This is a genomic window from Rhizobium viscosum (genome assembly GCF_014873945.1).
GTDB classification, from domain to species: Bacteria; Pseudomonadota; Alphaproteobacteria; order Rhizobiales; family Rhizobiaceae; genus Rhizobium; species Rhizobium viscosum.
Map to the genome: position 1 here is coordinate 220992 of NZ_JADBEC010000003.1, position 57057 is coordinate 278048.

Annotated in this window: 52 protein-coding genes and 1 pseudogene (2 of these 53 running past the window's edge); 26 read left to right on the forward strand and 27 right to left on the reverse strand. The window is 61.3% G+C overall.

Annotation, left to right across the window (positions count from 1 at the left end; genetic code table 11):
- On the reverse strand, positions 1-6206 hold the 5' portion of the coding sequence (locus tag H4W29_RS33125; RefSeq protein ID WP_192733083.1) for an apolipoprotein A-IV repeat region-like domain-containing protein. 742 nt of this gene lie to the left of the window's left edge; 6206 of the gene's 6948 nt are visible here — the first part of the coding sequence; its start codon is at positions 6204-6206; the stop codon falls past the left edge of the window.
- Between the two features lie 463 nt (positions 6207-6669).
- On the opposite strand from H4W29_RS33125, the gene H4W29_RS33130 reads away from it, so the two are divergent.
- Both H4W29_RS33130 and H4W29_RS33135 read left to right on the forward strand, forming a co-directional pair.
- Positions 6670-7041, forward strand: coding sequence for an Hpt domain-containing protein (locus H4W29_RS33130; RefSeq protein WP_192733084.1), 372 nt, complete (start codon positions 6670-6672; stop codon positions 7039-7041).
- Positions 7042-7349: 308 nt separating this feature from the next.
- Positions 7350-7670: a 2Fe-2S iron-sulfur cluster-binding protein gene (locus tag H4W29_RS33135; protein WP_192733085.1), complete on the forward strand. Its 321-nt coding sequence runs from the start codon at positions 7350-7352 to the stop codon at positions 7668-7670.
- A gap of 12 nt (positions 7671-7682) precedes the next feature.
- Here H4W29_RS33135 and H4W29_RS33140 read toward each other — a convergent pair whose 3' ends face one another.
- Both H4W29_RS33140 and H4W29_RS33145 read right to left on the reverse strand, forming a co-directional pair.
- Positions 7683-7910 carry a hypothetical protein gene (locus H4W29_RS33140; RefSeq protein ID WP_192733086.1) on the reverse strand — a complete coding sequence of 76 codons (228 nt, stop codon included), beginning with the start codon at positions 7908-7910 and terminating at the stop codon, positions 7683-7685.
- A gap of 350 nt (positions 7911-8260) precedes the next feature.
- Entirely contained in the window at positions 8261-8890 is a 630-nt protein-coding gene (locus H4W29_RS33145) for a DUF922 domain-containing Zn-dependent protease (protein WP_192733087.1), read from the reverse strand.
- 102 nt (positions 8891-8992) lie between these two features.
- Here H4W29_RS33145 and folP point away from each other — a divergent pair, with 102 nt between their 5' ends.
- The 5 genes from folP (at position 8993) to H4W29_RS33170 (ending at position 11972) form a co-directional block, all read left to right on the forward strand.
- Positions 8993-9886 (forward strand): dihydropteroate synthase, encoded by an 894-nt coding sequence (gene folP, locus H4W29_RS33150; protein WP_192733088.1) that lies wholly within the window; start codon positions 8993-8995, stop codon positions 9884-9886.
- A 76-nt stretch (positions 9887-9962) separates the two neighbouring features.
- On the forward strand, positions 9963-10331 hold the full coding sequence (gene folB, locus H4W29_RS33155; RefSeq protein WP_112547776.1) for a dihydroneopterin aldolase: 369 nt from the start codon (positions 9963-9965) through the stop codon (positions 10329-10331).
- Positions 10312-10839 (forward strand): 2-amino-4-hydroxy-6-hydroxymethyldihydropteridine diphosphokinase, encoded by a 528-nt coding sequence (gene folK / locus H4W29_RS33160; protein ID WP_210332492.1) that lies wholly within the window; start codon positions 10312-10314, stop codon positions 10837-10839. Before folB ends, folK begins: the two co-directional genes overlap by 20 nt.
- A 187-nt stretch (positions 10840-11026) precedes the next feature.
- Positions 11027-11521, forward strand: a complete 495-nt coding sequence (locus H4W29_RS33165) for a hypothetical protein (protein ID WP_192733089.1) — start codon at positions 11027-11029, stop codon at positions 11519-11521.
- A 7-nt stretch (positions 11522-11528) separates the two neighbouring features.
- Complete coding sequence (locus H4W29_RS33170) at positions 11529-11972, forward strand: DUF421 domain-containing protein (protein WP_192733090.1); 444 nt, start codon at positions 11529-11531, stop codon at positions 11970-11972.
- A 14-nt stretch (positions 11973-11986) separates the two neighbouring features.
- On the opposite strand, the gene H4W29_RS33175 is transcribed toward H4W29_RS33170, so the two are convergent.
- The 6 genes and pseudogenes from H4W29_RS33175 to H4W29_RS33200 form a co-directional block, all read right to left on the reverse strand.
- A complete protein-coding gene (locus H4W29_RS33175) occupies positions 11987-12562 on the reverse strand; it encodes a cysteine hydrolase family protein (RefSeq protein ID WP_192733091.1) in 576 nt (191 codons plus the stop codon).
- Between the two features lie 21 nt (positions 12563-12583).
- A pseudogene (locus H4W29_RS33180) lies at positions 12584-12802 on the reverse strand (hypothetical protein); the annotation flags it as partial.
- Between the two features lie 326 nt (positions 12803-13128).
- Positions 13129-13680 (reverse strand): hypothetical protein, encoded by a 552-nt coding sequence (locus H4W29_RS33185; protein WP_192733093.1) that lies wholly within the window; start codon positions 13678-13680, stop codon positions 13129-13131.
- Positions 13681-13891: 211 nt separating this feature from the next.
- Positions 13892-14971: a YcjF family protein gene (locus tag H4W29_RS33190; RefSeq protein WP_192733094.1), complete on the reverse strand. Its 1080-nt coding sequence runs from the start codon at positions 14969-14971 to the stop codon at positions 13892-13894.
- Positions 14968-16443, reverse strand: coding sequence for a YcjX family GTP-binding protein (locus H4W29_RS33195; protein WP_192733095.1), 1476 nt, complete (start codon positions 16441-16443; stop codon positions 14968-14970). Before H4W29_RS33195 ends, H4W29_RS33190 begins: the two co-directional genes overlap by 4 nt.
- Positions 16444-16515: 72 nt before the next feature.
- Positions 16516-17010 (reverse strand): SixA phosphatase family protein, encoded by a 495-nt coding sequence (locus H4W29_RS33200; protein WP_192733096.1) that lies wholly within the window; start codon positions 17008-17010, stop codon positions 16516-16518.
- 277 nt (positions 17011-17287) lie between these two features.
- On the opposite strand from H4W29_RS33200, the gene dksA reads away from it, so the two are divergent.
- Positions 17288-17707, forward strand: coding sequence for an RNA polymerase-binding protein DksA (gene dksA, locus H4W29_RS33205; protein WP_007826301.1), 420 nt, complete (start codon positions 17288-17290; stop codon positions 17705-17707).
- Positions 17708-17788: 81 nt separating this feature from the next.
- Here dksA and H4W29_RS33210 read toward each other — a convergent pair whose 3' ends face one another.
- On the reverse strand, positions 17789-18934 hold the full coding sequence (locus H4W29_RS33210) for a flagellar biosynthetic protein FliO (protein WP_192733097.1): 1146 nt from the start codon (positions 18932-18934) through the stop codon (positions 17789-17791).
- A 303-nt stretch (positions 18935-19237) separates the two neighbouring features.
- On the opposite strand from H4W29_RS33210, the gene cckA reads away from it, so the two are divergent.
- The gene (cckA, locus tag H4W29_RS33215) at positions 19238-21838 is read left to right on the forward strand and encodes a cell cycle histidine kinase CckA (RefSeq protein WP_192733098.1); all 2601 of its coding nucleotides are present in this window, start codon (positions 19238-19240) and stop codon (positions 21836-21838) included.
- Positions 21839-22150: 312 nt separating this feature from the next.
- Here cckA and H4W29_RS33220 read toward each other — a convergent pair whose 3' ends face one another.
- Together H4W29_RS33220 and H4W29_RS33225 are read right to left on the reverse strand one after the other, a co-directional pair.
- Positions 22151-23077 (reverse strand): pseudouridine-5'-phosphate glycosidase, encoded by a 927-nt coding sequence (locus H4W29_RS33220; RefSeq protein WP_192733099.1) that lies wholly within the window; start codon positions 23075-23077, stop codon positions 22151-22153.
- Between the two features lie 30 nt (positions 23078-23107).
- Positions 23108-24052 (reverse strand): carbohydrate kinase family protein, encoded by a 945-nt coding sequence (locus H4W29_RS33225; protein ID WP_192733100.1) that lies wholly within the window; start codon positions 24050-24052, stop codon positions 23108-23110.
- Between the two features lie 229 nt (positions 24053-24281).
- Between H4W29_RS33225 and recA the strand changes: the two genes are divergently transcribed.
- A complete protein-coding gene (gene recA, locus H4W29_RS33230) occupies positions 24282-25370 on the forward strand; it encodes a recombinase RecA (RefSeq protein WP_112547765.1) in 1089 nt (362 codons plus the stop codon).
- A 150-nt stretch (positions 25371-25520) separates the two neighbouring features.
- Complete coding sequence (gene alaS, locus H4W29_RS33235; RefSeq protein WP_192733101.1) at positions 25521-28175, forward strand: alanine--tRNA ligase; 2655 nt, start codon at positions 25521-25523, stop codon at positions 28173-28175.
- An 87-nt stretch (positions 28176-28262) separates the two neighbouring features.
- Here alaS and H4W29_RS33240 read toward each other — a convergent pair whose 3' ends face one another.
- A complete protein-coding gene (locus tag H4W29_RS33240; RefSeq protein ID WP_192733102.1) occupies positions 28263-28895 on the reverse strand; it encodes a LysE family translocator in 633 nt (210 codons plus the stop codon).
- A gap of 234 nt (positions 28896-29129) precedes the next feature.
- On the opposite strand from H4W29_RS33240, the gene H4W29_RS33245 reads away from it, so the two are divergent.
- Positions 29130-29981, forward strand: coding sequence for an AraC family transcriptional regulator (locus H4W29_RS33245; protein ID WP_192733103.1), 852 nt, complete (start codon positions 29130-29132; stop codon positions 29979-29981).
- 10 nt (positions 29982-29991) lie between these two features.
- Here H4W29_RS33245 and H4W29_RS33250 read toward each other — a convergent pair whose 3' ends face one another.
- Together H4W29_RS33250 and H4W29_RS33255 are read right to left on the reverse strand one after the other, a co-directional pair.
- Positions 29992-30621: a glutathione S-transferase family protein gene (locus H4W29_RS33250; protein WP_192733104.1), complete on the reverse strand. Its 630-nt coding sequence runs from the start codon at positions 30619-30621 to the stop codon at positions 29992-29994.
- A 548-nt stretch (positions 30622-31169) separates the two neighbouring features.
- Positions 31170-32381: an NADP-dependent isocitrate dehydrogenase gene (locus tag H4W29_RS33255; RefSeq protein ID WP_183746838.1), complete on the reverse strand. Its 1212-nt coding sequence runs from the start codon at positions 32379-32381 to the stop codon at positions 31170-31172.
- A 191-nt stretch (positions 32382-32572) separates the two neighbouring features.
- Here H4W29_RS33255 and H4W29_RS33260 point away from each other — a divergent pair, with 191 nt between their 5' ends.
- From H4W29_RS33260 to H4W29_RS33285, 6 genes are all read left to right on the forward strand, one after another.
- Positions 32573-33115, forward strand: a complete 543-nt coding sequence (locus tag H4W29_RS33260) for a hypothetical protein (RefSeq protein WP_192733105.1) — start codon at positions 32573-32575, stop codon at positions 33113-33115.
- A 148-nt stretch (positions 33116-33263) separates the two neighbouring features.
- Positions 33264-35300 (forward strand): FUSC family protein, encoded by a 2037-nt coding sequence (locus tag H4W29_RS33265; RefSeq protein WP_192733106.1) that lies wholly within the window; start codon positions 33264-33266, stop codon positions 35298-35300.
- 18 nt (positions 35301-35318) lie between these two features.
- Positions 35319-36149 carry an RNA methyltransferase gene (locus tag H4W29_RS33270; RefSeq protein WP_192733107.1) on the forward strand — a complete coding sequence of 277 codons (831 nt, stop codon included), beginning with the start codon at positions 35319-35321 and terminating at the stop codon, positions 36147-36149.
- The gene (gene murI, locus H4W29_RS33275; RefSeq protein ID WP_192733108.1) at positions 36130-36933 is read left to right on the forward strand and encodes a glutamate racemase; all 804 of its coding nucleotides are present in this window, start codon (positions 36130-36132) and stop codon (positions 36931-36933) included. Before H4W29_RS33270 ends, murI begins: the two co-directional genes overlap by 20 nt.
- A 96-nt stretch (positions 36934-37029) precedes the next feature.
- The gene (locus tag H4W29_RS33280; RefSeq protein WP_192733109.1) at positions 37030-38205 is read left to right on the forward strand and encodes an MFS transporter; all 1176 of its coding nucleotides are present in this window, start codon (positions 37030-37032) and stop codon (positions 38203-38205) included.
- Positions 38206-38314: 109 nt separating this feature from the next.
- Positions 38315-39829 carry an ATP-binding protein gene (locus H4W29_RS33285; RefSeq protein WP_192733110.1) on the forward strand — a complete coding sequence of 505 codons (1515 nt, stop codon included), beginning with the start codon at positions 38315-38317 and terminating at the stop codon, positions 39827-39829.
- Between the two features lie 6 nt (positions 39830-39835).
- Here the strand turns inward: H4W29_RS33285 and H4W29_RS33290 are convergent, their stop codons facing one another.
- Complete coding sequence (locus H4W29_RS33290; RefSeq protein WP_192733111.1) at positions 39836-40171, reverse strand: cupin domain-containing protein; 336 nt, start codon at positions 40169-40171, stop codon at positions 39836-39838.
- A 101-nt stretch (positions 40172-40272) separates the two neighbouring features.
- Here H4W29_RS33290 and H4W29_RS33295 point away from each other — a divergent pair, with 101 nt between their 5' ends.
- The 6 genes from H4W29_RS33295 (at position 40273) to H4W29_RS33320 (ending at position 45262) form a co-directional block, all read left to right on the forward strand.
- Positions 40273-40803 carry a MarR family winged helix-turn-helix transcriptional regulator gene (locus tag H4W29_RS33295; RefSeq protein WP_192733112.1) on the forward strand — a complete coding sequence of 177 codons (531 nt, stop codon included), beginning with the start codon at positions 40273-40275 and terminating at the stop codon, positions 40801-40803.
- A 198-nt stretch (positions 40804-41001) separates the two neighbouring features.
- A complete protein-coding gene (gene rpsD, locus H4W29_RS33300; protein WP_192733113.1) occupies positions 41002-41619 on the forward strand; it encodes a 30S ribosomal protein S4 in 618 nt (205 codons plus the stop codon).
- Positions 41620-41689: 70 nt separating this feature from the next.
- Positions 41690-42619 (forward strand): glutaminase, encoded by a 930-nt coding sequence (locus H4W29_RS33305; RefSeq protein WP_192733114.1) that lies wholly within the window; start codon positions 41690-41692, stop codon positions 42617-42619.
- Between the two features lie 59 nt (positions 42620-42678).
- Positions 42679-43545 (forward strand): tRNA 2-thiocytidine(32) synthetase TtcA, encoded by an 867-nt coding sequence (gene ttcA / locus H4W29_RS33310; protein WP_192733115.1) that lies wholly within the window; start codon positions 42679-42681, stop codon positions 43543-43545.
- Positions 43546-43589: 44 nt separating this feature from the next.
- Positions 43590-44420 carry an inositol monophosphatase family protein gene (locus tag H4W29_RS33315; protein ID WP_192733116.1) on the forward strand — a complete coding sequence of 277 codons (831 nt, stop codon included), beginning with the start codon at positions 43590-43592 and terminating at the stop codon, positions 44418-44420.
- Between the two features lie 17 nt (positions 44421-44437).
- Positions 44438-45262 (forward strand): inositol monophosphatase family protein, encoded by an 825-nt coding sequence (locus tag H4W29_RS33320; RefSeq protein ID WP_192733117.1) that lies wholly within the window; start codon positions 44438-44440, stop codon positions 45260-45262.
- Between the two features lie 24 nt (positions 45263-45286).
- Here H4W29_RS33320 and hisC read toward each other — a convergent pair whose 3' ends face one another.
- From hisC to H4W29_RS33345, 5 genes are all read right to left on the reverse strand, one after another.
- Complete coding sequence (gene hisC, locus H4W29_RS33325; protein ID WP_192733118.1) at positions 45287-46345, reverse strand: histidinol-phosphate transaminase; 1059 nt, start codon at positions 46343-46345, stop codon at positions 45287-45289.
- Positions 46346-46453: 108 nt separating this feature from the next.
- A complete protein-coding gene (locus tag H4W29_RS33330; RefSeq protein WP_192733119.1) occupies positions 46454-47734 on the reverse strand; it encodes a multidrug effflux MFS transporter in 1281 nt (426 codons plus the stop codon).
- A 121-nt stretch (positions 47735-47855) separates the two neighbouring features.
- Entirely contained in the window at positions 47856-49094 is a 1239-nt protein-coding gene (locus tag H4W29_RS33335) for a multidrug effflux MFS transporter (protein WP_192733286.1), read from the reverse strand.
- Positions 49095-49231: 137 nt separating this feature from the next.
- A complete protein-coding gene (grxD, locus tag H4W29_RS33340; protein WP_007826252.1) occupies positions 49232-49570 on the reverse strand; it encodes a Grx4 family monothiol glutaredoxin in 339 nt (112 codons plus the stop codon).
- Positions 49571-49798: 228 nt separating this feature from the next.
- Complete coding sequence (locus tag H4W29_RS33345) at positions 49799-50029, reverse strand: hypothetical protein (RefSeq protein WP_192733120.1); 231 nt, start codon at positions 50027-50029, stop codon at positions 49799-49801.
- 167 nt (positions 50030-50196) lie between these two features.
- Here H4W29_RS33345 and H4W29_RS33350 point away from each other — a divergent pair, with 167 nt between their 5' ends.
- Entirely contained in the window at positions 50197-51342 is a 1146-nt protein-coding gene (locus tag H4W29_RS33350; RefSeq protein ID WP_192733121.1) for a hypothetical protein, read from the forward strand.
- A gap of 135 nt (positions 51343-51477) precedes the next feature.
- Here the strand turns inward: H4W29_RS33350 and H4W29_RS33355 are convergent, their stop codons facing one another.
- From H4W29_RS33355 to H4W29_RS33370, 4 genes are all read right to left on the reverse strand, one after another.
- Entirely contained in the window at positions 51478-51711 is a 234-nt protein-coding gene (locus tag H4W29_RS33355) for a BolA/IbaG family iron-sulfur metabolism protein (protein ID WP_007826248.1), read from the reverse strand.
- 19 nt (positions 51712-51730) lie between these two features.
- Positions 51731-53965 (reverse strand): phosphoribosylformylglycinamidine synthase subunit PurL, encoded by a 2235-nt coding sequence (gene purL / locus H4W29_RS33360; RefSeq protein ID WP_192733122.1) that lies wholly within the window; start codon positions 53963-53965, stop codon positions 51731-51733.
- 143 nt (positions 53966-54108) lie between these two features.
- A complete protein-coding gene (locus H4W29_RS33365; RefSeq protein WP_192733123.1) occupies positions 54109-54690 on the reverse strand; it encodes an acyloxyacyl hydrolase in 582 nt (193 codons plus the stop codon).
- Between the two features lie 125 nt (positions 54691-54815).
- The gene (locus H4W29_RS33370) at positions 54816-56234 is read right to left on the reverse strand and encodes an aminotransferase-like domain-containing protein (protein ID WP_192733124.1); all 1419 of its coding nucleotides are present in this window, start codon (positions 56232-56234) and stop codon (positions 54816-54818) included.
- An 80-nt stretch (positions 56235-56314) separates the two neighbouring features.
- Here H4W29_RS33370 and H4W29_RS33375 point away from each other — a divergent pair, with 80 nt between their 5' ends.
- Entirely contained in the window at positions 56315-56569 is a 255-nt protein-coding gene (locus H4W29_RS33375; protein WP_192733125.1) for a DUF1127 domain-containing protein, read from the forward strand.
- Between the two features lie 8 nt (positions 56570-56577).
- Here the strand turns inward: H4W29_RS33375 and H4W29_RS33380 are convergent, their stop codons facing one another.
- Together H4W29_RS33380 and purQ are read right to left on the reverse strand one after the other, a co-directional pair.
- A complete protein-coding gene (locus H4W29_RS33380; RefSeq protein WP_192733126.1) occupies positions 56578-56982 on the reverse strand; it encodes a hypothetical protein in 405 nt (134 codons plus the stop codon).
- A gap of 23 nt (positions 56983-57005) precedes the next feature.
- Positions 57006-57057, reverse strand: partial view of a phosphoribosylformylglycinamidine synthase subunit PurQ gene (purQ, locus tag H4W29_RS33385; RefSeq protein WP_192733127.1) — the 3' portion only. The gene runs 620 nt beyond the window's last position; 52 of the gene's 672 nt are visible here — the last part of the coding sequence; its start codon lies beyond the right edge, outside the window; it ends in the stop codon at positions 57006-57008.

A 57057-nucleotide genomic window follows, 5' to 3' on the forward strand; every position in this document is an offset into this window, starting at 1 on the left:
ATTTCGAGACGCTGGCTGGAGCGGCCGACGATCTGCGAAATATCCTGCAGGGCCTTGATCTGCTCGGCGACGGCGCGGCGCATGGCGGACGCGCTTTCCTTGGCCTCTTCCGGCAGATCGAAGGCACCACGCTTCAGGTCGGCGCGAGTGGCATCGAGTTCGTTGCGGATATCGGTTGCGGAGCGGCGGATCTCTTCCGTTGCACCCGAGAAGCGGCCGACGGCGTCGTCGATCGCATCGCGGAGCGATTCACGCAGGTTCTGCGCCGCATTGTCGGAGGCGCGGCCGGCTTCGCCGAGCATACGCTCGACTTCCGAGAGCGAGGCCGTCAGGCCGCCGCGCAAGCGGTTGGTGAGGTCGCCGGAGCGGCGCTCGACATTGGCAAAGCTGTTGTCGATCGTCGCATTGGCTTCCTCGCCGGCGCGGTTGATTGCTTCGCGCATGGTCGACGCTGCTTCCTCGGCGCGCTTCTCGGTATCCGAGAGCACGCGGCCGATATCGGCAAACGAAGCCTGCACGCTCTGGCGCAACGTGCCGGTGACCTGGTTGGAGCGCTGTTCGGCGCGCTCGAAGACCGTTTCGATCATACCGCCGAGGCCGCGCATGGTCTTTTCGATCTCGCCCGAACGCTGTACGAGGCCGGCTGCCAGCGTATGCAGGGCGGTCTCACGCTCTTCCAGCGTCGAGACGAGGCCGGACTGGGCGGCAGCGAGAAGCTGCGAGGCCTGGCCGAGAACCTTCGAATGGTCGTCGAAGCGGCCGATGATGCCGCCGACCTGGGCGAGCGTCTGGCCTGATATATCCGACAGGCGATCGACCTTGCCTTCGAGAAGGCGGGTCGAAGCAGAAACCATTTCGGCAGCCTTGGCGGCAGAGTCCGTGAAGCGCGTGGTCGTATCGCCGAGGCGGCTGTCGACGCCGCTCAGCTGATCGGCGGCGCGCGTCATCATCGTGGACATGGCGGCGCTGCTCTCCGACAGGCGCTGGACAAGCCCGTTGACGTTGTTCGTCAGGCTGTTTTCGATGGCGGCGACGGCATTGGCGACATTTTCGGCTCGGGCGGCAACGGCCTGGGTGAGCGCGTCATTTTCCGCTCGCAGGCGCTCTGCGCTCAGACTTGCGGCTGCGGTGATGCGGGCCGCGGCTTCCTGGCCGGCGTCGGTGTAGCGGTCGATGATCGGCCGTGCCGTTTCATCCAGGATGCGCGTCAGCTCGGTGGAGCGGCCGGCAAGCATGGAGTTCAAGTCGCGGGTGCGCTCGTCGAGCGTTGCGCGGATCGAGTTGCCGCGTGCTTCCAGCGCCTTGTCGATATCGGTGAGTGTGGTGTCGATTTCGCGGGCACGCTGCTCCAGGCTGGAGCGGATGATGCTGCTGCGGGCCTCCAGCGCGCGGTCGACCTCAGCCATGCTGGACGTGATCTGGCTGCCGGCATCCGTCAGCGTCGAACGGATGGAACTGCCATGCGCTTCCAGCGTCTGGCCGGCATCGGCGAGCGCATGATTGATGGCGCTGACCTGGCTGCTGACGATGTTTTCTGCTTCCGCCACCTTGCTGACGATGACGTTGCCGGCCTCCGAGAAGGTCTGAGCAACGGCGGCAGCCTGGCCGGCGAGGCGGCTCTGTGCCTCGGCGACGCGGTTGACGATCTGCGCGGAGCGCTCGTCCATGGCTTCGGCGAACTGCTGGCCGGTGCGGCTGAGCAGTTCCGAAGACTTGGCGGCTTCGCCATCCATGCCTTCGGCGGCTTCGGCAACGGCGTTGCGCAGGCTTGCGGCAAGACCAGCTGCCTTACCTTCGATCGTGCGGTTGACGGCATCGAGACCGACGGTCAGAGCGCGGTCCATGGTGGAGAGACGCTCTTCGATACGCGCGTTGCCGCGGTCCATCATGTCGCTCAAGGCCGAGGTCCGGCCGTCGATCGACTGGGCCATGTTCGCACTGCCACTGTCGAGCGTTTCGGTAAGCTGTGCCCGGCGGCTGTCCAGAGCCTGTGTGAGCTTGGCGCTGTGGCTGTCCAGAGCATGCGCGAGGTTGGCGCTGCTGTTGTCCAGGGCCTGGGTGAGGTTGGCGCTGCCGGCATGCAGCGCATCCGTCAGGCCGGCGGCGCGACCGTCGAAGGCTTCCGTCAGGCTGGCGGTGCGGCTGTCGAGCGCCTGGGTCAGGTTTGCGGCGCTGTTGCCGAGCGTTGCGGCGATGCGCTGGGCTGTGTCGTCGCCGATCGAACCCAGACGGGAGATGCCGTCATCCAGAAGACCGGAGAGTTGGCTGCCTGCAGCGTCGACCTTGTCGGCCACGCCACCGACGCCATCGGCAATACGGGCCTCGATGGCGGCCAGGCTGGCTTCGACGCGCGCGCCGGTCTCGGTGAAGCGGCCCGTGAGGTTATCGACGGAGTGGTCGAGATGGCCGGAGAAATCGGCGGCCGAACGCGAGATCGTGTTGGCGGCTTCCTGGAAGCGGCCGGCGATCTGGCCGGCACCTTCTCGCATGCGATCCTCGAGCGCCTGGGCGCTGCCGTCAATGGCCTGGCGGATCGCAGCTTCACGATCTTCCAGCGACATTTCGAGCATGCCGATGCTCGTCGCAACCGACGTGCCGATCGAGGTCGCCTGTTCGGAGAGCGTGTCGTTGATGAGGTTATGGGCCTCGGTCAGCGTCAGCGTGATGGCGTTGGTGCGGTCGTCAAGCGTGGTGCGGATGCGGTCATGCGCGGCTGCGAGACCGCCTTCGACGTTGCTTGCGGCATCGTTGGCAAGGGCGGCCATACGCTGCTCAGCGTCGGTAAGGCCATCCTCGATGCGGCCCGTCATGCTGCCGATGATGCCTTCCATGCGGGCGCTGCCGGCATCGAGGGCTTCGGACAGGGTGGAAGTGTGCTCGGCGAGCGCGGTTTCCAGACGTGCCTGGTTATCCGTATAGGCGGCACGGATCGCTTCCGTGCGGTCGGCAAAGGCGCCGGCAACACGCTCTTCGGCATTGGCAACGGTATCCATAATGGCGTTGCTGCGGTTTTCGAGCGCGGATTCGAAGCGGCTCTGGCCGTCATCGAGCGAAATGGCAAGCGCCATCGTCTTTTCATCGAGCGTATCGGACAGGCGGTCGGCGCTGTTCGTGACGGCATTGGCGATGGATTCGGCGCGGCTGGTGAGCGCTTCCTCGATGCGCAGCTGGCTTTCGCCGAGCGATGCAGCGATCCGGTCATGCGTGCCGGTGGCAGCATTGACGAAAGCGTCGGTGCCCGCCGTCAGCGTATCTTCCAGGCGACTCTGGCTTTCGTTCAGCGAGATGGCAAGCGCCATTGCCTTTTCGTCGAGCGTTTCGGAGAGGCGGTCATGCGTGCCCGAGACGGCATTGATCAACGCTTCCGAATGGGTCGACAGCGTATCCTCGATGCGCGACTGCGTCTCGTTCAGCGCAATGCCAAGCGCCATGGCCCGCTCGTCGAGGGTCTCGGCGAGGCGGTCATGGGTACCCGAGACGGCATTGATCAACGCTTCCGAATGGGTCGAGAGCGTATCTTCGATGCGCGACTGCGTTTCGTTCAGCGAGATGCCGAGCGCCATCGCCCTTTCATCGAGCGTATCGGCGAGACGGTCATGCGTGCTGGAAACGGCGCTGAGCAGCGCCTCCGAACGGGTCGCCAGCGTGTCGTCGATGCGGGCCTGACCTTCGTTCAGCGAGATCGCGAGCGCCATCGCCTTTTCATCGAGCGTATCGGAGAGACGGTCATGCGTGCCGGAGACGGCATCGATGATGGCCTGCGAGCGGGTCGCAAGCGTATCCTCGATATGGGCCTGACCTTCGTTCAGCGAGATCGCGAGCGCCATCGCCTTTTCATCAAGCGTATCGGAGAGGCGCTCATGCGTGCCGGAGATGGCATTGAGGAAAGACTCGGACCGGGCCGCGAACGTGTCCTCGATGCGGGCCTGGTTTTGCTTCAGCGTCTCAGAAAGGCGGTCGTTGGTGCCGGAAACGGCATTGATAAGCGATTCCGAATGGGTCGAGAGCGTGTCTTCGATGCGCGACTGCGTCTCGTTCAGCGAGATCGCGAGCGCCATCGCCTTCTCGTCGAGGGTTTCGGCGAGACGGTCATGCGTGCCCGAGACAGTATTGATGATGGCTTCGGAACGGCTCGCAAGCGCCTCGTCGAAGCGGCTGTGGTGGTCGGCGAGGGCGCCGATCAGCGCGCCGCCGCGTTCGGCCATCACGCTGTCGATGCCGGTATGCGCCATCTTCAGTGCATCGGTGATTTCAGCGGCGCGAGCAGCGAGAACGCCGCTCAGTTCTTCGGCGCGACCGCCGAATGCCCCTGTGACCTTTTCAGTGCCGCTGTCCACGGCAGTGGCGAGTTCGGTCGTGGTTGTCTGCAGCGTATCGCGGAATTCGGCTGCCCGGGCGGCGAGATTGTTCTGCAGTTCGGACGTGCCGGCTGCGAGAGCCAGCGAGATTTCCGACGTGGCGCTGCTCAGCGCCGAGCCGAGTTCGCCGGTACGGGTCGACAGCGCCGAGGTGATCTCGTCGGCACGGCTGGAAAGGGTGCTTTCCAGGACTTCCTGACCGGTTGCGAAGGCAGTCGCCAGCGCCAGCGACTGTTCGGTCATGGATGTGCCGAGGCGCTCGATATTGGAATTGAGGATGCCTTCGATGGAATCCGCATTGCCCGACAGCGTCTCGTTGATACGGGTGAGGCTTTCGATGAGCTTGGTGTCGAGCGAGCCGGAGCGCTTGTCGAAGGCATCGGTGAATTCGGCGACACGTTCGTCGAAGGCTGTCGAAAGCTGGGCGACGGTCGTCTGCAGGCGTTCCTCGAAGAAGCCGGAGCGCACGTCAAGATCCATGACTGCATCGTCGGCGCTCGATTGCAGGCTCTGGCGGAAGCTGGCGCCCTTTTCGTCGAGTGCGGCATTCAGCCTGGAGAGCACATCGTCGAGCGTGCCGCCGATCGTGCGCTCGCCTGATGTCAGGCTCTGATTGATCTCGCGGGTACGGGAAACCAGGATTTCGTTGAGCTGCTGGGTGCGCTCCTGCAGGGCGGCATTCAGGCGCTCGGTGCTCGCATCCATCGTCGAGGCGCGCGTCTCGAACTGGGTGAGCAGGCGCTCGCCATGTTCGTTGATCGTGCTGGTCAGCGCGTCCAAGCGGTTGTCGAATTCATTGCCGATCGCAAGGCCGGATGCGGTCAGTGTGTGGAGCAGCGTATCGGTCTTGGCAGCCAGCAGCGTGCCGAGCGATTGCATGGCGCTGTCCGACTTCTCCATGATCGCAGCAGCGCGCGTATCGATCAGCGAGGCGAAGGCTTCGCCCGAGGTCGCAAGGCGGATAGCGATCTCTTCTGTCGCAAGCGACAGTTCTTCCTTGAGCTGGTCGTGGACGCCGGCGATAGAGGAGCGGATGCGGTCGGCGTGGTTGACGATCGCTTCGCGCTCGGAGCCGAGCTCGTGGACGAGGCCGCGCACGCGCAGTTCGTTATCCGCGTAGGAACGCTCCAGCGCATTCACTTCGGAATGCACGAGCGTTTCGAGTTCGGAGGCACGCGCGATTGTGCGCTCGATGCCTTCGTTCATGGCGGAGACTTCGCGGCGCACGGCCTGGCCGACCGTCATGATGCGTTCAGACGCAATGGTTTCCGGCTCGGAAAGGCGCAGCGCAACTTCGGCCATGGAGCGGGCGGCGTTGCGCATGTCCTGGGCGCGCGAGATCATGATGGCGAAGGCATAGAACATCATGACCGGCACGATGATGCCAACGATGCCGGCAATCACGCCCGGCAGGGCGGCAAGATCGGTCAGCGAGCGGATCTGCGAGATCTGCGGCGCATAGAGCATGAACATCAGCCCGAGGCCGATGACGACCCACAGGATGGAAACGAGAGCGGCCGTGCGCAGGGCAGGGCGGCTGGAGCCGTTTTCCAGCGACTTCAGAAGTGACGCGGGCGAATTGCGGCTGGCATCGTTGGCCGGGGCGAATGCCGGTGCCCGGGGCGCCTGTTGATCGCCTGTACGGCCGGAGCGGCCACGGCGGCGCTGTGCTTCTTCCTGGGACTGATTACGGGCATTGGATGGGTCAGTCACATTAGCCTCCGGGGCGTGGGGCGCGTTGCCGCGGCGAGACGGCACGTTCTCCTGGCCGAAATCGATCTGAAGCGCCTCGTCCAATGCCTTGAACGCCTTGTCCTCGATCGATTCATTGTACTTGTTATTCGCCATTCCGATATGCCTCGCAATTCCCGGCCAGTCCGGCAGCGCATCCGGGCCACCGCCTTTGCCCGGAAAGAACCTTTGCCGTTCCAGCCTCCCATCCAAGACGGACGGATAAGCATGTCATTTCAGAGTAGATAGCCGATTTTTCAAACGAAAGGTATCAAAACACTACCATTATCCACTCTGTCGGCAAAGGCGCGCGGTAGGAGCCTGCCTCAACAGTATCGTAGTGACACATCTGGGCTCCCTACACAATTAATGAACCCTTGCGTTTCCATCCCTCTTAACTCGTTGTTAACACCTTTAAATTTTGGAAGCGGCCCAAAAGCCGATATTTTAGCGATATTTAAGGGACATTAACCATATGGTTAGATTTTCGCCCCGAATGCGCCGGAATTTAACGGGATCGCCATTCTCCAACCGCACAACAGTAGCAAGCGCGGGCGATATAAGACGGGAGAATTGGCAAATGGCAGCAGTGAGTATCGCATTCGAAGCACCTGACAATTCCACAGGGCCTTCGCCCTCCAAGGTCCGGCCGATCGACCTTGTTCATCTTGCGCGCCAGACGATGGGCGACAAGACCGTGGAAATCGAAGTTCTCCAGATGTTTGCGCGTCAGGCACGCGCCTGCCTGCAGGACATTGCAAGCGGCGAGTCTGCCAAGGTGGGCGCTGCGGCACATCGCCTGAAGGGAGCCGCAAGCTCCGTCGGCGCCTTCCGGGTTTCGCAATCGGCGGAAGCCGTCGAAGAGAACAATGGCGACGCGACCGCAATGGCGGCGTTGGGTGCAGCCGTGGTCGACGCCGAGAATTTCATTCTGAAACTCTGCCGGGGATAAGACAGGACAGGTTGGGCTGACCTTGAGCCTGTGTGTGCGTCCATTTTGACGCACACACAGGCTCAATTTTTCTAAATCTACGCATCAGGCTTTCCGAAAATCGAGCTCGATTTTCGTGCCGACACTGTGGGCCCGCTGTTCCATAGCGGAACGGCGGGTCTTTTTGCGACTTCCCCCGTGACGCATTGAGAATGGCGCAACCCTGGCCGATCTGCGAATCTCGGGTCGATCCGGCAATGTTGACTGACGCGCCGAATTGTCGGAAGAAACTCCGCCCATCTACTACGAAAGACCGGAACCTAATCCTGATGCCCAAACTTACCATCGTCGCCTTTGACGGAACGCGCTTCGATCTCGACGTCGATCAAGGCTCCACCGTGATGGAGAATGCGGTCCGCAATTCCGTGCCCGGCATTGAGGCCGAATGCGGCGGCGCCTGCGCCTGTGCGACCTGTCACGTCTATGTCGACGAGCAGTGGACTGAGACCGTCGGGCCGCCGGAAGCGATGGAAGAGGATATGCTGGACTTCGCCTTCGACGTGCGCCCGACCTCGCGTCTTTCCTGTCAGATCAGAATGAAGGCTGCCTATGACGGGCTCACCGTGCACGTGCCCGAACGCCAGGCTTAGAGCCTTTCCTGGTTAGATTGCAGCATTCTGCCGGAGCAGGTTTTCGTCAGGGCAGAAGCGATAGGTGAAGGGCATACGCCTTGGTACGTCCGAGCCGATCGCCTTTGATCCTGGCGGAAAGATGCCCGGCCCTAACTGGTTTGCAAGCAAACCACCGGGGTTGGCTGAAACGGGCCGCCTGATCGACCGGCCGGCTTGGCCGTAGATCTGGGCTACGACGTGCGCCGGCAGGTCGATCATCCGACTCCGTTTGAGCCAACAGAATGCTGCAATCTAACCAGGAAAGGCTCTAACTCCCAAAATCGCGGCTCTTCCAAAAAGAGAGCCTCGCACGCCGGAGGCGGGCGAGGCGAGGCGGGCGCATTACCTACGGATGAGGGAGGAACACCCGCGGCTTCGGAACGCGCCAGGAGAACACAGTCACGAAAGCCAGCTGCCTTACTGCACTTTCGAATATAGTCATATTACCGCGTTCCGGTTGAGTCCACCAGAATGAAAAATGACCGGTAAAAGGCTGGGAGTTCCACAAGCTTCGCACAAGTTTCATTGGGCAGCTAACGTTCTCTGCTCGCTTTGGGAGCAAAAAGAGCTTATCTTTCGCCGCCCTTGCCGTTGAGTCTGTTATTGAGCAGTCTCAGCATGCGATTCTGAAAATTGACCGCCTCGACGCGATCGAATCGGGCCTGCAACTTGTCGTGCTCCTCTACTCCGCGAGCCGACACATCCGAGACGAGCTCCTGCATGGCCTCGCAATTGCGCCGCGAAGGCAGCGCCTTGAGTTCGCGCTCCATGGCGCGCGCCTGAGTGCGGGCGATCTCGGCATGGCGCTCCTCATGGCGCCTGATATCGCTCGACAGCGCATCCCAGATCATCGACAGCTCACGGCTCGCGCCCTTGCGATTGCCCCAGCGCGGCATGATGATCTGTGTGTGGACGGTGACCTTGACGTTGCCGACGCGGCAGCGGCCATTTTCCTGAATATAAGTCGCCTCGCCGCCGAAACGGATCTTGGTGGCGCCGGGATGGCGAGCGGAGGAGCCGTTCGCCGTCGGGCCGCGGCGGCTCAGCTCATCGTCCAGCTCGTCGGCCGTTTTTCCCTTGATATCGAAATAAGAATAGCTTTTCGTCGCAACGACTTCGGCTGCCGCGGGGCCGCAGAGGAAAAAGGCAATCATGGAAAAGGCGATGGGAAGGCGCATATAACGCAACGCAAGCGGCATTCTGAACTGAACCTGTGTTGAAAGTTGGCGGAGCTTGGGGCATAGCCACCGCAAGAGCAATATCGGATAGCGGCTTTTTTGGCTAGCGACGGGATTAGACCGGTGAATCAGTTCGATAGCAGTTTCTGGCGTGTGGCCCACGGTCGCGAGATCGAGCTCAACAAGCGCGCGGTGATCATGGCGATCGTCAACGTGACGCCGGATTCCTTCTCCGACGGCGGGCTCTACGACACCGTCGACAGGGCCGTTGAGCATGCGCTGCAGGCAGTCGCAGACGGCGCTGAAATCCTTGATATCGGCGGTGAGTCAACGCGGCCGGATGCGGCTTCCGTCAGCCCGGCGGAGGAACAGGCGCGTGTACTGCCCGTCATCGAGGCGCTCAGCAGACGTACTGAAGCCCTGATTTCCATCGATACGTATCGCGCGGAAGCGGCGCGGCGTGCCATCAATGCCGGCGCCCATATCGTCAACGATGTCTTCGGCCTGCAGAAAGAGCCCGAAATCGCCGCGCTGTCGGCTGAGACCGGGGCAGGGCTCTGCATCATGCATACCGGTCGCGACCGGCAGAAGCTTGCCGATATCATCGAAGACCAGGTCTTTTTTCTCGAGCGCTCGCTTGAGATCGCTTCTGCCGCCGGCGTCCTGCGTGACCGGATCGTGCTCGATCCCGGCTTCGGTTTTGCCAAGGAGACACCGGGCGAAAATCTGGAGCTGATGGTGCGTTTCGAAGAGCTGCACCGCTTCGGCCTGCCGCTTCTCGCCGGCACGTCGCGCAAACGGTTCCTCGGCGCCGTCACCGGCCGGGAACCGGCGGAACGCGATGCGGCAACGGCTGCAACGAGCGCGCTACTCAGGCTGCAGGGGGCGGCTGTTTTCCGGGTACACAATGTCGCAATCAACAGGGATGCACTTGCCGTAGCCGATGCTATGCTGGCCGCCCGGAACGATGCTTCCAAAGCGCGTCACGATCCATGGGATCCGAATGCCGCGCTTTGAATCTTTGTTTTTTCGCATGTCGTTACCGCAAAACCGATACGCACTTTTGCGCGACATGTTTTAGGGGGAGGCCGTCATGAGTACCTATACGATCCTGATGCAGAATTGCGCCTTCTTCGCCCGGCACGGCGTGCATGCCGAAGAGGAATTCCTCGGCCAGCGTTTCTTCGTGGATGCGGAACTGGAAGTGGAAGCTGGCAGCGCGCTGGAAAACGATTCCATCGACGAAACAGTCCATTACGGTACCGCTTTCACCATCATCGAGGAGATCGTCGTCGGCCAGCGGCGTTACCTGATCGAGGCGCTGGCGTTCGATATCGCCAAGGGGCTCTGTAAAAAATTCCCGCAGATCATCAGGGCCAAGATCACCGTGCGCAAGCCGAACGCGCCAATCCCCGGCGTGCTTGATTTCGTGCAGGTGACCGTTGAGCATCGTGCCCGATAATCCATTCCGTCTCGCAACGCTCGGCCTCGGCGGCAATATTGGCGATCCGGTCAAGTCCATGGCATCAGCGCTTGCGGTGCTGGACGCCCATCCGGACTGCCGGGTGGCCGCCGTCTCCCGGCTTTACCGCACGCCGCCCTGGGGCAAGACCGACCAATCCTATTTCTTCAATTCCTGCGCGGCGGTGGAAACACGGCTTGCGCCGGAAGCGCTGCTCGATCTCTGCCTGTCGATCGAACGGGAGATGAAACGAGAACGCATCGAGCGCTGGGGGCCGCGCACGCTCGATATCGACGTGCTGACTTATGAGGGTATCGAGCAGGATGCGCCGCGGCTGGAACTGCCGCATCCGCGCATGACGGAGCGAGGATTCGTGCTGATGCCGCTTGCGGATATCGCGCCCGAACTCGTGGTCAGGGGCAGAGCGGTTTCCGGCTGGCTGGCCGGGGCTGATATCGCGGGTATCGAAATCGCAGACGAGAGCCGCGAGTGGTGGCGCAAGACATAAGGGACATGATATCAGCAGCCGACGAGAGCTGAACAGCCCCAGACGCCCTGCCTTGCGGGGCTTTTCCCCTATGTTCATGACATCTTGTCGCCTGCACCGGCTGCGCTAACTCAGAAGAACGACTGAGCCGGAGGTATCATGAGACTGTTCAAGAGCGGCGGGAAAGGCTGCTCGTTCAGGTACTGACATGCCGAAAACGGGCATTAGCCTTCCGGAAGGCATTGAAGACCACACTGACTTCCAGCAACGCTTCTGGCGTGCACAACGTTGGGCGTGGATCGGTTTTGCCGCCATTCTCATTGCTGCACTTTTCGGTGCGCTCGGGCGCAGCGGGCCTCTCTCCCGGCAGGAATTGAAACTTGCCGGCGGCAGTCTCGCGCTACCGATCATCACGCGGTGGAATGCGCCCGACGAGTTGCGCGTCTTTTTCCCGCCTTCTTCTTCGGACCGCAGGCTCGTTCTCGATCCCGATTTTCTGACGATCTTCTCCATCGAAGGCATCGACCCGCCGCAGAAAGCGATAGGTTACGAGAGCGGCCGTATCAGCTATGTCTTTCCTGTGGATGCCGCCGCGACGAGCCAGGTGATCCTGAGGCTTCATACGCAGAAGCCGGGGCTGCATTCCTTCCGCATCGGTATCGACCAGGACGTCATCGAACGTTCGGTCCTCGTCTTGCCGTGAGGTGCCCATGGACGCAGTCGTCAGAGGTGTCGCCATCTATTTCGCCCTGCTGGTGATTATCAGGCTGTCCGGCCGGCGCACGCTCGCCCAGATGACACCCTTCGATCTCGTCATCATACTGGTGATTTCCGAGACGACACAGCAGGCCATGCTGGGTGACGATTTCTCGATCACCAATTCGGTACTCCTGATCCTGACGCTGTTTACGACCGACATCGCGCTTTCCTATCTGAAGCGCTGGTCGCGCCGAACAGCCAGATTGATCGACGGCGTTCCGACCGTTCTCGTCACCAACGGCGTCTATGATGAAGTTGCCCTGAAGGGTTCGAGACTTCAGAGAGACGACGTGATGGAAGCCGCAAGAACGCAGCAAGGCATCGAGAGTGTCAAAGATATCCGCTTTGCAATTCTCGAGGTAAGCGGCAACATCAGCATCATTCCGAAGGAGTGAGGGGAAATGGTGGGTCAAAGAGCGGAGAGGAATGCGTCCGTTTCGGTAATCTCCACCTGCACCGAAAAACGGCCGCCCAGCAATTCGAGCGTAGCGTCATGCGTTTCGTCGGCGCTGCTGCAGACGGCGTCCTTCAACAGGATGACGTGATAGCCGAGGTCGATTGCGCCAAGTGCTGCAGCGAGCACGCAGATATCCGTTTCACCGCCGGTGATGACGACGGCTTCGACCTTTTCCAGCGCGAGTGTTTCATGCAGTCGCCCGTCGACCCAGGGCGAATAGGTTCGCTTGTCGAAGATGCGGGCAGGTGGTGCGAAAGACTTCAGATCGGCAACAATATCCATGAGCTCCGGCAGCAAGTGTTCGCCGGTCATCATTGACCATTTTTCGTAGTAGTTCCTCCACATGCCGGGCATGGCATCAGCGGTCGGCGGAGGAACGAAGCGCGTGAAAACCGTTCGTTCTGCATACCGTTCCGAGAGTTCAACAATCTGCGGCGACACCGTCGCCATCCATGGCACATGCCATGCTGTCTGTTCCGCGAACATCTTCTGCATATCGATGCAGAGATGGATCCAGTTGCCGGGCATCGGACCTGCAGCTTCAAGCATTCAGGGCGAATTGATGCTGGGCAGGAAATCCTCGACCTGCTTGCGGTCAGCTGCAGAAAGCGACTGCACCTGTTCCTGCCAGAAGCGTTCGGCCTCCGGCGGATCCTTCTCCCACTGGCGCACAGTGGTGATGTTATCGTCGATCTTGCAGCGGCGATGCCCGCCGAGGCGCAGATATTCCTTGGCGAGCTTCAGGCTCCTGGTTTCCGTATCCGTGTTGGTTGCGTTCATGTCCTTCGTCTCCATAGCCGAGCAGGAACAAGCCCTGCCGTTTACAAAGAACGACGCGTGGCGGGAAATGATCCGATACCATCACGAAATACTAGGATACGGAACGCGCCAATGAGGACGTATATCGGGTTGGTGGAGGAGGGCTCACCATCGCTGGATTTCAGGGTGGCGTTAAGGACAACAGCTTTCAGGGGCACGATCGACCTCCAGGCTGTTCGTCCGCACACAATCCGACAGATGCTCGGTTCCCCAGGCCAAAAAGCAAAAGCGGCGGAAAACCGCCGCTTCAGGAAAATCCGCTCCGAATGAATAGCTTACTGGATCGAACCGACAGCCATTTCGTCGACCTGGCGGGTCAGCGTCAGGCCGATGACAGGGACCATCTGGCTTTCGACCTTGACCGAAACGGTGACGTTCATGGTCTTGTCGTCGCGAACGCGGGCAATCATCGCGCCGTTCAGCTTGGAGCGATTGATACCGACGACGACGGTATCGTCAGTGACGGCGCCGGAGACGATATCGAGGCCTTTACCTTCGGCACCATCAAGGAACTTGCCCTTGTAGGTGGAACCGGACTGGGAGATGACGGCGCTCATCGGCTGCTTGAAGACGCCGACGCGGCAAGTACCGTCGAGCTTGATACCGGCAGCGGAATTATCAGCTGGCGAACCGACGAGATTGCAGGTGAATTTCGTGCCCTTGTACTTGCCGGCGACGATTTCGCCCGGCCCCTTCCAGGTGCCAGCGACGGATTCGAAGAAGGCCTTGTCGCGGGTTGCGGCAGTGGCGTTGGAAGCGACGTCTGCCACCGGAGACAATGCCGCGGCGGCCAGGCCGCATACAAAAAGAAACTTGCGCGAGTACATGGATTTTCCTTGGCAAACACCACTCGGGAACTGGTCTGAAGTTTTGCCGGAGAATGGTTAATCCTTTCTTTCCGAGGCGCCGAAATGCGTGGAAATACAGGGCTTTCGCTAGGCAAGGTTTCTGAAGCAGCGGATGTAGCACATTGAATCCGCTCAAGTTTTCTCAGCCCTCATAAGAAGGCCTGAATGTGGCGAAATCCGGCTTTTTTGCTTAAGGGTTGCCGTTGCGCGTCGTCATCGACGGCGTCAAGTCGCCGATAAAGTCACCGATTCCCGGCCGGTTCAGCGCCCGGAAGCTCAGCGGACGGCAGAGATCCATGGCGGCGATGCCGATCCTCGCCGTCATCAGCCCATTGATGACGCCTTCGCCGAGTCGCGCCGAGAGCTTCGAGGCGAGCCCGTGGCCCAGCACTTGCTGCACGAGGCTGTCGCCGACGGCTATCGAGCCGGTCACGGCAAGGTGGGCAAGCACGTCACGCATCAATCTCAGCATGCCGAGCGTGCCGGGACGGCCGCCATAGAGCTCAGCCATGGCGCGGATCAGCCGCGCGGCTTCGTAGAGCACATAAAGCAGATCTACGATGGCGCGCGGGCTGACGGCCGTGACGATCGAGACGCGTTTGGAGGAATTGACGATCAGCGCGCGTGCCCGCCGGTCCAACGGGCCGAGAAGCTCGCGTTCGGCAAGCGCAATCAGATGCGGAGCGTCGATGACCTCGCCTTCGGTCTCCTTCAGCGTGGCGCGGCCCTTGGCGGTTTCCGGCTTGTCGGCGATGAGGCCCATCAGGCGGGCGACGACCGCGCGCGCCTTGGCGGGGCGGGTTTCCAGAATGGCGGCATCGGCCTCAGCCTTGATGGTCTGCACTGCGGCAAGCCGCATCATGCCCGCCGTCTCCCTGACGATGACAGCGATGACGGCGAGGATGCCGATCGCGAGCACGGCGAGGGCGGCATAGCCCAGCCAGTCGGCGCGGCTGAAGAGATCGCGGATCAGCTGGTCGGTCCAGAGGCCCACGGCGAGCGACAGCAGAATGCCGAAAGCACCGACGGCGATGCTGGCAAAGGAGGTGCGACGCTTGCGCGGGGTGGCGACCGGCAGCGGGCTCAGATCTTGCTCCGGATTGAGGAAGGGATCTTCCTCATCCGGCGTCAGCACCACTTCGCCTGAGAAGCTAGCGGGCTTGCGACGTTCTACGCGAGGGGCTTCGGGGGCCGCATTCTCCTCCTCAAAGGTGAAGGCGGCGGGGGCACGGCGCGGCGGATGGGGCTGATCGATCGGCGGCTTGCTCATGCGAGGCGGTCTCCGAACAGGAACTGCAAGGCGCGGTCGAGACGGATATGAGGCACCGAGAGTTTGACGCCGCCGCCGGTTTCCTCGAGTTGCGGCGGGCGGAAGCGCACAACATTGACGTCGGGCAGTTCGACCGACGCGTCGCCGGCTTCGATGCGCTCGAATAACGCTTCCGGATTTTCCGGCAGATCGCCGGGGAAGATTGCCGTCTTGCGCTCGCCGTCGAAGGTCTCACCAGCGATCATTTCACCGGCCATGGGTGTTCCGACGATGACGGGCAGGTCGTGGCCGTCGCGACGCACCGTTGCCTCCCGCGTGGCGCGCACGGAGGCGAGCGCCATGACATCGATGCCGGCGCCGGCCATGCCGATACGGTCAATGGCGCGATCGACGAGGCGGCGCGTCAGCCTGTCCAGCCGGTCGTGGCTTTCGTGGTGCAGATGGTCCGCCTTGGTGGCGGCAACCAGAACACGGTCGATGCGCCGGCCGAGCAGCGACGACAGGATTGAATTGCTGCCGGGGCGAAAGCAGGCGAGCACATCGGTCAGGGCGCGCTCCAGATCCTGTACGGCTTCCGGACCGCGGTTCATCGCCTGCAGCGCGTCGACCAGAACGATCTGCCGGTCGAGCCTGGCGAAATGCTCGCGGAAGAAGGGTTTGACGACCACGGACTTGTAGGCCTCGTAACGACGCTCCATCATCGCCCAGAGCGAGCCGTGCTTCGGCCGGCCTTCGGGCGGCAGTGCAAGCGGGGCGAAGGTCAGGGCAGGCGAGCCGTCAAGATCACCGGGCAGCAGGAAGCGGCCGGGCGGAAGGGTGGAGAGAGAACGCTCGTCGGCCCTGCAGGCCTTCAGATAGTCGGCAAAGCTCGTGGCGAGATCGCGGGCGACCATTTCATCGGCGGAAGCGGTGATATCTGTCGCTTTCGTCAGCTCCAGCCAGGCACTCGACAGCTCGGCGCGGATGCCGGCTGCGGCAAGGGCGATGGTTTCCTCGCTGAAGGTGCGGAAATCCTTGCCGAGCAGCGGCAGGTCGAGTAGCCACTCGCCGGGATAATCGACGATATCGATGGAGAGCCGTCCGGGCGAGAACATACGCGTCCAGGAGCTGGCGCTCTGATAATCCAGCGTGATGCGCAGCTCCGAGATCGCGCGGGTGGAATCCGGCCAGATACGCTCCTTCACAAGCGCCCGGATATGATCCTCATACTGGAAGCGCGGCACGGCATCATCGGGCTGCGGCTCCAGGCGGACGGCCGAAACGCGGCCGGACTGCATCGCTTCAAAGAGCGGCAGCCGGCCGCCATGCAGGAGATTATGGACCAGCGAGGAAATGAAGACGGTCTTGCCGGAACGGGAAAGGCCGGTGACACCGAGCCGGATGGTCGGATTGACAAGACCGCTGGCGCGGTCTGCAAGATTGTCCAGCGCGATCAGCGCATCGTCGGCAAAGGATGTCAGGCGCGGCGGCAAATCGGAATCCCTGGTGGCACTGCCTGCAATATAGGAAGGGGCCGCAGCCTGAAAAAGAAGCGGCGCGAAAACTCAGTCGATGACGAAATCGACGAGACGCCATGCCGAAGTCACAGCGGCATAGTCGATGACAGCGAGACCGGCTGTCGGGAAACCTTTCGGTACAGAGGCTGCCATAGCCTTTTTGCCGATCAGCGCCGATAGGGCCTGCTCCATGGTCGGATTGTGGCCGACGAGCATGACACTCCCCGCATCCTGCGCGTCGATGATTTCGAGATAGGTATCGACCGAGGCATTGTAGAGCGTGTCGACGAAGCGCACGTCGAGCGTTTCGCCCATGGCGCGATGCACGGCCTCAGCGGTATCACGGCAGCGAAGCGCGGTCGAGCTGATCAGGATATCAGGACGGTAGCCCTTGTCGGCGGCGCGGTCGGCGACGATCTCAGCGTCGCCGAAACCCTTCTGGCTCAGCGGACGGTCGAAATCGCGCTGTCCGGGCTCGGCCCAGGCGGCTTCGGCATGACGCAGGAGGTAGATCCGATGGGGTGGAGGCAGGAGGGTGGCCATGGGCAAATCCAGCTTCGAACGGAGCCTTTTCAGTAGCGTTTGCGGTCCCGCAACGTCAACTGCCCACCGGCTTCCAAGAGCGCAAAACGGGTGCCCCAACACGGCGTTTTGAAGGCCAAGCAAAAATCGCCATTCGGAATAAGGATGCGAAAATAGACTGTTAGCTCAAATTGATGACAGATTTAAAAATCTGTTTACCTGTCTTATTTGGCTTGAATCGCGGATAGCGCTTGGGATATACACCCGGCCAGATGAGATGTTCTTCAGGAGAATCGCGTTGAGTGAGAAGATCGATCTTAGCAATTATGTTCCCTCGGAAGACGAGGAGTTCATGAATACGAACCAGCGCGCTTATTTCAGAGCCAAGCTGGTTGCCTGGAAAAACGATATCCTTAGAGAAGCGCGCGAAACACTCGACCATCTGGCTGAGGAAAGCGCAAACCACCCTGATCTCGCAGACCGTGCATCCTCCGAAACCGACCGGGCGATCGAACTTCGCGCCCGCGACCGTCAGAGAAAGCTGATCTCCAAGATCGACGCAGCCTTGCAGCGCATTGAAGATGGCACTTACGGTTACTGCGAGGAAACCGGCGAGCCGATCGGCCTGAAACGCCTCGATGCCCGCCCGATCGCCACGCTGTCGATCGAAGCGCAGGAACGCCACGAGCGCCGCGAAAAGGTTTACCGGGACGAATAATAAACTTCCGAACTGGCAATGAAAAAAGCACCGCGAGACGATCGCGGTGCTTTTTGTTTTGGGCCCATATGGCTCCGGCTTTTACTTGTCGCGATTGACGCTCATTTCGCCGAAGATGCGGGCAACTTCCTTTTGAAGTGCGGCATCGGCACCTGTGATCGGCGCCATGTCGGGGTCGCGGCGCGGCATTGAACCGGGCTGAGGAGAGCCAGACTGAGGAAAACCGGGCTGCGGGGCGGGGCGTGCCTGCTGCGCATTGGGTACGGGAACCACGCGCTCGGCGGCCGGATTGGCCGATATTTCATCATCGAGGATGCGTTGGAAATCGCGGCGGATGGCGGCCGATTGCAAACCGCCATCTTCCGTCGCGACCGGGGCGCCACGCGAAACGGCGGGAATGCTCTGGGCCGGCGGGGCGGACACTTCCGGTTCGACGCGCTGCTGCGGCAGCACGCGCTGGCGGGCTGCATCGAGGATATCGGCGGCGCTGGCGGCATCGGGCACGGGTTGCGGAGCGGGGCGCTCGGGCTGGCGCGGCTGAAGCTGCGACATACGCTGCGGGCCGTCTCGCTCGGCTGTTAGCGGCGAGGCAAAGACCTGCGGCGCGGGAGCCTGCTGGCTCGACATCTGCTGAGCAGACATCTGTTGGGCAGACATGGGCGGCGCGACTGCCGGAGCGACCGAAGGTTCGGGGCGCTGGCGAAGCGGCTCGGCCGGCGGGGCGATGACTGGGACGATGACCGGTGCCGGTGCAGGGCTATGGGGTTCGAAATCGGGTTCGGCGCTTGCCGCCACAGGCGGTGCGACAGGGGCGGCGACCGGCCTCGGCTGCGGGGCCGGCGGCGGCTCGCGGGGCGGCTGGACGATTGCACGCTCCTGAACGACCGGGCGTTCCTCGACCGGCTGCGGGCGGAAATCGCTCGCCGTTTCGGCTTCGGTTTCCGGTAGGATGCGGCTTTCGATGACGATATCGGTGGGGCCACCGATCATGACGAGATGTTCGACATTGTCGCGGCGCACCAGCACTAGGCGGCGGCGGGCATCTACGGCTGCGGCGTCCAAAACCTGCAGGCGCGGCTGGCGGTTGCGGCCGCCGCGAACGAAAGGCGACGGCGCGCGATGGCGCAGGAACCACAGAACGAGAATGAGCAGGACGAGGGCAATACCGACGCCGCCGGCGGCAAGCAGGAAGCGGCTACCGTAAGCTCCTACAACATCATCGAACATAGGCACTCACTCCATTTCGCATTATGGCACAACAGACGACTTTTCCGCTCCTTAGGCAAGAGCCGGCGGGTCTGTCCAGTCACCGGCGAACGCGATTTCGTGTTGTGCAGTTATTTGGCCCGCTGCTTGCTTCGGCATCGGCGGGATTACGGGCAAATTGGCGCGTTTGCCTGTGAATTCAAGCAGCCTAACGAAACCTGCTGTTTTTGCGGGCGCAGCAAGTTGATAAGAAGGAAAGACTGCCTGATTCCTGCTTCGTAACGGTGTTACGGGCGCGGCAGGAAGGGCTTATGCGAGGAATAGATGACGAAATCGCGTCAGGTCGACGACTATAACGCGCCGCTTGTGGATCGTGGGGGGCGTTCTGGCACGGCGATACGCATCATCCTGCTGGCGATCGTGCTGATTGCGGCGGCGGCAGCCTTCGTCTTCTTCAAGGATTCGCTCGGCAACGAGCTGGTGCTCGGCTGTCTCGGCGTTCTCGCCATGGTCGGCATCTTCTTTCTCGTCTCCTCCGTCATCGGCTTCATCGAGGTCATGCCGCAGCGCCAGTCCGACAGCCTGGCGCGCGCTTTCTTGAACGGCCATCCCGACGGGACTCTAATCACCGACGAGAAGGGCCGCATAGTTTATGCCAATGCCGCCTATGGCGCATTGACCGGCGCGCGCAAGGCGACCGAGGTGCAGACACTGGAAACGCTGCTATCGCGCCATCGCGAATCGAACGAGGCGCTCTACCGGCTGGTGAACGGGTTGCGCGAGGGCCGCGAAGGCCGCGAGGAGTTCCGCCTGCTGCGGGCCGTTGGCCCTGGAAGCAATGCCGGCGCGCATTGGTATCGCCTGAAAGCGCGGCTCCTGAAGCCGGAAGAGGGCAACAGCACGCTGCAGATCTGGCAGATCACCGATATCACCGCCGAGCGTGAGGATCAGGAGCGCTTCTTCAAGGAACTCCAGAACGCGATCGACTATCTCGACCACGCTCCCTCGGGCTTCTTCTCCGCCGGGCGCAAGGGCGAGATCTTCTATCTGAACGCCACGCTTGCGGAATGGCTGGGTCTCGACCTCACAAAATTCATGCCGGGCTCGATGAACATCGGCGATCTTGTCGCGGGTGAGGGGCTGGCGCTGATCCAGTCCGTACAGGCCGAGCCGGGTCTGAAGAAGACCGTCACACTCGATCTCGACCTGCGCAAATCGAATGGCCAGAGCCTGCCGGTGCAGATCATCCACCGCGTCACGTCCATGCGAGACGGGGCGCCCGGCGAAAGCCGCACCATCGTGCTGACACGCGATGCAGGCCAGGAGAACGAGCAATCTGCCTCGGCCGCCGCCATGCGCTTCACGCGCTTCTTCAACAATACGCCAATGGCGATCGCCTCCGTCGACGGCAAGGGCAAGATCCTGCGCACCAATGCGCCTTTCCTGAAGCTCTTTTCCAATATTGTCTCACGTGACGATCTGGAGCGTGGCGCGCTTCTGGAAACGATCGTGCAGGACAGCGACCGGCCGCAGCTTGCGGAAGCTCTCGCCGCCGCCAAGGACCGGCAGAGCGACATTCCGCCGATCGATTCCCGCACGCCGACCGATGATGCACGCTTCTTCCGCTTCTATGTGAATGCTGTCATCGACCAGAGCGACGAGGCGCCGGAGGAGGCGGCCATTGTCTACGCGGTCGAAGTGACCGAGCAAAAGGCGCTCGAAGCGCAGATGGCGCAAACACAGAAAATGAATGCGGTCGGCACGCTCGCCGGCGGCATTGCGCACGATTTCAACAATGTGCTGACGGCGATCCTGCTCTCCTCCGACCACCTGCTCTTACAGGCACGACCTGCCGATGCGAGCTTCGCCGATCTGATAGAGATCAAGCGCAATGCCAACCGCGCGGCTGTGCTCGTGCGCCAGCTTCTCGCCTTCTCGCGCAAGCAGACGATGCGGCCGACGGTGTTGAATCTGACCGATGTCGTCGGCGACCTGCGCATGCTGGTCGACCGGCTGATTTCGGGTACCAACGTCAAACTCGACGTCGAATATGGCCGCGATCTCTGGCCTGTCAAAACCGATCTTTCGCAATTCGAGCAGGTGCTGATCAATCTCTGCGTCAATGCGCGCGACGCCATGCCGGAGGGCGGCACCCTGACGCTGCGCACCCGCAATCTTCCGGCAGCGGAAGTTGCCGCCTTCAACTATTCCTACATGCCGCATGAGGACATGGTGCTGGTCGAGGTGACCGATACCGGCACCGGCATTGCGCCCGAGATCATGGACAAGATTTTCGAACCCTTCTTCACGACCAAGGATGTGGGCAAGGGCACAGGTCTCGGCCTTGCCATGGTCTATGGTATCGTCAAGCAGTCCGGCGGGTATATCCAGCCGGAATCAGAAGTCGGCAAGGGCACGACCTTCCGTATCTTCCTGCCACGCCATATCGTCGAGCCGGCAGTCGCTGCCGAAGCGGAAGCAGCCGATCAGGCCGTCGCGGCTGGCGGTGCGCAGATTGTGGAACTCGTCCAGCCGAAGCAGCCGGAAGACCTCACGGGCTCAGCCGTCATCCTGCTCGTCGAGGACGAAGAAGCAGTGCGGCGCGGCGGCAAGCGCATGCTCGAGACGCGCGGCTATACGGTCCATGAGGCGGGCTCCGGCGTCGAGGCCCTCGAGATCATGGAGGAGCTCGAAGGCAAGGTGGATATCGTCGTCTCCGACGTCGTGATGCCTGAAATGGACGGGCCATCGCTGCTGCGTGAGCTGCGCAAGAACTATCCGGATCTGAAGTTCATCTTCGTGTCCGGTTACGCAGAGGATGCGTTCGCCCGCAACCTGCCGCCGGAAGCGAAGTTTGGCTTCCTGCCGAAGCCATTCTCGCTGAAGCAGCTAGCTGTGGTGGTGAAAGAGACGCTGGATAGCTAGTGTCGGCGGGGTCGCCCCGATTTAGGCAATCGGAGAGGGCGTGCCGTGTGGCCACCCCCCTCTGGCCTGCCGGCCATCTCCCCCACAAGGGTGGAGATCGGCTTGTGGCTTGACCTTCGCGCCTCACTGACGTCGCACAGTTTCAACGTCAATTGGTTTGGGGAAGCCCGCGCTCCCAGCCAGTCTCCACCCTTGTGGGGGAGATGGCCGGCAGGCCAGAGGGGGGGTGTCTCACAAGCACCGCTTATCGGCAGGGCAGCGACCCGCGACACAACGCGTTTAAGGGGCGGAACCAGCCCGCCCCATTCTTACTTATTCACCCAGCGCCACGGCAATCTCTGCCGCAAGCCGCGCATTATTCTCCACCAGCGCAATATTCGTCTTCAGGCTCTGACCATCGGTCAGGTCGAAGATCGTGCTCAGCAGGTAAGGTGTTACCGCCTTGCCAGTGATCTCGTCGCGCTCGGCGCTGTCGAGCGCACGCTCGATGTAGATTTCCATTTCCTCGCGAGCGATCTCGTCGGCTTCCGGTACCGGGTTGGCAATCAGCATGCCGCCGTCAATGCCGAGCTGTTCGCGCGTGGTCTGGAAATTGGCGATCGCCGCCGGGCTGTTCAGTGTCAGCGGGCTGCGGATGCCTGACGAGCGCGACCAGAAGGCCGGGAATTCATCGCTTTCATAGGTGACGACGGGCACGCCGCGGGTCTCCAGCACTTCCAGCGTCTTCGGAATGTCGAGGATCGCCTTGGCGCCGGCGCAGACGACGATGACGCCGGTGCGGGCGAGTTCTTCGAGGTCGGCGGAGATATCGAAGGTCTCTTCAGCGCCGCGATGCACACCGCCGATGCCGCCGGTTGCAAAAACCTTGATGCCAGCGCGGGCCGCCGCAATCATTGTTGCAGCAACCGTCGTCGCGCCAGTGCGGCGCTCGGCGATCGAGAAGGCGATATCGGCGCGCGATACCTTCATCACGTCCTTCGCCTTGGCGAGCTGCTCCAGCTCAGCGGGTTCGAGGCCGATATGCAGCGTGCCATGGATAACGGCGATGGTGGCAGGAACCGCGCCCTGATCGCGGATGATCGATTCGACGCTGCGCGCCATCTCGATATTGCCGGGATAGGGCATGCCATGGGTGATGATGGTCGATTCGAGCGCCACGATCGGGGCGCCGCGCTGCTTGGCGGCGGCCACTTCCTTCGAATAGGAGATCGGCAGCAGGGACGAGAAGGGTTTGGTCATGATCCGTATCCGTTTATCGATGTTGCCGCTTCATTGCAGAATTCTTGCCGCCGGGACAAGCGAAAGCATGTCGCGAAGAAGATCCGGCGAGAGATTTTCATTCACCGCATGCCGCGACTGGACGGTGAGGGCTGCTGCCGCAGCACCATGGCGGATCGCTTCTTCGAGCGGATGGCCGCGCATCAAGGCAGACAGTGTGCCTGCCGCAAGCGAATCTCCCGCACCAGTGACATCGGCGACATCGTCAGAGATCGGCGGCTGCAGGAGAAGTGCACGACCGTCCTTGAAGGCGACAAGTTCGCGCTGGCCGCGGGTGACAACCGCGCCGCCGACGCCGATGTCACCGAGCAGCGACGGCCAGCCGGCAGCGTCGTCCGGCCGCCTGCCGGTGAGGGCTGCAGCCTCGGCCTCATTCATGAAGAGATAGTCGATACCCTCAAGGCAGGGCAGGAGGCGCACGACCTTGGCCGGTGAAATGGCAATTGCCGCGACCGGCTTGCCGAGTGCCTTGGCCCTTGCGACGATCGCGGCAGCCGTTTCCTCCGGCAGGTTGGCGTCGAAGAGGATGAAATCGGTGGCGGCGAAGGCATCGCGCACCCAGCGGATCGACAGCCGCCGCGGCACGAAGAAGCGGTAGAGCTCCATGTCGGCCAGTGCGATGACCAGATTGCCGTCCTTCTCGATGATGGCCGTATAGCTTGGCGTCTTGCGATCGAGGAAGACGAAGGGACGGTCGTTGATCCCTGCAAAATCGGCCGCCTCGCTCACCATCTCGCCGATAGGATCACCGCCGCGCGGCGAAATCATCGTCACGTCGAAGCCGAGACGGGCGAGATTGCGGGCCGCATTGAAGCCGCCGCCGCCCGGTTCCTCAAACCAGGTTCCTGGATTGCTGGCGCCAGGGGCCGTCTCGCCGGAAATGCGGCCGCGGCGATCGATATGGGCGCCGCCGAGAACAAGAATCTTGCCGCTCATTTCTGCACCCCGGAAGCGAATCGAATGCGGCGCAAAGCGGCGGGATTCAGCGCCTGCGGGACACTAAGCCGTTGCTTTGCATCGATAAAACAAAAATAGAACACAGGCCGTTTTACCTTTTTCTTTCAATTATTTGCAACCCCATTGCGAAATAAGAACAAATAGGGTACAAACTTCGCATCAGCGGCGACATTGCTAGAGCAGCGTCAATAACCTAAAGGTGGATCGAATGTCTCAGAATTCATTGCGGCTCGTAGAGGACAAATCGGTGGACAAAAGCAAGGCGCTCGAAGCGGCACTCTCACAGATCGAGCGGTCGTTCGGCAAGGGCTCGATCATGAAACTCGGCTCGAACGAGAACATCGTCGAGATCGAAACGGTTTCCACAGGTTCGCTCAGCCTCGATATCGCCCTCGGCATTGGCGGTCTGCCGAAGGGTCGTATCATCGAGATCTACGGTCCGGAAAGCTCTGGTAAGACGACGCTCGCGCTGCAGACGATTGCCGAAGCGCAGAAGAAGGGCGGCATCTGCGCCTTCGTCGATGCCGAACATGCACTCGATCCGGTCTATGCCCGCAAGCTCGGCGTCGACCTGCAGAACCTCCTGATCTCGCAGCCCGACACCGGCGAACAGGCGCTCGAAATCACCGATACGCTGGTGCGCTCCGGCGCGATCGACGTTCTCGTCGTCGACTCCGTGGCAGCGCTGACGCCGCGCGCCGAAATCGAAGGCGAAATGGGCGACAACCTGCCGGGCATGCAGGCCCGCCTGATGAGCCAGGCGCTGCGCAAGCTGACGGCTTCGATCTCCAAGTCGAATACGATGGTGATCTTCATCAACCAGATCCGCATGAAGATCGGCGTCATGTTCGGTTCGCCGGAAACGACGACAGGCGGTAACGCACTGAAGTTCTATGCCTCCGTCCGCCTCGACATCCGCCGTATCGGCCAGGTCAAGGAGCGCGAAGAGGTGATCGGCAACCAGACGCGCGTCAAGGTCGTCAAGAACAAGATGGCGCCTCCCTTCAAGCAGGTCGAATTCGACATCATGTATGGCGAGGGCGTATCCAAGACTGGTGAACTGATCGACCTCGGCGTCAAGGCCGGCATAGTCGAGAAGTCGGGCGCCTGGTTCTCCTACAACAGCCAGCGTCTCGGCCAGGGCCGCGAAAATGCCAAGATCTTCCTGCGCGACAACCCGGATCTCGCCCGCGAGATCGAAACGGCGCTGCGACAGAATGCCGGCCTGATCGCCGACCGCTTCCTGCAAAATGGCGGCCCGGATGCCGGCGATGATGCTGGCGATGGCGACATGTAATCCAGCCTAGCACGTAACGAATTCGAACCGGCCGCATTCCCTCACGAGAATGCGGCCGGTTTTGTTTGTTGCTGGACAGTGGCAAGGTCGAACGATAAAAGCCGATGGATTTAATTTTACCTGCCTGCTGGCAGCATCGAAGGGCATGAAATGAGCGGTGTAAACGATATCCGGTCGACCTTCCTCGACTACTTCAAGAAGAACGGCCACGAGATCGTTCCATCGAGCCCGCTCGTGCCGCGCAATGACCCGACGCTGATGTTCACCAATGCCGGCATGGTGCAGTTCAAGAATGTCTTCACCGGTCTCGAAAAGCGTCCCTATTCGACGGCGACGACCTCGCAGAAATGCGTGCGCGCCGGCGGCAAGCATAACGACCTCGACAATGTCGGCTATACTGCACGCCACCTGACCTTCTTCGAAATGCTCGGCAACTTCTCCTTCGGCGATTATTTCAAGGAGAATGCGATCGAGCTTGCCTGGAAGCTGGTCACGGAGGGCTTCGACCTGCCGAAGAACCGGCTGCTGGTCACCGTCTATTCCGAGGACGAGGAAGCAGCGTCGCTCTGGAAGAAGATCGCCGGTTTCTCCGACGACAAGATCATCCGCATTCCGACCTCTGACAATTTCTGGCAGATGGGAGATACCGGCCCCTGCGGTCCGTGTTCGGAAATCTTCATCGACCAGGGCGAGAATATCTGGGGCGGTCCTCCGGGGTCGCCGGAAGAAGATGGCGACCGGTTCCTGGAATTCTGGAACCTCGTCTTCATGCAGTTCGAGCAGACCGAGCCCGGCGTTCGCAACCCATTGCCGCGCCCGTCGATCGATACCGGCATGGGCCTGGAGCGCATGGCTGCCGTTCTGCAGGGCGTGCAGAGCGTGTTCGACACGGACCTCTTCCGCACGCTGATCGGCACCATCGAGGATACGATGGGTGCCAAGGCAGAGGGCAGCGCCAGCCACCGCGTCATTGCCGACCACTTGCGTTCTTCGGCCTTCCTGATCGCCGATGGCGTGCTGCCGTCGAATGAAGGTCGTGGCTATGTGCTGCGCCGTATCATGCGCCGCGCCATGCGCCACGCCCAGTTGCTCGGCGCCAAGGAACCGCTGATGTACAAGCTGCTACCGACGCTGGTGCAGGAGATGGGCCGCGCCTATCCGGAACTGGTGCGCGCCGAGGCGCTGATTTCCGAAACGCTGAAGCTCGAGGAAAACCGCTTCCGCAAGACGCTGGAGCGCGGCCTGTCGCTTCTGTCAGACGCGACCACCTACCTTTCCAAGGGCGACATGCTGGATGGCGAGACCGCCTTCAAGCTCTACGACACCTATGGCTTCCCGCTCGACCTGACGCAAGACGCGTTGCGCGCCCGCGAAATCGGCGTCGACATTTCCGGCTTTACCGACGCGATGGAGCGCCAGAAGGCGGAGGCCCGCTCGCATTGGGCCGGCTCCGGCGAGAAGGCCACGGAAACCGTCTGGTTCGAGCTCAAGGAAAAGCACGGCGCGACCGAGTTCCTCGGTTACGACACCGAGACGGCCGAAGGCGTCGTGCAAGCGATCGTCAAGGACGGTGCCGTCACGAATGAAGCCAAGACCGGCGACAAGGTGCAGATCGTCGTCAACCAGACGCCCTTCTACGGCGAGTCCGGCGGTCAGATGGGCGATACCGGCGTGATCTCTTCCGACCACGGCAAGATCGAGATTTCGGATACGCAGAAGAAGGGCGAAGGTCTGTTCGTGCATCTGGGCACCGTGATCGAAGGCGTAGTCAAGACCGGCGAGCCTGTCGCGCTGACGGTCGATCACGCCCGCCGCTCGCGCCTGCGCGCCAATCACTCGGCTACCCACCTGCTGCATGAGGCACTACGCGAAGTGCTCGGCACCCATGTGGCTCAGAAGGGTTCGCTGGTCGCACCCGAGCGCCTGCGTTTCGACGTCTCGCATCCGAAGCCGATGACGGCAGAAGAACTCAAGGTCGTCGAAGAGATGGCCAATCAGATCGTGTTGCAGAATGCTCCGGTCACCACCCGGCTGATGAGCGTCGACGATGCGATCGAGGAGGGCGCCATGGCGCTCTTCGGGGAGAAATACGGCGATGAAGTGCGTGTCGTTTCGATGGGCACGGGTCTGCATGGCGCCAAAGCCAACAGGCCTTACTCAGTCGAGCTCTGCGGCGGCACGCATGTGTCGGCGACCGGCCAGATCGGCCTCGTGCGCATCCTCGGCGAAAGTGCCGTCGGTGCGGGCGTTCGCCGTATCGAAGCGGTCACCGGTGAATCGGCGCGCGAATATCTCGCCGAACAGGATGATCGCGTGAAGACGCTCGCTGCCTCGCTGAAGGTGCAGCCGTCGGAAGTTCTTGCCCGTGTCGAGGCACTGATGGACGAGCGCCGCAAACTCGAAAAAGAACTGGCGGACGCCAAGCGCAAGCTCGCCATGGGCGGCGGGCAGGGCGGTTCTGCCGATACGGTGCGCGACGTCGCCGGCGTCAAGTTCCTCGGCAAGGCCGTGGCCGGTGTCGACCCGAAGGATCTCAAGGGGCTTGCCGATGACGGCAAGGCCAGCATCGGCTCCGGCGTCGTGACGCTGATCGGCGTATCCGATGATGGCAAGGCAAGTGCTGTCGTGGCAGTGACGCCCGATCTCGTCAGCCGTTTCAGCGCTGTCGATCTGGTGCGTGTCGCTTCTGCCGCTCTCGGCGGCAAGGGCGGCGGCGGCCGTCCCGACATGGCGCAGGCCGGCGGCCCCGATGGCGCCAAGGCTGACGAGGCGCTTGAGGCTGTAGCGGCGGCACTCGCAGGCTGAGCATTCGTCTGACACAGGTCGAATTTGGACCGGCTGCGAGATCAGGGATTTCGCAGCCGGTTTTGTTTTCGGCACGCCCTGCCGCGGTCAGTTTCTCGTCTGCCATGCGAGGCGGCAGGCGAGGCCGGTGAATACGCCAGCCAGCATATATTGCGGCAGCTTCGGGAAGCGGCGCATCGAGCCGAGACGCGAGCGGATCTGACTGCCGAGCAGGATGACTGCGCCGTTGACGACAAGGCCGATGCCGTTCAGCACGCTGGCGAGCACCAGCATCTGCACGCCGATCGAACCGCCCTCGGCATGCACGAATTGTGGAAAGAGCGCGATGACGAAGAGCGCCATTTTCGGATTGAGCAGATTGGTCGCAAGACCGGCAAAGAAGATGCGCCGTCCCGACAGCCGCCTCAGGGTCGAGGCCGGCGCAAAGGTCGTGCTTTCGGAGCGGATCGTCTTGTAGGCGAGATAAAGCAGATAGAAGCAACCGGCCCAGCGCACGGCCTCGTAGGCGACGGGCACGGCCACCAAAAGCTGCGAGAGACCGAAAGCTGCGGCAAGCGCATGGCAATAGGTGCCAAGAGCAATGCCGGCATAGGTCATAAACCCGGCTGTGCGTCCCTGGCTGATACTGCGCGAGGCAATCAGCAGCATATCGGGACCAGGCGTTGCAGTAAGCACCAACGCTGCGGCGGCAAAGAGTATCAATGTAGAAAAATCCGGCATCAGTCTTCCTCTTGGGTTCGAGCCGGAATTCCGGTCTAAGCAGGATTCGCCCCCAGCACCAGGCCTTTCCGAAAATCTGAATCAATTTTCGGAAAAGGCTGGTGCGTAGGTTCCAAGAGTTAGAGCGTCCTTTATGCGTTCGAATGGACGCACGGCGCTCTAAGGTTCAAGTCAGCAGGATTTGTCAAATCGGGCTATGCTTTGGTGAGCCGATCGATTTGCAAGGGGGTTGACATGGCGGGTGAAACGGCATGGGCGCTCTACGAGAACCGTCTGAGGCGGGTCTCGGCCTATATCCACGATCATCTGGACGAGGATCTGGATATGGAGCGGCTGGCCGAAATCGCGTGCCTGTCGAGCTATCACTGGCACCGGATCTACAGGGCGATTTACGGCGAGACGCTGGCGGCAACCGTCAAGCGGCTGCGGCTGCATCGCGCGGCGGGCGATATCGTCCGCACGGATCTTGATGTCAGCGAAATTGCGAAGCGATCAGGCTATCCCAATCTCCAGTCCTTCAACCGCATCTTCAAATCGGTCTATGGAATGCCGCCGGCACGCTACCGGAAAGAGGGAAGCCACACAGTCTTCGAACCCTCACATACCGGAAAGGCACCAGCCATGTTTGATGTCACCCTGAAAACCATCGCGCCGCTCGAACTCATCGGCGTTCCCCATACCGGCTCCTATATGGAGATCGGCAAGGCCTTCGAGACGCTGTTCGGCACGCTCTATGCCCGCGGGCTCGCAAAGCCGGAGATGCGCATGATCGGCGTCTATCTCGACGACCCCGATCTCGTGCAACCCGAGAAGCTGCGCTCCGTCGCCTGTGTCGCGGCCGGCGAAGAGACGGCCGCCAACGCTCCGCTGGAGCGACGCGTAGTGGAAGGCGGCGACTATGCCGTGTTGCACCACAAGGGGCCCTACGCCGATATGTACAAGGCCTATCAGTGGCTCTACGCCCAGTGGCTGCCGGCCTCCGGCCGGCAGATCCGGGATCGCGTGATGTTCGAGGAATATCTCAACAATCCGCGCGAAGTCGCGCCGACCGAATTGCGGACGGATATCTACATGCCGCTGGCGTAAAACGAAATGATCAGGCCGCCTGCATAGCTTTCGCCGCTTCTTCATCCAGCGCCGTTGCCCGCTTATAGGCATCGCGTTCGGAAAGCTGGCCGAAATAATCGACGAAGGCCTGGCGCTTTTCGATGCTGCCGAAGGCAAGACCCCAACCGATATGCGAACCGACATAAACATCGGCAGCGGTAAAGCGCTTGCCGGCAATATAGGGGGAGGCGGCCGAAACCGCCTTTTCCAGCGTGCCCATGACATCACCGAACGAGCCGCAACCTGCCATGCGCAGCCGCTCCTGCGGGATTTCGAAGCCGAGCGCCTTCAAGGTGACGGACGCTTCCAGCGGCCCGGCGGCGAAGAACATCCAGCGGTAATAATCGGCTCGCTCATCCGCCCGCGGGCCCAACCCTGCCTGCGGAAACGTGTCCGCAAGATACGCACAGATTGCCGCGCATTCCGTCACGATCGTCTTCCCATGACAGATCGCCGGCACCTTGCCCATCGGGTTGACGGACAGATAGTCCGGCTCCTTCATCGTCCCGCCGAAGGTCAGGACTTCGGTATGATATGGTACGCCGGTTTCTTCCAGCATCCACCGCGCTATCCGGCCGCGCGACATCGGATTGGTGTAGAAGGTGATTTCCTCGGTCATCCTGCTTTCCTCTCTCCCATGCTTCTTTCGTAGCGCTGGCGCGAGAGATTTCAACCCTTGGAGAAGGCGGCGCCTTCATCGCCGCGCGAGAAATGACCTCTGTCGCCGGCGCTACGTCGGCTCCGGCAGTCCGGCCGGGAAGGGGTCGCCAGCGCTGATTGTAGTGCAGCGTCTGGGTCTCGAGCAAAGCAAGATCAAGATAAAAGACAATCATATCCTGGCCCTCGCGGCGCGCGAGGAGCCTTACAAGCTGCAGGAATTCGGGGACAAAACTCTTCTTGGCCATCAGAACCTCCATGCCTACCTAGAGCGCCGTGCGTCCATTTGGACGCACTAAGGACGCTCTAGTTTTTGAATCTACGCATCAGGCTTTCCGAAAATCGATCTCGATTTTCGGGCCGATGCTGTAGCGAGTTTCTGAATAGGCTTTGCAACTTACGCGAGGCTTACTTTTTAAAGTCGTTGCTAATTTAGGATCCGTGAGCACTGACCGGCAACAAAAAACCCGGCTCGATGGCCGGGTCTTTCGATCTTTATCCTGATAGGGCTCAGGCCATTGCGGCCTGCAGGTTCTGGTCGATCTTGTCGAGGAACGCGGTGGTCGAAAGCCACGGCTGATCCGGGCCGATGAGGAGCGCCAGATCCTTGGTCATGAAGCCGGCTTCGACGGTGTCTACGCAGACCTTTTCGAGCGTGGAAGCGAACTTTGCGAGCTCGGCATTGTCGTCGAGCTTGGCGCGGTGTGCGAGACCACGGGTCCAGGCGAAGATCGAAGCGATCGAGTTCGTCGAGGTTTCCTGGCCCTTCTGATGCTGGCGATAGTGGCGGGTCACCGTGCCGTGGGCAGCTTCGGCTTCAACCGTCTTGCCGTCGGGCGTGAGCAGAACCGAGGTCATCAGGCCGAGCGAACCGAAACCCTGGGCAACCGTGTCGGACTGGACGTCGCCGTCGTAGTTCTTGCATGCCCAGACGTAGCCGCCGGACCACTTGAGAGCAGAAGCGACCATGTCGTCGATCAGGCGGTGTTCATAGGTGATGCCGGCCTCCTTGAACTGATCCTTGAATTCGGTCTCGTAGACTTCTTCGAAGATGTCCTTGAAGCGGCCGTCATAGGCCTTGAGGATGGTGTTCTTGGTCGACAGGTAGACCGGCCACTTGCGCATCAGGCCGTACATCATCGAGGCGCGGGCGAATTCGCGGATCGACTCGTCGAGGTTGTACATGGCCATGGCAACACCGGCGCCCGGCGCGTTAAAGACTTCCTTCTCGATGACCGTGCCGTCTTCACCGACGAATTTGATCGTCAGCTTGCCCTTGCCGGGGAACTTGAAGTCGGTTGCGCGATACTGGTCGCCGAAGGCGTGACGGCCGACGACGATCGGCTGCGTCCAGCCCGGTACGAGGCGGGGAACGTTGCGGCAGATGATCGGCTCGCGGAAGATGACGCCGCCGAGGATGTTGCGGATCGTGCCGTTCGGGCTCTTCCACATTTCCTTGAGGTTGAATTCCTTCACGCGGGCTTCGTCCGGCGTGATCGTCGCGCACTTGATGCCGACGCCGTACTTCTTGATGGCGTTGGCGGCATCGACGGTCACTTGGTCGTTGGTGGCGTCGCGGTTTTCGACCGAGAGGTCGTAATAGTCAATGTCGAGGTCGAGATACGGATGGATCAGCTTATCCTTGATGAGCTGCCAAATGATGCGAGTCATTTCATCGCCGTCGAGATCGGCGACGGGATTGGCGACCTTGATCTTCTTCATGTATCTGCCTCGTAAGCTTAAGAAAGGGACAGCTGTCCCGGGTGGGTGATGTGGGTCCGGAGCGCTATAGCATTGTGAGCCGGGAACGCAAAGCAGAACGGGCAGGGACGCAGCGTTTTTGCCGCCATTGCCAAGAGCGGGAAAATGGCTAACCTCCGCGCCAACAGCCCCCGAGTCCCGGACATTTTGCCATGAAGAAGATCGCCGTTCTGTTTGCCGGCCTCATTGTCGCCCTGTCTGTTGTGCCTGGCCTTTCGCTTGCGGCCGATGCCACTGCGCCGGTCAGGGAAATCATCGATGACACGAAGAAGAACTGGGCGAGCGACGTCAGCGACTGGATCGATATTTTCGAAGAGAGCAGGCTCGTCCGGCTCTACAGCAAGGACTTCGGCGACAAATACAGGGCAGCCGCCAAGAATCCGGCCGCCGACGAGGATGGCATTTCGCCCTTCGACTACGATGTGATCGTCAACGGCCAGGATGCCTGCCCACTGCAGGACCTCTCCATCGAAAGCGGTCAGCCGGCAAACGGCACGACAGAGGTGACGGTGAAATTCAAGGCGGCGACCTGCATGGAAGGCGCACCCAACAAGGATGCCTTCACGACCGTGCGTTTCGAGGTGATTGAGGAAGCGGGCAAACCCGTCATCGACGACATCATGATCCAGGGTGAAGAGGGGCAGGGGCCGATCTCGCTCAAGGAAGCCATGGTGCAAATCGCCAATGGCGAATGACTCCCAAAGAGGTCACCGGCTGGCGACTCCGGCGAACACCATGGCCAATGACACTTGGCGTCATCATTTTGGTGTGATTTGATTTTTGTCGAGGCGGCGGTATCTCGCTCTCGGGTTCGCCACATCCCGCGCATGAGGACTGGCAAGGGTGATTTCCGGCTTTGAGTTCCGAGACTGGCTGCTTGCTAACGACCCGGCGCTTTCGCGCCTGCGCATGGGCACGCGGGTTACATTGTCGATCCTGCTCTCCTTCACGATCCTGCTTTTGATACACTTGCTCATCGTGCCGCTGCCGACCGCCTCCTATGGTCTCGGCATCGTGCTGTCGATCGAAGGCGGAGTCGCGGTGCGTGACAAGGGCTCGGCGAGCCAGCTCGTCACCAGGCTGCTCGGCTGTCTTGCAAGCCTCGTCGTCGTCGGTATCGCGGCGGCGCTGGAGTCGCAGCGCGTTCTCTCGGATTTCGTCTTCCTCTTGGTGATCTTCCTTGCCTCATCTGCGCGCGTCTACGGCCCGCGCGGCTTTGCAATCGGGATGTTCGCCTTCACTTCCTATTTCATGGGCTCCTACTTCCATCCGACGATCGGGGAATTGCCTGTTGTCCTGATCGGCCCTGTTGTCTCGGCGCTCGTCAGCCATTGGGTGAGGGCGGTGCTTCTGCCCGACAATTGGCGCCGCGACTTGCTGCGATCGCTCGAGAGCGTGCGGGGTCGCATCAACCAGATCCTCTTCAAGCTCGCTGCCCTTGCAGCGGATGGAAAGGTCGATGAGGCCGACCGGCAGGAACTGCGCCAGCTGGAGGACCGGCTGAAGGAAGTGGTACTGATGGCCGAGAGCTTCATTCCGCGCCCGCCGGGCGGCGCCTTCGATGGCGCTTCCGCACCGGCCGCTGAACTGGCGATCCGGCTATTCGATGCGCATCTGGCGACCGAAAGCGCCATCGTGCTGAGCTATCAGAGCCCGCCATCCTTTGTACTCGTCCATGCGGTAATCGAGGATGACAAGGCAGTGCTCTCAGCCCAGGAGAAGGCGGTCGCCAATATGGAAGGCCAGCCACAGGGCGAGACGGCGCGGGCGTTGCTCTGGCTGGGTGCCGCACGCCGACAGCTCGCGGAGACGATCGACGCAGGGCGCAGGTCCGACTTTGCCGAGATTGCCTCGGTTGAGGAGGCCAGTCCATCAACGCCGATCGACTTTTCCTTGAAGAACCCGCTGATGCGCTCGGCCCTGCAGATCACGCTCGCGGCGGCGATTGCCATGACGCTCGGGCTGGCGCTATCACGCGAACGCTGGTTCTGGGCGGTGCTGGCATCCTTCCTCGTTTTCAGCAATACCAATTCGCGCGGCGATACCGCCATCAAGGCGCTGCAGCGTTCGATCGGAACGCTGTTCGGCATCGCCTTCGGCCTGGTGCTGGCGACATTGCTGACGCACCATCTGGCTGTCGCAATCGCGGTTTCGATCGTCTGCGTCTTCCTTGCCTTCTATTTCCTGCAGATTTCCTATGCGACGATGACCTTCTTCATCTCGATCGTGCTCTGCCTGGTCTATGGCATGATGGGTGTCCTGACCTTCGACCTCCTCAAGCTGCGATTGGAAGAGACGCTGATCGGCGCGGTGGCGGGAACGCTGGTCGCCTTCCTCGTCCTGCCGGCACGCACACGCGGGACACTCGATACGGCGGTCGCCAAGTGGTTCGACGCCCTGAAGGAGCTGCTGCTGGCGGTATCGGAGAAGAAGAGCCAGCCGGAGCTCATCGTCATCTCGCAGAAGATCGATGCCTGCTATCGCGACATCACGCTTTCAGCGCGCCCGCTCGGCTCGACCTGGTCCATTGTCACCAGGCCGGGACAAATTCGCCAGACGCTGGCGATTTTCCTCTCGGTTACCTATTGGTCGCGCATCCTGGCCCGCAATAATACGGCCGATGCCGTCGACGAGGATCTTAAAGGGCGGATCACCGCAGATATCGGCATACTGGACAGAGTTGCGCCGCGCGGCTCGGAATGTTTCCTCGTCGCCCGCAAGCAAATGCGGCACGTCAGCCGTCACCTGCCGCTGTGGCGGGAAGGGGCGCGGCTCGCCGTCGAAATGATCGGCTCGACCATCGAACGGCTCTATCCGACAGAGACGCAGGACTTGCCGTTTGCGGCCGGCAAAGCTATTGCGCCCGTAAATCAGGAATAGGAAGCACAAATAAGCACCATGGCGGGCACCAACAGCGAGCGTCAACTTCTGGCCGAAGGGCCTGTTATCATTCTGGTCGAGCCGCAGATGGGCGAGAATATCGGCATGGTGGCGCGCGCCATGGCGAATTTCGGCCTTGCCGATCTTCGCCTCGTCAATCCGCGCGACGGCTGGCCGAACGAGAAGGCGCAGGCCGCAGCCTCCAAGGCCGATCACGTCATCGAGGGCACCAAGGTCTTCGCCACGCTGGAGGAGGCGATTGCCGACCTCAATTTCGTCTATGCGACGACGGCGCGCAGCCGCGACAATTACAAACCTGTGCGCGCTCCCGTTTTTGCCGCCGGAAACCTGCGCAGCCGCTTCAGGGCAGGTGAGGCGACCGGCATCCTCTTCGGCCGCGAGCGTTGGGGCCTGACCAACGAGGAGGTGGCGCTTGCCGACGAGATCGTCACCTTTCCGGTCAATCCGGCCTTTGCATCGCTCAACATCGCCCAAGCGGTGCTGCTCATGTCCTATGAATGGATGAAATCCGGCATGGAGGATCTGGAAGCGGTACCGTTCCAGGCGCTGGAGCAGCGGCCCTCCACCAAGGAGCAGCTCTTCGGCCTGTTCGACCAACTGGAAGAGGCGCTCGATTCCCGCAACTATTTCCATCCGCCCTCGAAAAAGCCGAAAATGGTCGACAACCTGCGCGCAGTCCTCTCCCGCCGGGCCTTCACGGAACAGGAAATCAGCGTGCTGCGCGGCGTCATCTCCTCTCTCGACCGCTTCTCGCTCAATAGCCCGCGCAAGGGCGGTTCCACCAGATCCCGCAAGGAAGCGCCCACCGATGACAGCGCCGACGAATGAGCTGAAACCCGTCCTCGTCTTTGATTCAGGCATAGGGGGGCTGACTGTCCTGCGCGAGGCACGCGTACTGATGCCGGAACGCGGCTTCATCTATGTTGCCGACGATGCCGGCTTTCCCTATGGCGGCTGGGAAGAGCAGGCGCTGAAGGAGCGGATTATCGGCCTCTTTGCCAAGCTGCTCGAAGATTACGATCCCGAGGTCTGCATCATTGCCTGCAACACGGCCTTCACGCTTGTGGGTGCCGACCTGCGCGCCGCCTTTCCGCAGATGACTTTCGTGGGCACGGTGCCGGCGATCAAGCCTGCCGCCGAGCGCACGCGCTCCGGCCTCGTCTCGGTGCTTGCGACCCCCGGCACGGTCAGGCGCGCCTATACGCGCGACCTCATCCAGTCCTTCGCGCAGCAATGCCATGTGCGGCTGGTCGGTTCCGAAAACCTGGCGCGCATGGCTGAAGCCTATATCCGCGGTGACGCCGTTTCAGACGAGGCAGTGCTCACCGAGATCGATCAATGCTTTGTCGAGAAGGATGGGCGCAAGACTGATATCGTCGTGCTCGCCTGTACGCATTATCCCTTCATGGCCAATCTATTCCGCAGGCTGGCGCCTTGGCCGGTGGACTGGCTGGATCCAGCGGAAGCGATTGCGCGCCGCGCCCGCACGCTGGTACCGCACGTTGCGGACGCCGTTCATCCTGACAATTTCGACTTTGCCTTCTTCACTTCGGGCAATCCGGATTTTGCCACGCGGCGGCTGATGCAAGGGTTCGGGCTGAGCACACGATAAGGCACTGCGCGCTTTATTTCCCCTGTCTCATCACGCAAGATCCCCGCGGGGAATCGCGAGCGGGTGTTTGGCGCTCAGGATGCAAAGGGGTGCGCCGTGCCGCTACAAAGACTTGTCATGCTGATCTTCTTTCTGCAACCGATAGCCTTTGGCGCTTGGTTGCCGCGCATTCCAGATATCCAGGCGAAGCTCGAACTCGGCACTGCCGATCTCGCGGTAGCCCTTCTGGGATTGCCTGTTGGCACGCTGATCACGCTGCCGTTTGCCGGCCGCGTCGTTTCGCGCATCGGCGGGCGGATGGCGATCATCTATGGGTTCATCTTCTTTCTTGCCGTGGTTTCGCTGCCAGCCTTCGCACCCAGCGCCGCGCTCCTGTTCCTTGCCCTGATGGTCGTCGGGGTCGCGCTTTCGACAGTGGAACTCGGCATGAATGTCGAGGCTGACGTGACGGAGAAGGCAACGGGGCTGATCATCATGAGCCGCTGCCATGGCTTCTGGAGTTTCGGCATCATGGCCGGCAGCCTGATCGGCGTTGGTGCCATAGCGATCGGGCTTTCTCCGCAGTGGTCGATCCTGATCAGTGCGATCGTCATCCTGCCGGTCGCCCTGCTTGCCAGCCTGCGCCTGCCGAAATTGCCTGAAAGTCACCATGAGGAGAATTCGCAGGCAAAGACCGGCTTCAAGCCGCCCAGTCTTGCCCTGCTCGGGATCTGTGCCTTCGTCTTCGGCGTGACCATGACCGAAGGTGCGATCGCCGACTGGTCGGCGGTCTATCTCAGCGATGTCATGAATGCCGCAGGCGCGCAAACCGGCCTCGGTTATTCGGTTTTCGCCTTCATGGTTGCGGCGGGGCGCTTCAGCGGTGATTACATGAAAGGCCGTTTCGGCGCGGTTGCCATTGCCCGCGGCTGCGGCATCGCCTCGCTTGCCGGCATGCTCGTCGTTCTGCTTGCGCCGGCGACGCCGCTTGCCCTGATCGGCTTTGCAGCCGTCGGTGTCGGCGTCTCGGTCGGATTTCCGCTTGCGGTGACGGCCGTCGCCTCACTGACCGACCGACCGCCCGCATCAAGCGTTGCCATACTCTCCTTTGCGGCGCTCAGCGGTTTTCTCATCGGGCCGCCGATCATCGGCTTTCTCGGCGAACTCCTGGGCTTGCGCATGGGGCTCGCGGTCCTGCTGGTACCGCTCTTCGTCAGCCTGCTCTGCACCCGTCTGCTGATTCCGACGCAGAGGGACATGGTGGCCGACCTCGTCGAGCGCGAGGCGGTGTGAAGCCTTATTTCCCAGGGCTGGCTTTCCTGTGGGTTCTTAAAGGTTTGACGACAACAGCGCCTGCGAATCTGCTAGAGACGGGGGCTGGAATTTGTAAGGGGAATTGGACGTGCAGGTTGGCATCGATATGGGAATGGCGTCCGGCAACCCGGCGACGCTCGATATCGAGGAATTGCTGGCGACGCGTCTGCTCGTGCAGGGCAATTCCGGTTCCGGCAAATCGCATCTGCTGCGCCGCCTCCTGGAACAGTCGGCCCAATGGGTACAGCAGGTCATCATCGATCCCGAAGGTGATTTCGTCACGCTGTCCGACCGGTTCGGCCATGTCGTCGTCGATGGCGAGCGCACCGAGGCCGAGCTTGCCGGCATTGCCAACCGTATCCGCCAGCACCGCGTTTCCTGCGTGCTGACGCTGGAAGGGCTCGATATCGAGCAGCAGATGCGGGCGGCGGCGGCCTTCCTCAACGGCATGTTCGATGCCGATCGCGAATATTGGTATCCTGTTCTTGTCGTGGTCGACGAAGCGCAGATGTTTGCGCCCTCGGTCGGCGGCGATGTCTCGGAAGATGCGCGCAAGGCATCGCTCGGCGCCATGACCAATCTGATGTGCCGCGGGCGTAAACGCGGGCTTGCCGGCGTCATCGCCACACAGCGTCTCGCCAAGCTTGCCAAGAACGTCGCCGCCGAAGCCTCGAACTTCCTGATGGGCCGCACCTTCCTCGATATCGACATGGCGCGCGCCGCTGATCTGCTCGGCATGGACCGCCGTCAGGCGGAAATGTTCCGCGACCTGAAGCGTGGCCATTTCGTTGCCCTCGGTCCTGCCTTGTCGCGTCGGCCGCTGCCGATCCAGATCGGCAATGTCGAGACCTCGGCGCGCTCTTCCAGCCCGAAGCTGATGCCGCTGCCGGATTCGCCTCAGGATGTGGAAGACCTGATCTTCACGCCGGATCCGGAGGAGTTCCAGCGGCCGATTGTGCGCCGCGCGCCGCCCGCACCACGCCCGACCACCGATATTCTTGCCGAGTTGTCGCGCTCGACCCCGGCTGCCGCACCGATGCAGGCTTCCGAGCCGCGTATGGCGCAGCCGGAAATCTCCGCCGAGGAGCGCGAGGAGCGGCTTGCCGGCGTGCTCGCCGAAATTCTCGACGATCCGGGCTCCGGCTTCCGCACCGATGCAGTTCTCTATCAGGAATTCCTGGTGCGGGTGCGCATGCGCCGCGTTCCCGGTCCGCCGATGTCGCTGCCGGAATTCCGCCGGCGCGTTGCGGTTTCGCGCTCTGGCGTCGATCCTGAAATGGCGGCAGGGGAGGCTTGGGCGACGGCGCTTTCGCTGTCGAACGGCGTCACCGACGATCTGCAGGGCGTGTTCCTGATGATGGCGAAGGCTGCGATCGGCGGCGAGGCTTGCCCTTCGGACGCCCGTATTGCCCGTGCTTACGGCACCCATTCGGCCCGGCGCGCACGCCGGCTACTCGGTTATTTCGAGGAGCAGGGGCTCATCGTCGTGCACACGGATTTCAGTGGCAAGCGCATCGTTGCCTTTCCGGACCTGCAGGCCGAGACGGCACCGGGCTCGGCCGATGCGCCCGACGGCGATTTTCTGAAGAGCGCTGCCGAATAAACCGCGTCACACCCAGCTCTGGATGATTTCGGGGCTGGCATGGATGCAGGTGAGCTCCAACCGCGTCGTCCCGACATTCTTGAAGCAGTGCGGCGTCTCGGCGTTGACGATGACGATATCGCCGACGTTGGGCTCCAGCGTCTCCTCGCCGACGGTAAAGCGCGCCTTGCCGGAGCGGACGATCCACAATTCCGTATAGGGGTGAACATGCAGGTCCGGGCCCTGGCCGGGCTCATTGTCGATCAGGAAGACCGAGACCGGCGCGCCATAATCGCCGCCCTCGAAACGGATGGTGCGATTGGCGAACTGCTCCTGGCTTTCACGCGGTATGACATGGAACATGATTTCCTCCTTGGATCACGCTGCAGACTTCGCTATGAGTTATCTTCTCGAGAAGATATTCCACCCAATTTATCTTCTCGTCAAGATAGTTTGGAGCCATCATGGAAACGGAAGACCATGTCGACCGGCTGCGTGCCCTCTGGGCGGAGGAATTGCCCGATCTCGACACGACGCCGATGAGCATCCTCGGGCGCATCTACCGGCTCTCCAATCTGGTGCGCCCCTCTATCGAAGCGACATTCGCCGAATTCGATCTCGATCGGGGCGAGTTCGACGTGATTGCGACGATCCGCAGGGCAGGGCCGCCATACCGAATGATCCCGACGGAACTCTACAGCCTTCTGATGATCTCCTCGGGCGGGCTGACACACCGGCTGGACAGGCTGGAGAAATCCGGGCTCATCCGGCGCGAGCGTTCGGCCGGGGACAAGCGCAGCTTCGAGGTGGCGCTGACGGAGGAGGGTATCCGCCGTGCCGAAGCCGCCTTCCGCGAAGACATGAAGCGGGAACTCGGCCATCTCGACGGGCTGGACGAGGACGAGCGTCGGGCGCTGGCCGGGCTCTTGCGCAAACTTGCCGGTTTGCTCGAACGGGCAGGCGAGAAAGGCCCTGCCGCGGCAGATTCTGTTTGACAATCCTGTGACTTATCCCTAAAGACCGCGCCAGCACCGGGCAGCAATGTCCGGTGTTTCATTTGACATGTCCCGTGGATCAGATCCGTTCGCGTAATGGAAAGATCCTGTCGGCTCTCGGAAACGAGATCAAAGGAGGGCGTGTTTCCTTCGTGCGGTTTGGTAACAAACCGTCCTAACACTTTGAAAGGAAATACGATGAGCAAGCGCGAATCGTCCAAGTACAAGATCGACCGCCGTATGGGCGAAAACATCTGGGGCCGTCCGAAGTCCCCGGTGAACCGCCGCGAATACGGCCCGGGCCAGCACGGCCAGCGCCGCAAGGGCAAGCTTTCCGACTTCGGTGTGCAGCTGCGCGCCAAGCAGAAGCTGAAGGGTTACTACGGTGACCTGCGCGAGAAGCAGTTCCGCGCGATCTTCGCTGAAGCCTCCCGCCGCAAGGGCGACACCTCGGAAAACCTGATCGGTCTTCTGGAGTCCCGCCTCGATGCGATCGTCTACCGCGCCAAGTTCGTTCCGACGGTCTTTGCTGCCCGTCAGTTCGTCAACCATGGCCACGTTACGGTCAACGGCGTACGCGTCAACATCGGTTCCTACCGTTGCAAGGCTGGCGACGTCATCGAAGTTCGTGAACGCTCCAAGCAGCTCGTTACGGTCCTGGAATCGGTTTCGCTCGCAGAGCGCGACGTTCCTGACTACGTCGAAGTCGACCACAACAAGATGGTTGCCACTTTCGCTCGCGTTCCGACGCTTGCAGACGTTCCGTACCCGGTTGTCATGGAACCGCATCTGGTCGTCGAATTCTATTCTCGCTAATCAGCGAGAGGCGTTTTCGCATTCTGGAAAAGCCGCCTCTAGGGGCGGCTTTTTCGTATCCGGAGGGAAGATGGTGGATTTGCAGGCAGTCCTCGACAGCATCTACAAGGAGCTGACGCCCCGCATCGGCGAGGGCAAGGTCGCGGATTACATTCCCGAACTTGCCAAGATCGATCCGAACCAGTTCGGCATGTCGATCATTACCGTCGATGGCAAGGTCTACAGCGTCGGCCATGCCGATGTCGCCTTCTCGATCCAGAGCATTTCCAAGGTCTTCATGCTGACGCTGGCGCTCGGCAAGGTGGGCGAGGGGCTGTGGAAGCGGGTCGGCCGCGAACCCTCGGGCTCAGCCTTCAATTCCATCGTCCAGCTCGAGCATGAGCACGGCATCCCGCGCAACCCCTTCATCAATGCCGGCGCGATCGCCGTCAGCGATGTCGTCATGGCCGGCCATGCACCGCGCGAGGCGATCGGCGAACTGCTGCGCTTCGTGCGTTACCTCGCCGACGACGAATCCATCACCATCGACGATAAGGTGGCGCGTTCGGAAACAGCGACCGGCTACCGTAATTTCGCGCTCGCCAATTTCATGCGGTCCTACCGCAATCTCGACCATCCCGTCGATCATGTGCTCGGCGTCTATTTCCATCAATGCGCGCTTTCCATGACCTGCGAGCAGCTGGCCCGCGCCGGCCTGTTCCTTGCGGCACGCGGCGGCAATCCACTGACCGGCCATTCTGTCGTCTCGCCGAAGCGCGCGCGGCGCATCAATGCGCTGATGCTGACCTGCGGCCACTACGACGGATCGGGCGACTTCGCCTATCATGTGGGCCTGCCGGGCAAGAGCGGTGTCGGCGGCGGCATCTTTGCGGTGGCGCCCGGCATCGCCTCGATCGCGGTCTGGTCGCCGGGGCTGAACAAGGTCGGCAATTCGCAGCTTGGCGCCGTGGCGCTGGAGATGCTGGCGGCGCGCACCGGCTGGTCCGTTTTCGGCGATTGAGGCTGGGTAGTACTGATGCTTTCTGCTAGAGAGAGCAGGCATATCGGACGGATGAGACAATGAATATCGCAGCCAATATTGCCGACGATCTGGAAACGGCGGAAGCCGGCATCGGCCATGCGCTGTTTGCCGATGCGCCGCACTCGGTCTCCTTCAACAAGCTGCGCAAGCGCCTGCTGCGGCAGGTGCGCCAGGCCTTCGAAGACTTCGATATGCTCAAAGGCCAGAAACGCTGGCTGATCGGCATTTCCGGCGGCAAGGATTCCTACGGGCTGCTGGCACTGCTTCTCGACCTGCAATGGCGCGGGCTGCTGCCGGTGGAACTGGTTGCCTGCAATCTCGATCAGGGCCAGCCGAATTTTCCGAAGCATGTATTACCGGAATACCTTGCGAAGATCGGCGTCAAACATCGCATCGAATATCGCGACACCTATTCGATCGTGAAGGAGAAGGTGCCGGAAGGGGCGACCTACTGTTCGCTCTGCTCGCGCCTGCGCCGCGGCAATCTTTATCGCATTGCCAAGGAAGAAGGCTGCGACGCGCTGGTACTCGGCCATCATCGGGAAGACATTCTCGAAACCTTCTTCATGAACTTCTTCCATGGTGGGCGGATGGCCGCCATGCCGGCGAAACTTCTGAACGACGAAGGCAATTTGATGGTGCTCAGGCCGCTCGCCTATTGCGCCGAGGACGACATGGCCAGATTCGCCGCTGCCATGCAGTTTCCGATCATTCCCTGCGACCTCTGCGGCTCTCAGGACGGTCTGCAGCGTAATGCGATGAAGGATATGCTCGCCGATATTGAGCGGCGCATGCCCGGCCGCAAGGATACGATGCTGCGCGCGCTGGCGCATGTGAACCCATCGCATCTGCTTGATCCGAAACTTTTCGACTTTTCTGCGCTGACCGTCACCCAAACGTCATAATGGACTTGCTATGAGCCTCTGCAGATCCATGCAACGAGTCCAAAATGATTTTCTCAGACAATGATATAGAGTTTCTCGGCGATTGCCTCCGGCATGTCGCCGAAGAAGAGATCATGCCGCGCTTCCGCAATGCGGCGGCCGCCAATGTTTCCGAAAAGACATCTTCTGTCGACCTCGTCACGCAGGCCGACCTGCGCTCTGAGGCTTACCTTACAGCAGCGATCCGCGAGCGCTTTCCCAGCGCACTCATCGTCGGTGAAGAAGCCTATGAGGCGGATCGTTCCGTCGTGCCGGCACTTGCCGATGCCGATCTTGCCTTCGTCATCGACCCTGTCGATGGCACGTTCAATTTTGCGGCCGGCATGCCGGTTTTCGGTACGATCCTTGCCGTGACGGTAAAGGGTGAAACGGTTGCCGGCATCATTCACGATCCGGTCCTCGGCGACACGGTCGTTTCCCTCAAGGGCGCCGGCGCTTTCCAGCAGAAGCGCAATTGCGAACCTGTCCGCCTCAAGGTCGCGGAACCTCTGGAGCTGAGCCGAATGATCGGCGCCATGGCCTGCAGCCATATGGAAGAGCCGGATCGTTCGCGTGTTGCCGCCAATATGGCGAAGGTCAAGATGACCTTCGCCTTCAATTGCTCGGCCTACGAATATTGGATGGTGTCCTCGGGCAAGCTGCATTTCATCGGCCACCCCAAGCTGATGCCGTGGGATCATCTGGCCGGCGTGCTGACCCATCAGGAAGCCGGCGGGCATACCGCCAAATTCGACGGAACGCCCTACAGGCCCGGCGAGATTTCCGGCGGCATCATCTCCGCTCCCGATAAGGAAAGCTGGCAGATGATCCGAAACGAGATCGTCGGCTACCGATAAATCGAAAGGAACCCGCCATGACGACTGCCATAGATACGATGAAGCTTGCCGATCTCCTGCGGCAGGCAGCGAAAGCCGAGATCCTGCCGCGCTTTCGCCGACTGGGCAGCAGTGATGTGCGCGCCAAGACGGAAGCGACCGACCTTGTCACCGAGGCCGATGAGCAGGCCGAAAGAATGATGAAAGTCGAGGCCGCGCGCCTCTGGCCGGAGGCGCTCTTCATTGGCGAAGAATCGGTTGCCGCCGATGGAGCACTTCTGGACAAGCTTGAAGGTGCCGATCTCGCCATCGTCGTCGATCCCGTCGACGGCACCTTCAACTTTGCTTCGGGCATTCCGGCCTTCGGCGTCATGGCATCGGTGGTTTCCAAGGGCGAGACGGTTGCCGGCATCATCTATGATCCGATGGGCGATGACTGGGTCATGGCTGAGAAGGGTGGCGGCGCCTGGCTGCGTCGGCCGGATGGCGAAGCGCAGCGGCTGCGAGTGGCAGAGCCTGTCGCGCTCGATCAGATGGTCGGCATGGCCTCCACCGGCTACCTGCCGCAGGAAAAGCGCGCCGAGATCCTTGGCAATCTCGCCAAGGTTCGCTTCCTCACCAACTACCGCTGCGCGGCACATGAATACCGCACCTTTGCCGGCGGCCATGTGCACTACCTGATGTACAACAAGCTGATGCCCTGGGATCATCTGGCCGGCACGCTGATCTGCCAGGAAGCCGGCGCCTATGCCGCCCGGTTCGACGGTTCGGCCTATCTGCCGCATCATGTCACCGGCGGGTTGCTGATTACGCCGGACAAGGACAGTTGGGAAATCTTCCGCCGCGAGGTCGCGACGGTTTAAGCCTGAATTGGCCTGAGTTCGAACTCAGGCCAATATCTGTTTCAATGCATCAAGGAGCTTGTCGCATTCGGCATCGGTGCCGATCGTGATGCGCAGGAAATCCTGGATGCGCTGCCCGCGGAAATTCCTGACCAGGACCGCACGCTTGCGCAGCTCCGCAGCCAGTTCCGCGCCGCCGCGGGTGCTGTGGCGAGCGAAGGCGAAATTGGCGGAGGAGGGCAGAACCTCGAAGCCGAGCTCGCCGAGGGCGGCGGTCAACCGCTCACGGCTTGCGACGATCAGCGCGCAATGTTTCTCGAACCAGTCCTGATCCTCCCAGGAGGCCAAGGCGCCGGCCTGCGTCAGCCTGTCCAGCGGATAGGAATTGAAGCTGTCCTTGACCCGTTCCAGCGCATCGATCAGCGGCCGCTGGCCGACGGCGAAACCGACGCGCAGGCCGGCAAGGCCGCGCGATTTGGAGAAGGTCTGGACGACGAGCAGGTTCGGGTATTTCCGCACGAGCGGAATGGCGCTCTGGCCGCCGAAATCTACATAGGCTTCATCGACGACGACGACCTGATCCGGATGTTCCTGTAACAGCGCCTCGATCGCCGCAAGCGGCAGTGCCGTGCCGGTCGGCGCGTTCGGGTTCGGCAGGATGATCGCGCCGCAGGGCTGGCGGTAGTCCGTGATGCGCACCTGCATCTTCTCGTCCAGCGGGATCTCGCGGAAATCGATGCCGTAGAGACCGCAATAGGTCGGGTAGAAGCTGTAGGTGATATCGGGATAGAGCAGGGGCAGCTCATGCTTGAGGAGCGCCTGGAATGTGTGGGCCAGAACCTCGTCCGAGCCATTGCCGACGAAGACTTCGCCAGGATCGAGATCGTGGCTCGAGGCAATCGCCTGGCGCAGTTTCAGGCCCGTGGGCTCGGGATAGAGCCGCAGCGTGTCGTTGACGGCTTCCGAGATTGCCGCCAAGGCACGCGGCGACGGGCCATAAGGATTCTCATTGGTGTTGAGCTTCACTAGTCCCTCGATGACGGGCTGTTCACCTGCCACGTAAGGCGTCAGGAATTGAACAAGGGGGCTCCAGAAACGGCTCATCGTGTACTTCCGGTCAAAGGCATGTCGGGAACGGCTGCGAAAACAAAGGCCTAAAGCGTCGCAAGCGAAGCTGAAAGATCGCTGCACGCTTTAGGTCTCCAAGCAGCATTACATGTGAACGGCGCCGGGGTCGAGTTGCGGGCTGTCGCCGGGATGGGTGAACAGCTTGCCCTTTTCGGCCCAGAGAACCATGACGACGGTGACGGCGCCGAAGAGCGCGAAACCGCCGAACAGCGGCTGGACCGTACCGTTGAACAGCTGGCCGACGCCGCCGCCGAGGAGGGCGCCGAAAGTTGTCGACACGAAGCCGGTGACGGCCGTTGCCGTCCCGGCGAGATTGCCCATCGGCTCCAGGCTGATCGCGGTAAAATTGGTGGCGATGACGGCAAACATCATCAGCAGGATCGAGAAGAGCGCGTAGGAGAAGGCGAAGGAGGGCGTGCCGCCAAGTGCCGCGACAAAGCCGATCGCCGAAACGATGGTGAAAAGCAGCATGGCGGCATGCGAGATGCGGCGCATGCCGAAGGTTCGCACCAGCATGCCGTTCAGGAAATTGGCAACGGCGATGCCGCCTGCCGTTGCGGCAAAGGCGATCGGCAGCCAGTCGCCGAGGCCGTAAACCTCACCGAAGACCTGCTGAACCGAGATCACATAGGCGCTGATGACGCCGGTAAACATGGTGAGGCCGATCATGTAGCCGGAGGTGATGCGGTTGGTCAGAACCGTCTTGAAACCATCGGCAACGGCGCCAACGGACAGCGGAATACGCTCTTCCGGCGGCAGCGATTCCTTCAGACGCAGAAGCGCCCAGACGAAGAGGATCGTCGCGACGATGCCGAGCAGGATGAAAATCCAGTTCCAGTGCGCGTAGGTGATAATGAGCTGGCCGACAGAGGGGGCGACAATCGGCACGATCATGAAGACGATCATGACATAGGACATGACGCGCGCCATCTCACGGCCGCCGAAGCAATCGCGGACGATCGCCATGGTGGTGATGCGCACGGCCGCGCCGCCGATGCCCTGAACGAAGCGCATGATCAGCAGCATTTCGAAACTGCCGGTGGCCGCAGCGGCAAACATGCCGACCATGTAGCAGGCAAGGCCGCCAAGCAGGATGTTGCGGCGGCCGAAGGCATCCGACAGGCTGCCGAAAATGATCTGGGAGGCGCCGAAGCCCAGGAAGAAGACGCCGATGACAAGCTGCGCGTCGTTGTTGCTGGTGACACCCAGCGAATGGCCGATATTGGGCAGCGCCGGCAGCATGCTGTCGATTGCCATGGCGATCGAGGCAGTCATGATGGCGATGGTCACCACGAATTCGACAAAGCCCATGCCGATGCGGGCAGAACCCTGGTTTTCCGTATGTGGTTTGTGCGTCGGAGTCATTCGAATCCCCCTGAATGACGGAAGAGCGGCCGCAGACGCGGCCGAATTTAATGTGGAGGACGGCGGAGCCCCTACCATGACGTTCCGCCGCTGATGTATGTGACAGCGTCAATCAGCTGGTTCAGTGATTGAAGCTTGAAAGAGATGTGTCCTGCGAGAGCGGCGCGTGCTGTGGTCTGAACAGACGCCCCTTTTCGGCGATCAGCACGAAAACAATGCCGATCAGCGAGACGACGAAGTAGCCAGCGATCATCGGCGTTGCCGTGCCGTCAAAGGCCTGTCCGACGATGGCTCCGATCAATGCGCCGCCGATCGTGCTCATGAAGCCGATCACCGAGGAGGCGGTGCCGGCAAGATGACCGAGCGGCTCCATGGCGAGCGAGTTGAAGTTGGAGCCGATCCAGCCGAATTGGAACATGACCAGTGCAAAGAAGATGATGAAGATCACGAAGGGCATCGGCTGCGGGCCCGATATCTGCACCATCAGCCAGATGAAACTTAGGAAACAGAAGCCGAGGATCGAGGCGTGCGACAGGCGGCGCATGCCGAAGCGGCCGACCAGCTGCGAATTGATGAAGGACGAGAAGGCCATGAACAGCGCCACTCCGGCAAAGGCGACGGGCATGTAGACGCCGAGCCCGTAGATGCCGACATAGATCTGCTGGGCAGAGTTGATGAAGCCGAACAGCGCTCCAAAGAGGATCGTGCTGGCAATGGTGTAACAGAGAGCGATGCGGTTGGAAAAGAAGATCGCAAAGCCCTGCGCCACCGAGCGGACCGTGAACGGACGGACGTTGGCGGGATCGAGCGTTTCCGGCAGGCGCAGATACATCCACGTGCCGACGGCCGTCGCCATGGTGCCGATAAAGACGAAGATCATGTGCCAGGTGCTGACGAGCATGATGATCTGGCCGCTGCCCGGCGCAATGACCGGCACGACCATGAAGACCATCATGATGAGCGACATGACTTCCGCCATCTGCCTTCCGCCGTAGACATCGCGGACGATGGAGATAGTAATGACGCGGGTGGCGGCCGAACCAAGACCCTGGATGAAGCGCAGTGCCAGAAGACCAGCAAAGGTCGGGACCACAGCGATGCCGAAGGCGGCAATGACATAAATGCCGAGGCCAATCAGCAGCGGAACACGGCGGCCGAAGCGGTCGGAAAGCGGGCCGTAGAAAAGCTGGGCGAGACCGAAACCGAAAAGATAGGCGGAAACGACATATTGGCGATGATTTTCATTCTCGACGCCGAGGCTGGAACCGATCTGCTGCAGTGCGGGCAGCATGATGTCGATGGCCAGCGAGTTGACTGCCATCAGGAAAGCCGCAAGCGCGATAAATTCCAGCTTGCCCATGGGCAGCCGACCCGCGGACATGGCTTGTGATGAATCTGTCACAATGAAATTCCCATAAACAGGTCAAGGCGCTGCTTGGCGCAGCGCCTCGAACTCAAGATATAGATTTGGAAACCGGACGGACGCCCGGTGACCGATCAGGCGACGGCGGTCTTAATGGTGACGCCGTTTTCCTGGAGATGCTGCTGGAGCTCACCGGCCTGGAACATTTCCCGGACGATGTCGCAGCCGCCGATGAACTCGCCCTTGACGTAGAGCTGGGGGATCGTCGGCCAGTTGGAGTAATCCTTGATGCCCTGGCGGATTTCCGAATCGGCGAGCACGTTGATGCCCTTATAGTCGACGCCGATATAATCGAGAATCTGGACGACCTGACCGGAGAAACCGCACTGCGGAAACTGCGGCGTGCCCTTCATGAAAAGGACGACGTCGTTGCTCTTGATCTCGTTTTCGATGAATTCGTTGATACCGCTCATAGGGACCTAATCCTTTCAACAGGCGGGTTAAAGGCCCACCGTTTCAATCGTTCCCTTTAGATAGCATGCGGACGGCGGAATTCCACCCGCCAAAACCAAAAAAAGACCAATCCGCGACACTTAGCGGCGCAGATTGTTGCCTATGCGTTACGCCCCATTGCGATAGACCTTGATCCGTTCGATCTCGCTATCGGTGAAGTGGCCCTGCAGTTCTCAGTGAAGGAGGCTTTAGGCGCGGCGCTGCCTGCTGCGGCCTGCTGCCGTGCGGCGCTTGCTGACCTGCTTGCGGGCGGGCTTGCGAGTCGCCGGCGTTGCCTTGCGGGTGGTGCGGCCGGCTGTTGCAGACGCTGCCTTGCGGCGCTTGCGCTTGGTAGTGGTACGGCCCGTGGTCTTCTTCAGGATTTCCTTCAGCACGCTACTGACGACGCCTGACACCAGTTCATTCACGAGATTGGCCACAAAATTCCCCTTAATCCTATCGAAACGCACCTTACCCCATTGAATTCCGGAAGAGTTCGCTTAGCAAGACGGCTCGAAGGTTTTATCCGGTTTTTCGCCGTATTTTCAGGCGAACCCGTCAGTCGAGCAACGGCGATCACAACACGCCGGAAAGAAGAAAAAGACTTATGAAACTCGTCGAGAAGCGGGTCGTTCTGCATTTCCCCGGATTTGAGCCGTTGGACGGAAAAGCGCATCAGGCGCGGTATGAGCGTACCGCCCGGCAGAGTGCATCCGTGTGGGGATACCAGGTTTCAACGGGTGCGGCTGGCGAGGGGGATTATGTTTCCTTCGATGTCGACACCGGCGCCGACGGCTGGCAGACGCAGACGCGTGTGCATGTCTTCGACCATAACGACCTGGTGCAGCTGCTGCGCAAGGGCAATACGGCAAGTCGGATCGCCTTGGGCTTCAAGAGCTTCTGGCAGGTGGTGCGCGAGGGCGGCATGGCCGGCTATTTCCGCCATGCCTGGCGCTTTGGCCTCTTCTTCATCTTTCCCTTCCTGCTGACGGCGCTCGCAATCATCATCACGCTGCAGATCCTGACGCTGCATTACTGGCTGGGGCTTCCCGGCTGGCACATCGGCTGGAGTGCGCCGCTGGCGGCCATCTTCTTCATCTTCGGTTTCCTGCCGTTCTCGGAGCGTTTCCACACGCTACATCTTTTTGCCGACTGGGAAATGGCCGTGGCGCTGGCACGCATGGACAGGCCTGTTTTCAACGACTGGCTGGAGCAATGCGCGACGTCGATGCGCTCAGCGCTCAACGAGGAGGCCGATGAATATGTCATCTCTTCGCACAGCATGGGCTCCAGCGTCGCGGCCCATGTCGTCGGCATTCTCTTGGAGCGGGAACCGGATGTCTTCAAGGGCAAGCGTGTGGTCTTTGCGACGCTCGGCTGCGCAATCCTCCAATGTGCGCTGATGTCGTCGGCGACGCTCCTGCGCTCGCGCGTCGGCCTGATCGCCCGCTGCCCTGACATTTTCTGGCTGGACGTGCAGTGCCTGACGGACTCGATCAACTTCTACAAGGTGCCCGTCGTCAGCGTTTCCGGCCATGCGGATGCGCCGCAGGCGAGCATGATCCATATCCGCGTGCGGCATATGCTGACGCCTGAACATTACAAGAAGATCCGTGGGGATCAGTTACGTGTGCACCGCCAATATGTGCTGGGGCCGGACATGAAATCAGCCTTCGATTTTACGCTGCTGACGGCTGGCCCGATGCCGGCATCGGTCTTTGCCGATCCCGAGCAGGACAAGCTGCCGGCCTGAGAGTTCAGCAGTGATGAGGCGAGGTGGCGTCGATCGCTTTCGAGCCGATCGCTTCCGTCTCGAAACAAAAAGACCCGGCGGAAGAAGCCTTCCAACCGGGCCTGTTCAGATCTTCACTCGGCCGAAGCCAGCATTTCAATCCGGCGCCGAGGTCTGCAGGGCGAGGGCGTGCAGGATGCCGCCCATATTGCCCTTCAGCGCCTCATAGACCATCTGGTGCTGCTGCACACGGCTCTTGCCGCGGAAGGCTTCCGCAACGACTTCGGCGGCGTAGTGATCGCCGTCGCCTGCCAGATCGCGGATCGTTACCTTGGCACCGGGAATCCCGGCCTTGATCATGTCTTCGATATCGCCGGGTTTCATTGCCATGATCGTTACTCCTTGCGCATCATTCCGCAGCGACAAGCTCGCCGCTGTTATCCATGAAATCAGGGAACCACGATTCATGGGCATCGCGCAATTGCTGAATCGGCAGCGCAATCAGATCGTCGATGACGAGGGCATCGCCCTTGATAGTGCCGAGGCGGCGGAAGGGCACGCCGGCGCCTTCTGCATTGGCGCAGACGAAATCGGCGACGTCATCAGGAACCGTCAGCACGTAACGCGCCTGATCCTCACCGAAGAGCAGGGCATGCGCAGCACCCTTGCCTTCGCTGAGATCGATCTTGAGGCCCTTGCCTGATGCCATCGCCATTTCGGCAAGCGCCAGCACGAGGCCGCCGGAGGAAATGTCGTGGCAGGCGGTCGCCTGGCCGTTGCGGATGACCGAGCGGACGAAATCGCCGTTGCGGCGCTCTGCGAAGAGATCGACCTGCGGAGCCGGACCTTCGGTGCTGCCGACGATGTCGCGCAGATAGACGGACTGGCCGAGATGGCTGCCATCAGCGCCGATGAGCAGGACCTTGTCGCCGTCTGCAGCGCCGCCGATGCGAGCCATCTTGCGCCAGTCGGGCATCAGGCCGACGCCGGCAATGGTGGGGGTCGGCAGGATCGCGACGCCGTTGGTCTCGTTATAGAGCGAGACGTTGCCGGAGACGATCGGGAAGTCCAGCGCGCGGCAGGCTTCGCCGATACCCTTCACGGCGCCGACGAACTGGCCCATGATCTCGGGTTTTTCCGGGTTGCCGAAATTGAGGTTGTCGGTCGCAGCCAGCGGCTCGGCGCCGGTCGCGGTAATGTTGCGCCAGCATTCGGCAACCGCCTGCTTGCCGCCTTCGAAAGGATCGGCCTCGACGTAACGCGGGGTGACGTCGGAGGAGAAGGCGAGCGCCTTCAGCGGATGGCCCTCGACGCGCACGACCCCGGCGTCACCGCCTGGGAGCTGCAGGGAATTGCCCTGGATCAGCGTGTCATACTGTTCGTAGACCCAGCGGCGGCTGGACTGGTTGGCGGAACCGACGAGTTGCAGCAGCGCTTCGTTGTAATCCTTGGGCGCGGCAACGAGATTGGCGGGCAGGGGAGCGCGCTTGTCGGATTCGCGCCAGGGACGGTCATATTCCGGAGCCTGGTCGCCAAGATCCTTGATCGGCAGGTTTGCGACTTCCTCGCCCTGATGCATGACGCGGAAGCGCAGATCATCGGTGGTCTTGCCGACAACAGCGAAATCGAGGCCCCACTTGACGAAGATCGCCTTGGCTTCCTCTTCCTTCTCCGGCTGCAGCACCATGAGCATGCGCTCCTGGCTTTCCGACAGCATCATCTCGTAGGCGCTCATCCGCTCTTCGCGCACCGGCACCTTGTCGAGTTCGAGCAGGATGCCGAGATCGCCCTTGGCGCCCATTTCGACGGCCGAGCAGGTGAGGCCGGCTGCACCCATGTCCTGGATGGCGATGACGGCGCCGGTCTTCATCAGTTCGAGGCAGGCTTCGAGCAGGCACTTTTCGGTAAAGGGATCGCCGACCTGAACAGTCGGGCGCTTCTCTTCGATCGACTCGTCGAATTCGGCCGAAGCCATGGTGGCGCCGCCGACACCGTCGCGGCCGGTCTTTGCGCCGAGATAGACGACAGGCAGGCCGACGCCCTTGGCTTCCGACAGGAAGATGGCGTTGGACTTGGCAAGGCCGGCGGCAAAGGCGTTGACGAGGATGTTGCCGTTATAACGGGCGTCGAATTCCACTTCACCGCCGACCGTCGGAACGCCGAAGGAATTGCCATAGCCGCCGACACCTGCAACGACGCCGGCAACCAGATGGCGGGTCTTCGGATGATCCGGTTCGCCGAAGCGCAGCGCGTTCATGGCAGCGATCGGGCGCGCGCCCATGGTGAAGACGTCGCGCAAGATGCCGCCAACACCGGTCGCAGCCCCCTGATAGGGCTCGATATAGGAGGGGTGGTTATGGCTCTCCATCTTGAAGACGACACAATCGCCGTCATCGATATCGACCACGCCGGCATTTTCGCCCGGGCCCTGAATGACGCGCGGACCCTTGGTCGGCAGCGTGCGCAGCCACTTCTTGGAGGATTTGTAGGAGCAGTGCTCGTTCCACATGGCCGAGAAGATACCGAGCTCGGTAAAGCTCGGTTCGCGGCCGATCAGATCCAGAATGCGCTGGTATTCATCCGGCTTGAGGCCGTGTGAAGCGATGAGTTCCGGCGTGATCTGGATAGTGTTGGGAATGGTCATGAGCTCTCGAAAGTCCCTGCCTAGCGCGTTTTGCCGTGTCTTTAGCCTATGTAAGAACTATGCGCGATAGGAAAATGCCTGCCGTCAACAGAGGGCAGGCATCATAAGCTTTTTACAATAGCGGTGTGAGAGGCAAAGCCCCGTCAGAATTTATAGCCGACCATCAGCCCGGCGCGGGTCATGCCGTCGTTCGGGGCGTCGCAAAGGTTGGCATTCGAGGAATGGGCGAGCTGCGCTATGACATTCCAGTTGCTGTTGAAGCGATAGCCCGCGCCGAGATATTCGTGGAACAGCACACGACAGCCGAGGTCGGGATGATCGTCGTCATCGCGAAGCTCGCCGGTGTGGATGACGCCGCCGAAACCGGCTTCAGCGAAGATCCTGTCGCTGAGGTCGACCGTCCAGGTAAAACCGGCGAAGAACTGTGTGGCTTCACCCGCCGTGCCGATCGAAGTGCCGACATGGACGCGCGGATGCATCAGCTGCTGCTTCCAATCGGTTGCCTGCTCAAAACCGAAGGGATCGAAAAGGGCCGTTATTTCGGGAAAAACGCCATCTTCATGCGAATGGCCGCCCTGGACGGAAGCGGATGCGCCGAAGCGCAATTCGTCGAAAATCTTGTCTCCTGCTTGTGCCGAGGATGATATTCCCAAGCAGCTGACAAATGCTGCTACCGACGCGATACTCGACATGCGCAGCAGGAGTAAACGGAAATCGGATTTCATCTGCTGTCCCTTGATTCCCGCCCGACCAGCGGAGTGGGCAAGAGGTAACATGCAGGTCTCAACGGTAAAGCGCTTGCGGTTCGATTACGGCCTTTTCCACCATCCTGACACTATTTTGCAACAGTTCAGATTTCCCCATCATAGGCAGAGCCGCCGTTTTCCAGAAGTCTTTTCAAGATCATAAGCCCCGACACCATCTCACCTCTATCCTTTGGCGAGGAGATGCCGATGCGCACTCGATGGTAGACTTTCTCGCCGCGGGCCGCCTTGAACTCATCCTCGTCGTCCACGAGCACACCATCCCTGTAGGCGGCATTCTTGAAGGTGCCCGACATCCAGGGTTCCGGCAGTTTCAACCACAGGAAGGGCGCGTGCAGGTGGGATTCGAACTCGAAGCCATGCAACTGCTCTCGAGCGAGCCTGACACGGGCTGACAGCTCGGCAACGCTTGTATTGCGGATCTCGTGCGCCTTGCCGCTCTGAACAAGTCGCGCGCATGTTTCGGCCAGAATGAAGGGCAGGCCACCGGTGACCATCTTATGCGTGACCTTGATACGCTGGGCGAAATGCGGCGGGCAGGCGACCCAGCCGCCACGCACGCCGGCGGCAACCGATTTCGACAGGCCGTTGACCAGGAAGGTGCGATCGGGCGCGATTGCGGCAAGCAGCGGCGTAGCGTCATTGGCCATGCCGCCATAGAGATCGTCCTCGATGATCCACACACCGTGCCGTCTCGCGATGTCGGCAATGGCGACACGCCGCTCATAGGGCATGATGGCGAGGGTGGGATTGTGGACCGTCGGCATCAGAAAGATCAGCTTCGGATGCTGCTGCTGGCAAAGCCGCTCGAAATCCTCGGGAATGACGCCATTCTCATCCGACTCGACCGACAGCGTGCGCCGGCCGAGCAGGCGGACGCTGCGGCTGACCTGCGTATAGGTGAGGTTTTCGAAGACGATCTTGTCACCGGGTGCAGACACGGCAGCGATGACGGCAATTGCCGCCGCATGCGCGCCGAGCGTCGGAACAATGTTTTCGACCTCCGGCGACCAGTCGTTGCGCGCCAGCCAAAGACGGCCGGCTTCGAACCAGTTTCGAGGAAAGCTGCGTGAATAGGAGGAGATTTCCGCGAGATGCTGCTCGCCGATCTCGGCCATGATGCCGGCGATGACCTTGCCCTGACCAAGATCAGGGGCGGCGGTCGTGTCAAAGCGAAGCTTGTTCGCCGGGGCCTCCGCAATGCGCGTGCCGCTCAGCGAAAGAGTGACGGGGTCTACCTGTTCGCTGGGCGGCGTGTCTGCGCGATCGAGCACATAGGTGCCTCGACCGACTTCGCCGGCGACGAGACCGCGCTCATGAACCAGCGCATAGGCGCGGCCGATTGTTCCGATTGTCACCCCGATGTCATAGGCGAGATTTCGCTGCGGCGGCAGCTTGGATCCAGCCGGCAAGGCGCCGGAAGAAATGGCGGATTCGATATTGTCCGCAAGCCGCATATAGACTGGGCCGGAGCCCTGCGAGAGATCTGGGAGCCAATTTGTCATGGTGACAATGAATAGATTGTCACCCTCATCCTGTCAAGATTATGAGACAATCACACGAGCGGAAACAACAGGAGCCAAGGATGTCCGTTGTACCTCAAATAAAGAGCGACATTGTATCGATTGTCTCTATCGATAGCCCGCACGAAATTGTCCTCCCGAGGCGGGCGCCGGCCACGGGTCAGCTCGGGCTCCTGTGGGCAGCCTTCCTTCTGTGGCAACAGAAACGGGAGGGACGCCTGGCGTTGCGCGGACTGACAGCGGATCAGCTCAAGGATATCGGCCTGTCGCGGTCCGATGCCGCACGCGAAGTCAGCAAGTCGTTTTTCTGGGATTAGGCCAAAGCTTAGCTGCAGGCGCGATTGCCACCCGACCAGCGGGTGACATCGGCGGCGATGCGGCCGGCGACCGGCTCGGACATCATCGGCCCGAAGGCCTGCATCTTGGCCGGATTGCCTTCGGCCTGCACGACGAGCAGCGGCCGGCTTTCCGGGCTACCCTTGTGCACCACGAGAATGCGCGGACGACCGGAGAAGGAATTGAGTTCCGGGGCCAGCTTGTAGGCGGCGAATGCTGCATCGCCCGATTTGAACCAACAGCTATTGGCGCCGAGAGCCACGCGCTCCATCGTCGAAAGCGCGCTACGATCCGGCCCCTTTGCAGGCGTCGGGGACTGGCAGGCAGCAACGAGTGCGGCAAGGCCGGCAAAAGCAGCAGCGTTAGCGATGGCTGCGAAATGGCGAGGGTGCATCTATCTTGCTCTTCGGCCGGAAATCAGGCGGCGACGACGTCGAGTGCCGAAGCAAAGAGGCCGCGGCCATCCGAA

Excerpts from the sequence above, each read along its gene's own strand:
- H4W29_RS33130 (WP_192733084.1), top strand. The coding sequence starts at position 6,670 with ATGGCAGCAGTGAGTATCGCATTCGAAGCACCTGACAATTCCACAGGG.
- H4W29_RS33135 (WP_192733085.1), top strand. The coding sequence starts at position 7,350 with ATGCCCAAACTTACCATCGTCGCCTTTGACGGAACGCGCTTCGATCTC.
- H4W29_RS33140 (WP_192733086.1), bottom strand. The coding sequence starts at position 7,910 with ATGATCGACCTGCCGGCGCACGTCGTAGCCCAGATCTACGGCCAAGCC.
- H4W29_RS33145 (WP_192733087.1), bottom strand. The coding sequence starts at position 8,890 with ATGCCGCTTGCGTTGCGTTATATGCGCCTTCCCATCGCCTTTTCCATG.
- folB (WP_112547776.1), top strand. The coding sequence starts at position 9,963 with ATGAGTACCTATACGATCCTGATGCAGAATTGCGCCTTCTTCGCCCGG.
- H4W29_RS33165 (WP_192733089.1), top strand. The coding sequence starts at position 11,027 with ATGCCGAAAACGGGCATTAGCCTTCCGGAAGGCATTGAAGACCACACT.
- H4W29_RS33170 (WP_192733090.1), top strand. The coding sequence starts at position 11,529 with ATGGACGCAGTCGTCAGAGGTGTCGCCATCTATTTCGCCCTGCTGGTG.
- H4W29_RS33175 (WP_192733091.1), bottom strand. The coding sequence starts at position 12,562 with ATGCCCGGCAACTGGATCCATCTCTGCATCGATATGCAGAAGATGTTC.
- H4W29_RS33185 (WP_192733093.1), bottom strand. The coding sequence starts at position 13,680 with ATGTACTCGCGCAAGTTTCTTTTTGTATGCGGCCTGGCCGCCGCGGCA.
- H4W29_RS33190 (WP_192733094.1), bottom strand. The coding sequence starts at position 14,971 with ATGAGCAAGCCGCCGATCGATCAGCCCCATCCGCCGCGCCGTGCCCCC.
- H4W29_RS33200 (WP_192733096.1), bottom strand. The coding sequence starts at position 17,010 with ATGGCCACCCTCCTGCCTCCACCCCATCGGATCTACCTCCTGCGTCAT.
- H4W29_RS33210 (WP_192733097.1), bottom strand. The coding sequence starts at position 18,934 with ATGTTCGATGATGTTGTAGGAGCTTACGGTAGCCGCTTCCTGCTTGCC.
- cckA (WP_192733098.1), top strand. The coding sequence starts at position 19,238 with ATGACGAAATCGCGTCAGGTCGACGACTATAACGCGCCGCTTGTGGAT.
- H4W29_RS33220 (WP_192733099.1), bottom strand. The coding sequence starts at position 23,077 with ATGACCAAACCCTTCTCGTCCCTGCTGCCGATCTCCTATTCGAAGGAA.
- H4W29_RS33225 (WP_192733100.1), bottom strand. The coding sequence starts at position 24,052 with ATGAGCGGCAAGATTCTTGTTCTCGGCGGCGCCCATATCGATCGCCGC.
- recA (WP_112547765.1), top strand. The coding sequence starts at position 24,282 with ATGTCTCAGAATTCATTGCGGCTCGTAGAGGACAAATCGGTGGACAAA.
- alaS (WP_192733101.1), top strand. The coding sequence starts at position 25,521 with ATGAGCGGTGTAAACGATATCCGGTCGACCTTCCTCGACTACTTCAAG.
- H4W29_RS33240 (WP_192733102.1), bottom strand. The coding sequence starts at position 28,895 with ATGCCGGATTTTTCTACATTGATACTCTTTGCCGCCGCAGCGTTGGTG.
- H4W29_RS33245 (WP_192733103.1), top strand. The coding sequence starts at position 29,130 with ATGGCGGGTGAAACGGCATGGGCGCTCTACGAGAACCGTCTGAGGCGG.
- H4W29_RS33250 (WP_192733104.1), bottom strand. The coding sequence starts at position 30,621 with ATGACCGAGGAAATCACCTTCTACACCAATCCGATGTCGCGCGGCCGG.
- H4W29_RS33255 (WP_183746838.1), bottom strand. The coding sequence starts at position 32,381 with ATGAAGAAGATCAAGGTCGCCAATCCCGTCGCCGATCTCGACGGCGAT.
- H4W29_RS33260 (WP_192733105.1), top strand. The coding sequence starts at position 32,573 with ATGAAGAAGATCGCCGTTCTGTTTGCCGGCCTCATTGTCGCCCTGTCT.
- H4W29_RS33270 (WP_192733107.1), top strand. The coding sequence starts at position 35,319 with ATGGCGGGCACCAACAGCGAGCGTCAACTTCTGGCCGAAGGGCCTGTT.
- murI (WP_192733108.1), top strand. The coding sequence starts at position 36,130 with ATGACAGCGCCGACGAATGAGCTGAAACCCGTCCTCGTCTTTGATTCA.
- H4W29_RS33290 (WP_192733111.1), bottom strand. The coding sequence starts at position 40,171 with ATGTTCCATGTCATACCGCGTGAAAGCCAGGAGCAGTTCGCCAATCGC.
- H4W29_RS33295 (WP_192733112.1), top strand. The coding sequence starts at position 40,273 with ATGGAAACGGAAGACCATGTCGACCGGCTGCGTGCCCTCTGGGCGGAG.
- rpsD (WP_192733113.1), top strand. The coding sequence starts at position 41,002 with ATGAGCAAGCGCGAATCGTCCAAGTACAAGATCGACCGCCGTATGGGC.
- H4W29_RS33305 (WP_192733114.1), top strand. The coding sequence starts at position 41,690 with ATGGTGGATTTGCAGGCAGTCCTCGACAGCATCTACAAGGAGCTGACG.
- ttcA (WP_192733115.1), top strand. The coding sequence starts at position 42,679 with ATGAATATCGCAGCCAATATTGCCGACGATCTGGAAACGGCGGAAGCC.
- H4W29_RS33315 (WP_192733116.1), top strand. The coding sequence starts at position 43,590 with ATGATTTTCTCAGACAATGATATAGAGTTTCTCGGCGATTGCCTCCGG.
- H4W29_RS33320 (WP_192733117.1), top strand. The coding sequence starts at position 44,438 with ATGACGACTGCCATAGATACGATGAAGCTTGCCGATCTCCTGCGGCAG.
- hisC (WP_192733118.1), bottom strand. The coding sequence starts at position 46,345 with ATGAGCCGTTTCTGGAGCCCCCTTGTTCAATTCCTGACGCCTTACGTG.
- H4W29_RS33330 (WP_192733119.1), bottom strand. The coding sequence starts at position 47,734 with ATGACTCCGACGCACAAACCACATACGGAAAACCAGGGTTCTGCCCGC.
- H4W29_RS33335 (WP_192733286.1), bottom strand. The coding sequence starts at position 49,094 with ATGGGCAAGCTGGAATTTATCGCGCTTGCGGCTTTCCTGATGGCAGTC.
- grxD (WP_007826252.1), bottom strand. The coding sequence starts at position 49,570 with ATGAGCGGTATCAACGAATTCATCGAAAACGAGATCAAGAGCAACGAC.
- H4W29_RS33350 (WP_192733121.1), top strand. The coding sequence starts at position 50,197 with ATGAAACTCGTCGAGAAGCGGGTCGTTCTGCATTTCCCCGGATTTGAG.
- H4W29_RS33355 (WP_007826248.1), bottom strand. The coding sequence starts at position 51,711 with ATGGCAATGAAACCCGGCGATATCGAAGACATGATCAAGGCCGGGATT.
- purL (WP_192733122.1), bottom strand. The coding sequence starts at position 53,965 with ATGACCATTCCCAACACTATCCAGATCACGCCGGAACTCATCGCTTCA.
- H4W29_RS33365 (WP_192733123.1), bottom strand. The coding sequence starts at position 54,690 with ATGAAATCCGATTTCCGTTTACTCCTGCTGCGCATGTCGAGTATCGCG.
- H4W29_RS33370 (WP_192733124.1), bottom strand. The coding sequence starts at position 56,234 with ATGACAAATTGGCTCCCAGATCTCTCGCAGGGCTCCGGCCCAGTCTAT.
- H4W29_RS33375 (WP_192733125.1), top strand. The coding sequence starts at position 56,315 with ATGTCCGTTGTACCTCAAATAAAGAGCGACATTGTATCGATTGTCTCT.
- H4W29_RS33380 (WP_192733126.1), bottom strand. The coding sequence starts at position 56,982 with ATGCACCCTCGCCATTTCGCAGCCATCGCTAACGCTGCTGCTTTTGCC.